Raw genomic sequence first — 57,671 nt, forward strand, 5'->3', positions numbered from 1 at the left:
ACCATCACCCAGGTTAATTTCGATACTATTGGCCATACCTGCCAAGTTTTCTAACAAACAAGAAGAGACTAGTACGTCCACCAAATCTGCGAAGTTACCACTTGAAAACGTCGCATATGGTATGCCATCGACTAAAGATGCGCCTCTTTCTAAACTAAAGTCTAGTAAAAGGTTTCTTTCACCATTTTCTTTATACTCTCCTTTATATCTGACGTTGAAAGATAAGACATTGTCTACACCATAGTATTTTATGGCATAAACTCCCTGCTTTTCGATGGACCAACCCAGGTTGACTCCGCCACCATCTTTACTGACGCTAAAGCCTAAGCCTGTAAAATCATAATCTTCATTAAAATCCGCCCAGTCAGCATTGCCAATTTTACTGGCAATTTGTTCTCTCATCTCTCTATGAATACGCCTTTGAGCTCCCGGTCCGGTCATGTAATGAGATGGGTGATTAGAACAATCTCCACCCTGCTGATTTGAGCTGAGTGGTGATAGGTTAGACTCATTTATACCAGGCGCAGATGATGACGCACTAGCAGCTTTAAGGCTTGATGCAGAATAGAAATTATTTGCATAAACAACGGTATTGGCTGCTTTTAAAAATTCAGCGTGTATATGGTAAAACGTTTCGAGGGAATCGATTTCAATTGACGTCAGTGACGCATCCGTCGCAGTAATAGATAGCGCTTCACTGTCGCTATTGGCATTAGTCGCAGTGACATTAAATTTATACGCTGTTTGAGTAACCGGATTGGCAACAATGACATCTTTTGCCGATGTATTGCAACTGAACGTCATGTCATGGGAAAAACCACCATCATTATTCCAGGAACAATTAGGTGTCTCATAAAACTGTTTTACCGCTTCCTTGGCATCGTTGTAATCGCATGAACTACAAATGTAAGACTCAGTAAGTGCTGCGAGGACTGGTTGAGTGAAAGTAATCGCGACTAGCCCAAAGAATAAGCTTTTCCTGTTCATGGTAATTCCTTTATAAATCCTTTTTTGACTACCAGATATCCATATATGCTGTAATCACTTCCTCGCTGAGGTTCCAAGACCAAACTTAGCTTGAGAAAACGAATACGCAGTCTGATCTAACCTAACAAAACGAATATAGGCCCACAAGTTTGCAAGCCGGCGACTTGGTTTTAAATATAGGTGTAATTTTTTCAACTACAACTACAACTACAACTACAACTAACCTTGCGAACTAATCGACAGCCAACCAATGCATCACATTCAACATAAACTGTTCGTTTTGCTCTGCGCCCTGTGAACGTAAACCATAAGTTTGCCCGGTTTTAGTATCTAACTGTGATGAAAACATCATGCCTTCGGCAAACACTGCAACGCGGCCTTTGCCATATTCAAGAACTGCTCCCTGACTCCAGCCACTGGTTGATATCGTTCTTGAGTCAGCAGAAATCTGAAAAGGAATAGTCGGCTCGTGAGAAACCGTCCCTGTGCCCAGTGTTAGCAACGACGTCGCCTGTTCTGGTGGCTGAAACGCAGATCCGCCGAAGGTTTTGATCTGCGTAATCGAGGCATCAGGCACAGGCTGCATGAATATCGGGGTTTCAGTGGTCTTGTCTTCATCGGAACGCCCCGACGTGATGGCGTGAACGGCAAGGCTATGAGTGCTGCGTTTAAAGGTATAGGCACTCACATGGCCGTTAGTGAAAATAACACCAAAAGCCTTTGCGAGGTTATCTATGACTGCCGGGAAAGGTGCGTGATCCGCTATCAGTAGCAGGGCTCCACCGTGCTTTACCCAGAATACGACCTGATCAACTTCCTGTTGTGTTAACGCTAACTCGTAAGGCGGTTGCCAGTCGCTTCGGTCTTTATCCAGTGCGTTCGCAATCACCAGAATATCCGCTTTTGCTAATTGGGTACCGGTAAAGGGCGTTGTGTTGGCTTTTACAGAAAAGCCGTCACTCCGCAAGACCTGTTTAAATGGGGCGAATCGGCCATCTATCGTCAGAAAGTTATGATGCGCCTCGTCGACCAATACTACCGGGCTATTGGTTGGTTGATATGTCTGGATACGAAATTGTGGAGTGAAATTCGGGTCGGCCTGCTGCGGGCTGTCAGTGCAAGCGGCAAGGAATAGCAGTGACAGCAAAATATAACGGAACAGTTGGGTCATAAAATGATGGGAAAAAACAGGCTTAGTTGGCGACACCATAACCATACCACAATTGGTCGAAGGCTTTGAATGCGCCTACGCTTGGAGCCGCCAGACCCCTTCAGTAGCTCAAGCTATTCGGCGTAATCCCGTAAGGCGAATTGCAATGCAATGTATGACACCACGCCGCCTAATAATGCCCCCCACACTGTTTTTAGTGCCAGCGCCTGGGTGAATGATACGCTGCCAATCAGGGCTGATAGCAACACAAACAAAAGTAGAGAGGCAATTGCACCGGCAACGGCGAACAATAACGCCCGCACAAAAGGATGTGCTGGCAATTTAGACGCAGCGTGTTCGGATGCTTCCACGCTGACCTGACCGCCCTTTATGCGCTTGCGAGTCAGAAATGAAGGGAAAAATGCGCCCATCAGGCCAATGGCGAGTCCCTGTGGAATTGAGTCAATCAACAGGCCGCCTTCTCCAGTCATGCCTATTTGTGATTGGCCGGAAAAAATCAAAAACACAAATAGCACGCTGAATAGGGCATTAATTACTGCACCGATCAGGGTTTCCGTGCGCACGTAGCTTTGTAGGGTAGGTGAGTTCATAGCTTGCTCCATGTAATTATTTTGTTAACAGTAAGCGAGCAGATAGCACAGCAACACCGGAATTTATGCATACCTGCTATAACGGTTTTCGATAGCCTTACAAACAGTGTTCAGCGGCGTGGTTTAGCCGTTGGGTTTGAGAATGTCGTTGATAAAGTACACGATTTCATCGGCCAGGCGTGTGTCACTGGTACCGAGATGGCCGGCAATGGAATAGTGGTTATGTCCCGACAAGACCAGCGCTCGGTCAAGGCGTTGATTGTGGGCGAATCGCTGATGCACCAGGCCCAGCCATTCCTGTTGGAAGCGCGGAGGGTCGTATTCGCTACAAGCAATAAATAGCGGTAGTGGGCACTTACTTATACTGGGTAAGGCCATACGGGAATCATATAAACTGTGGTCGCCGTAGTAGAGCGTGTCCCGGTCATCCAGTGGAGTGGCACCGTAAAGACCAGACAGCAACAGCAGGCCTTTAACCGCATGTTGTGCGTTGTATTGCTGATGGTAGGTTGCAACGTGATTTGCGCCTGCTGAGGTGCCCATTAAAAACAACGCATCGGGGTTACCGCCGTACTCAGCAATGTGCTGCTTAAGCCAGGTTACCGCAGCGGCCAGATCGTCTGCACCGGCAGGCCAGGTATGTTCAGGTGCCAACCGATAGTTAATTACGACGCCCAGCATGCCCTGTTCGGCGGCCATGCGACCCACGCAGGCGTTGTACCAGCGGGTGGTATCGCCTTTGTCACCTTTCAGGAAGCCACCGCCATGCACAAAAACCAGCACCGGGCGCGACGAGGTTTTACGCGCGGCAAGGTCAGTGTGCAAAGCGGTTGGACCGTAAATATCCAGTCTGTGCCGCGGGTGTTCACCGTAAGCAATGTCAGTGGCGAGGGCTGGTTGGCGGGCAACCAGGGCGGTTTGCTCTTCTGCAAATAAGGCAAGCATACCTTCCATCATGGCCGGCCCCATTTCGGTGCCTAATGCGGCGATGCCCTTACGCGCTGACTCAGACTGTTTCATGGTATTACTCCGCCACAATAGTGTTGCTAAGCGTGCCCATAGGGCCAATCTCTACGGTTACGGTATCGCCTGGTTTCATCCACAGTGGAGGAGTGCGTTTCGCACCAACACCACCCGGCGTACCGCTGGCAATCACATCGCCGGGCTTAAGCGGGGTAAAGCTGGAGATGTAGGCAATAACCGTGGCGATAGGGAAAATCATATCACCAATAGGCTGTTGCTGAACGATTTGATCGTTCAGTTTGGTGGTGACGTTCACTTCGGAGAGATCGCCGGCTTCGTCCGGTGTTACCATGAACGGGCCGAACGGGCCGGTGGTTGGGAAGTTTTTACCGGGCGTAAACTGACGGCTATGCCATTGCCAGTCGCGCACAGAGGCATCGTTAAAACAGGCGTAACCCGCTACATGTGACATGGCGTCTTCTTCGCTGATATAGCGTCCGCCTTTGCCAATAATAACCGCCAGTTCGCCTTCGTAATCGAGGTCGGTTGATACTTTCGGCATGACGATTGGCTGATTGTGTGCGCCTAACGAATCGGCAAAGCGCACAAAAATAGACGGGTATTCCGTTGCGGCGCGGCCGGTTTCCTGGCGGTGGGTTTCGTAGTTGTGGCCCACACAAAATACTTTGCCCGGATTTGGGATGACGGGCGCCAGCGTTACGCTGTCTAGAGCAAGTTGCTCTTCGCTGCCAAGCGTTGCCAGTGTGCCCGCATCAATAGCGGCTTTTAAGTCAGCAGCGTGGCTGCTCAGTACTTCAATAGTGTCACCGTGCAGGCGGCCAAATCCGGCACTGCCATCGCTAAGGGTAAAACTTACGTATTTCATTATCTCTGCTCACTTACTGTTCAGGCTGGCTGCCAGGTGCGTTTAAATTTGAAGTTGGCTTCAGCGTCCTTCAGGCCGGCGAAATCTTTGTCAGACATACCCCATTGGTCGATTCGGTTTTCAGGCCAGGTCCAGTCTTCTGGTGCACCGGCTTGATAATCGTCGGGCACAATTTCAACCGCCGTTGAAAACTCAACAACCGCGCCAAACGGCGCAATAAAATAGGCAAATACATTGTCGCCGGGCCCGTGGCGACCGGGTCCCCAGGCTGGGGCATATTCGTAATCACGCAGTCGGCCAACGCCACGCATAACGGCGTCCATATCAGCCATTTCAAACGCGATATGATTGAGTGAATTGAATCCTGCGCGTGCGAATGCGGTGCTGTGGTGCGACGCGTTACAACGCACAAACACCATGCCTTTGGTGCGGTCAGATACGGTGAAATTCAGGATCTCTTCTACCGCTAAGCCGGATTGTTCTGCATCGACGGCGTTGCACACAACGTGGGTGAGCTTGACCGGTAAATCCGGATCGTCGATGGGGGCCACTTCTTCACTGCCGGTTAAGAACCGAAATAGTTCGCCCTCTGGCATCTCTACGATGATCCCGTGACCGCCGCCTAAGTCGGCTGAGGTCTCAGGGGTTACATTGAGTGCTTTGGCGCGAGCGTTTTGTTCAATACGGTCGATGTCGGCTTGCTCGCACACAAAGGTCACACTGCGAACGAATGACTCCTCGCCTTCTTCCAGTGCAACCAGATACGGGAAGCTACCCGAACCGCGAATGTAATGGGTATTGGCTTTGGCATCCGTACGCGCGTCGGCCGGACTGGCCGCCAGCTTGGTATGCCATACATTGACCAGAAAGTCCGCAGCATCGGCGGCTTTCGGGAGTACTAGTTCAATACTGCGTAATCGCATGATTATTTGTCCTCGCTAAATTGCAGCGCTGCGATACCTGCTATTGCGCATTGTTCGTCAACATCACCGGTGTCACCACTGATGCCAATGGCACCGAGCAGTGTGCCGTCGGGCGCTTTGATTAAATTGCCTCCCGGTGATAAGGCGATTTCAATACCGGGTATGGCGGTCAGGCTGTTGAAGAATACCGGGTTGTTTTTGGCTTTTTCGGCAATGCCCCGGGTGTTAAAGCCCATGCCGAGAGCGCCTTTGGCCTTCGCGTTTGCAATATCGCCGCGATACAGGCTGGCGCCGTCCTGGCGTTTAAACACCACGGCATGGCCGCCCGCATCCAGTACCGCCACGGCAAGTGGCTTTACATTGTTTTCGCTGGCATAGGCCAGCGTCGCGTTTGCTACGCATTCTGCTTGTTGTAGGGTCAGAGTCATTGCGCGGCTTCCTGTGACGTTAACGGAGAGGAAGAAAACAGCTGGTTGGCCAGCGTGCTCAGTAATTCTCCCAGTGATGATTCAGTGGCGGTGCCAAACACATAGTGGTCGGGACGCAGCAATACGGCTTGCGCATCGGCATCTGCCAGCCAGGTCGACAGCGCATCGCATTCCAGGTCGGTTAGCAGGGTGGCCTGAATATCGATTTGTTGTTGTAAGGCAGACAGTAGTGTCTGATTGCTCTTCGACAAACGCTGGCTGTTTACCAATAATCGCCATTGTCCGTCGGTGACGTCATCCAGCAGTTTGCGCTCGCCATCCAGTTCCACCCAAGGCTGAATGAATCGTGCACCGGCTTTGGTCGTGCCACTGGCAACTAAGCCATTGCGCACTGGGGGAATCAAATCGGCAGCCGTGGTTGGCAGCTCGTTGCGTTTCACTTTTTCGCGGATCATGGCATCGCGCTGGGCTGCTTGTTCCGGGTCGAGCATACAAATATAGCGGCCGGCATCGACAGCGGCATTGATGACTGCCCGCACATGGGGGTCGCGTTCAGTTTGATAAGTATCCAGCAGGCTGTCAGGGGACAGGCCTTTTAATACCAGATCCAGCTTCCAACTGAGGTTTACTGCATCGCGGAAACCGTGGCACATGCCCTGACCGAAAAACGGTGGGGTCTGGTGCGCGGCATCGCCAGCCAGAAAGACATTACCCACCCGCCATTGTTCAGCAACCAGGCCGTGGAATCGGTACGTCGCAGCGCGTACAATCTTGTGTGGCACATCCTGCAGCCAGGGCTTCAGCAGCGCGGCTACGTTGTCTGGCTCCATCATGGCATCATCGTCTTCGCCGGGTTTGAGCATAAGCTCCCAGCGGCGGTGGTTGCCCCGGCCGGGCACTACGGTAGCCGGACGGTTGGGGTCACACATCATTACCGACAGCTGTTGAATGTCACAGTCATCCGGCAAGTTCGCGATAGGTGGAAACGTAACCGGCCCATCCACTTCTGCGTCAACCACGAGCCAGGGTTCTTCAAACTGCAGGTCATCCAGTTTGACACCCAGTGCTTTGCGCACCTGACTGCGCGCGCCATCACAGGCAATGACATACTTAGCGCCCGCTGTGTATTTGTCGCCGTCACATACGAGAGTCAGCGTTACGCTAGACTGAGTGCTGTGCAGATCAATCAGTTCGGTACCCAGTTTTACGTCGACATTCTCGAAACGAGAAAGGGCACTGCGCAGGTGATCTTCCAGTTCAGGCTGATAGAAAAAATAATCGTTAGACCAGCCAAACGGACGCGGTTTACCCGACGTTCCCATATAGCGCAGTACGCCGTGGTCGGCCCCAACATGAAGGTGACCTTCGGTGTCGCGCATGTCTGGCAGAATGGTGTGATGCAGGTCGATGTCCTGGAACAGTCGGACCATTTCGTGATCTAAATGCACCGCTCTGGGTAGTGGATACGGGTTCGCTTCGCGCTCGACAACCAGCACTTTCCAGCCTTGCTTACCCAGAAAATTGGCCGCAAGTGCCCCTACCGGCCCGCAGCCGATAATTGCAATATCATACATATGTGTGGCTCCTAAGCGGCGGTAGTCAGCAGTGACAGCGGCAGTTTGTAAGCGTCGCCGTCTTTCATAATCAGGCTGATATTCGCTTTGTTCTGCAGGATGGTGACGTCTTCAGTAGGATCGCCATCAATCAGCAGCAGGTCTGCCAGATAACCGGTTTTAACCAGTCCCAGCTCGTCACCCATGCCCATGATTTCACCACCCAGTTGGGTCGCTGCGTGCAGGACTTCTTCTGGTGTGTAGTTGAAGTGCTGAACCCACAATTCCAAATCCCGGGCATTGCGGCCATTCGGATTGAATGGGAAGCCGTAGTCGCCACCGGGTAGCAGTTTCATGCCACCGGCTTTGAGTTTTGCCACCAGTTTAATCTGATGGGCCATTACATCTGCGGCGTCTTTCTTCATGTATGTCATGTCCATGTGCGGCGGCGGAGTTGCATCCAGCGTGGCCTGAACAATACCGATGGTAGGTGCAACAAACATGTTTTCTTTATTGGCGAGCAGCATGTCGATAGCTTCGTCATCTGCATAGGTGCAGTGATACAGCACGCGGAATCCGGCGCGAACACCCAGCTTAACGGCTTCCGCCGCGTGTGCGTGACCGGTTAACCAGACATCACTGGCTTTGGCTTGTTCGCCTGCGGCGAGAATTTCTTCTTCCGAGTACAGCAATTCGTGAGATGCGCCCGGTTTTAATGCGTTTTCGCCGGATATCAGGAATTTAACGGCTTTCGCGCCTATGTCTGCACATTCTTTCACAAAGGCTTTTACGCCCTCCGGGCCGTGCTCGTGCTTGTCGGCTTGGCCCGGATCCAGTTCTGAATCATTGGGCGGCTCGCGTTCAACAGAGGAAGGAATAAGACGCGGACCCGGCAAACCGCCGGTGGTTAAATGTTCGTTCAGGCTAATTTCGAGCTTCTTGCTGAGCGCTCCAGCGGAATAGGCACTGGTAAAACCGTGATCCAGCAGAATGCGGGCATTGCGCGCAGCTGTCAGCGCCAGCTCTTCTGGCGGTAAGTACATACCCGGTACAAATTTTTCTACCGAGGTCGGCCAGGTCAGGTGAGCGTGAGCTTCCACCAGGCCAGGCATAAGCACCCGGCCATCGGCATTGATAATGCGGTCGCCACTGGCTGCAGTGATGTCGGATTCACTGACATCGGTGATACGGTTGCCTTCAACCGCGACTGAGCCGGGAAAAGGTTTGCGGCCGGTACCGTCGAAAATACGGGCATTTTTTATGATAGTTCGCATGAGATTGTCCCTGTTTACGTCTGGGCTATCGCTATTTTTGGCCGCAGGATATATTTGATCAAATATTTATTTTTTTGTTAAGTATAGGTAAAAACTATGGATTGGTATGACTGACCACAAAATCGACGAACGCCTGAGCGATAGGCGGTAGCTGTCGTTCTGCCATCCACAATAAACCGACTTTTCGCTGGAAGTTGATCCCTTCTATGCGCACTGCGCGCAGCGACCCGGCATGGATTTCGGTACTCACGAGTTCGTTTGGCAGAATGGTGATGTACTGGCTGTGCTTAACAATGGCTTTGGTCGACAAAATGGAGTCAGACAAAATGACATTGGCGGGGAGTCGGGCGTCACTGTTTATGAACAAGGCATCGATTTGTTTGCGAAAGCCGCCTACCGCGTCGGGAAGTACCCAATGCATATCGGTGAGGTTGCTCAGCTGAACGGCGTCCCCCAGGTGCTCATTACCTGGCCCAACAATGACTGAAAACGGGTCGCTGAGCACGGGTTGCTCCCGAAACTCTTCGTTCGACTCACGCATACCCGACGTAACGATGGCTAAATCTATTTCATAGCTGCGTAACATGTTTTGCACAACGGCGTCGGGGCGTTCGAGAATGCGCAGCTTGAAACGTGGATGTTCAGCGGAAAAGCCGCCAATAAAGCGGCCCATGGTGGTAGACAGTGCCCCCGGCGTGCCGCCAATGGTTAATGGCCCGCCAATGTCTTCGGCGAGCAGCTGAATTTCTTCCTGAGCGCTGTGTAACAGGCTTTCCACTGCGCGGGCTTTCATTTCCAGCGCAATCCCCGCCTGGGTTAACTCAATGCCCTGGCGGTTACGGGTAAACAGCGTGGTTTGCAGCACCCGCTCCAACTGATTAATGGCAACCGACACGGAAGGCTGCGAGAGGTGCTCGGCGCGAGCCGCTCCGCTAATGGTGCCTTCGCGGCAAACAGCTAAGAATAAACGTAGGGTGCGGGGGTCGATTCTCATTACCTGAATTCTCTTTGTATAGTCTGAAACTATATTAACAATAAAAATTATTATTTTATTTGTCACGTTATTCACGATATTTTTACAATCACGCTATCAAAAAGTAATGAATTCGAGCGCAGTATGATTAATCGACGTCAATTTCTGGCCATGGCCTCTGCAACGGTGAGTGCACCGTTGTTCGCAAAAAGCGGTAGTTCGGCAAGTGAAGCCGGGAAGCCGTTTCCGGACAACTTTTTCTGGGGAGCAGCCAGTGCGGGTCACCAGGTTGAGGGTAACAATGTCAATTCAGACATTTGGTTGCTGGAACATGTAAAGCCTACCTTATTCAAAGAGCCGTCTGGTGACGCCTGTAACAGCTTTATGTTGTGGGAACAGGACCTCGACTTGTGTAAGGCGCTGGGATTCAGCGCATATCGCTTTTCCATTGAATGGGCGCGTATCCAGCCAGAGCCCGGCCTGTACTCCCAGGCCATGATCGACCATTACAAACGCATTATCGAAGGCTGTCACAAACGCAATCTCATTCCACTGGTCAGCTTTAACCACTTTGCCAGTCCGGTATGGTTCGCCGCCCAGGGGGGCTGGACGAACAAGCAGGCACCGGCATTGTTTGCCGATTACTGTTCCAAAGTCGCAGCGCAACTGGCCGATGGCATTGGCTATGCGGTCACGTTCAATGAGCCGAACCTGTTGCGGTTATTAAAAGTGCTGGGTGTGCCTGATTTTGTTTGGGATATGCAGGACAAGATGCTGACAGCCGCTGCGAAAGCGGTAAACAGCGAGTATTTTTGTGGCTTGAATTCGGCGCGATTAGGCGACCTGGACACCATCAATGAGCAATTGCTAATAGGTCATAAGCTGGCTCGTGAGGCCATTAAGGCGCAGCGCAGTAATCTGGATGTCGGCTTTACTTTGGCAATGCTGGATGACCAGTCCAAAGGCGGTGACGCTATGCGCGATAAAATGCGCGACTACAATTACGGCGCCTGGTTAGCGGTTGATGAAACCGATTTTATCGGGGTGCAAAACTACGAACGCGTCGAGTGGGGGCCTGATGGCAAATTACCCATTCCTGCGACAGCGCAGCTCAATCACTCTGGCCATTGGGTAGAACCCACGTCGCTGGCGAACTGTGTGCAGTACACCTACGACAAAACCAAAAAGCCGATTGTGGTAACAGAGCACGGTATTGGCACGGAAGACGACAAACAGCGAGCCTGGTTTATTCGCGAGTCTCTGCGCAACCTGCAACACACTATCGAAGGTGGTGTGCCGGTGAAAGGGTATATTCACTGGACGCTGCTGGACAATTACGAATGGATCAGCGGTTATGACGAGCACTTTGGCTTGCACACCGTCGATCGCAACACCTTTGAGCGTAAGGCTAAGCCGAGCGCTCATGAATATGCGGCCATTGTGAAACGAAACCGCGTATAAAAGTAGCGGCGGGGAAAAGTGCCCTTTCCCCGTCGCTGCGCCCTTTGGGTTTGTCAGCTTAATAACGATAGGTATAGCTGATCCCCATCATACACTCCGCCAGTGAGTCATCTTCATAGCCGTCTTTGGCCGGTTCAAAATCATCATAATTAACCGCAAATGTCACTTCAGAGCGGCGTGATACATTCCAGATACCGCCAACCGATGCATTTACCGCATTGTCCTGAGCAAAGCCTTTCAACTCGCGGTACTCTGCCTGAGCAAACAATGTGAGTTTCGGATGTACCTGGTACAACATGCCGCCATTGGCGCGCACTTCGCTGCGATTGTCGCGCTCGTCTTCTATCCATGACACGTAATGCGCGCCAAAGGTGAAGGCGAACTGAGAAGAGAGGCTGTACTTGCCGGCGAATCCCGCGCCAACAGCAAAGCTATCGCCAAATTCTTCAGACTCGTAGAAGCCCATTAGGCCGCCTTCTGCTACCAGTTCCAGGTTGGGCTGATTACCGCTGTCAAACGCGTTAAACCGATAGCGCACACCGAGTGGGCCAATGGTGACATCATCTGTTACACCATAAGCAAACGCCAACAGCGGCGTTGTGATACTCTCACCATTGTGCGACTCACCATAGCCTGCACCCGCAGTTACTACGGCCTCTTCATGCTGTAATACCAATGAACGAGTGACCGGGTTAGGATCGCTGTAAACCTGTTCTGCCATTGCGCCGGGCACAAGCAGGAATAAACAACAGCTCAATACTGATTTCTTCATGTGATGTTCCTTCTAAAGTGATACGTTGAAATCAGTTTGCACCCGCTGCGGTAAAGCGGGGGTGAAATAGCAACAAGAAGATAAAGGAATACGGTACATAATGGTGAATTCATCCATACCCTTAACGCGTCAACGCGCCGGTGGACTGGCAGCCTTTGTGTGTGCGTTGTGCTATGTGGTGGGGTTGGTGATGATCATGGCGGTAATGCCGGATATCAATACTGATGCCGATGAACGCCTGAACGCCATTCTGGGACATAGTCGGTTGATCCAGTTGTGGTACCTGATTATTTTTGTGCTGTTCGGCATCGCGCTGTTAGTGCTTAACCGCAGCCTGTATCAGCCCGCGTATCAGCAATCCGGGCATTTTCAGCTACTGGGCGCTTTACTGGGTTATATGTGGGCGGCCTATGTGTTTGCCAGTGGTCTGATTGCTGTGCTCACAATTCAATACTTAATCATGCAACCGGCTGAGCAGGTCGAGCGAATCTGGCCGGCTATTTTTGCCATTCAGATGGGGCTTGGCGACGGCGTCGAATGGGTCGGCGGCATTTGGATGCTCATGGTGAATATGAGCATGCAGCGCTATAACATGGCGCCTAAAATGGTCGTGCGTTTTGGTATGATGGTAGGCGCGATTGGCGCGCTGACCCTGGTACCGGCACTCGCCATCGCCGGACTGCTATTTGGCTTACTGCAAATTGTCTGGTTCTGCTGGCTTGGCAGTCTGTTGTTGCGAGGTAAGTTACAGAGTCACTCTGCTTCTACCGCCTCGTCTTCAGCCATGCGCGGGGTTAACACCACCCGATAGCACGCTTCGGTCTGCTGAAAATCGATATCCCACTGCATCACATTGGCAATCCGCTTAACCAGATACTGGCCGTGCCCCAAGCCCTGGTAGTAGGGGCGGTCCTGGGCATCGGCGAGGGGGTTTTCAAATACCCATTGGCCGTCTGCCAGGCTAATGGTCATACCTCTGCCACCGCCGTGATACACCCCGTTGTTTACCAGGTTCTGACACAGCAAGGTCATCAGATAGGCGTTACCTATTACCTTTGCGTTGTCATCAACCTTCAACTCGGCTTCGAATATGAGTTCCGGGTGGACATGGTGAATGGCTAACAATACCCGTTCGAGCACCGGCATGACGGCAACGGCACCGAATTGCAGGTTTTCTTTTCTGGCCAGCGCCAGCAGCACTTCCACGGTTTGTTGCAGGGTGTTAGTCGCCTGCTCTAACAACTGGCGCTCGGTATCATTGGCAACAGTTTCAGGATGAATAGCCAGGGTATTTTTTAACAGTGTAATAGGCGTACGCAGCTCATGACTGACGTCGTGCGTAAAATCACGCTCCCGCTGCCAGGCGTCCTGCAACGCCGAGTAGGTAGTGGTAAACGTGGTGGCCAGGGTGCCGATTTCATCCTGGCGTTCGGTACCGGCAATGGTGCAAGGTGCGTCAGGCGCCTGGGTTTTCACTGACTCGGCCAGCGCTTGCAGCGGTTTCGCCAGCCGGGATGCCAGAAACCAGGTACTTAAAATAGCCAGTATCATAGCTGCTGCAGAGGCGCTGAATAAAAAGACGCTAAACACGTCGGTAAAACTCGATAACGGAGTCAGTGCGGAGGCTTGCATACGCACGCCACCGGCAGGTAATCCTTCGGTAACAAAGGCTTTGAAATACGCGGCATCGTCGGCTTGTCGGCTCACCATCATGTTGTTGTCGATAGCAGCCGGCCCCCAGTTTTTTTCGTTGGGAATATCACTTAATGAAAACGCCGAAGAAGACAGCGCTGTGACGGTTTTCTGGCTGAGCCAGTGTTGCTCCAAGCGCTGTATTTCCTGATCCAACAGGTGCGACGCCACAATGTCTTCGGTAACGTTTACAAACAATACGCTCAGGCGGGTATAGAACAGATTGATCACCAGCACCAGGCTGCCAAACGCAATAAACAACTGCGCCTGAATACCACTAAGCTTCATGGTCGAGCCCTGTTAATTTGTAGCCGATATTACTAATGGTGGCGAGTAGCGGCTGGCCGCTGGCTTTTTCGAGGGCTTTTCGCAGGCTGTACATGTGCGATTTCAGGGCGTTACTTTCCGGCGGCTCATCGCCCCAGATATGGGTGATTAGGTCGCTGCGGCTGACCGGGTAAGGGTACTCCATCAGCAACTTGTGCAGAATACTAAAACCCACGCCGGTTACCGTTACCGGCTGCTGTTGCCATTGTACGGTTTTGGCGCGCGTATCCAGAGTAAGGTGTCCTTCGCTCACCTGGGTGTTGGTGTGTAACTGTGGACGCCTCGCCAGGGCTTCGACCCGTAGTGCCAGTTCGCGAAAATCAAACGGCTTGGTGAGGTAGTCGTCGGCGCCCTGGCCAAAGCCTTTTGCCTTATCGGTAAACGCATCGCGGGCAGTAAGCATGAGCACGGGAGTAATCCGGGTAGCGTGTTGTTTTATGTGCTGACACACATCCAGACCATCCATATCAGGCAGATTTAAGTCGAGAATGATCACGTCGACCTGTTGTGACAGAGCGAGATCGATACCTTGCTGGCCGGTGGCGGCAAAATCAACCTGCCACTTCAGCCCTTCCAGAAAGCCCACAACCTGTTTGGCAATGGCCAGATTATCCTCTACCAACAATACGCTTATCGACTTATTCATGCTGTTTGCCCTTACGTGGTCCCTGCCAGGCTGACGCTATCAAACCTCGGCATAGTGAACAAGGTGAAAAGTGTAAGCGAGATAGGGTGAAATCAGGGTGAAGCGGTTGCGAGCGATATAAAAAAGCGCGCACAAAGTGGTCTCTGACCTTGTATTTATAAAAGGGTATTCTACGCTTTTAAGTAGTGTTTCAGGTATTCAGAATTCGCCGTGACGACCTATCTTTATATTGGAAGTAGCACAGAAAAGCAGGATGTTGAGCAACAGGCTGAGCGACTGGCCAGGGTATACCCCTACGACATCATGGTGCGAGAACCTAATGCAGACCCGGGAGCCAAACCCAAGCTGGACCGCTTGTTGAAGCGGTTGCGACAAGGTGACCGGCTAATCATAAAAGACGTATCGCGCCTGGGGCGAAGTATTATTCAGGCTGCCAGGGTAGCAATGGATCTGAAAGCCCGCGGTGTGTTGCTGGTGGTCGACAACCTCGAGTCGCTGTGCAACCCTACGCTCAGTGTGTTCACATTGATTGAATGTGCGGCACAAATGGACCGCGACCTGCTAAAAGACCGTCAGGCCATTGGTATTGCCAAGGCCAGGGCGGCAGGCAAATACAAAGGCCGCAAGGCGATACCGGCGAAGCTGGTTAAAAAAGCCCAGTCGTTAATTGCCAAGGGCATGAAGAAAAAAGACGTTGCATCCACACTTAACATTGGTGAATCCACACTCTACAAGTATCTGGCGATGGCCAGGCAGAAAGAGTCTTAACCAATAGCACAGCAGCCTGCCTTGCGGGTTGTGTTGGCTTCCTTTTGATGTAAATCAGTGCCCGGGTCGCACGGGCCTGATAGCGTAGTACTCAGGGAAGGCTTTTCGTTTTTCTGCTTTGCATTTTACCACTTACTTTTTATGCACCTTCCCCGGGAGCACTGTAATGAGTAAAACCAATGCGTCATATCATGCACAATCCGGCGACGAGGTCCTCCAGGCATTGTCGTCGCGTTCATCGGGCTTAACCGACGACGAAGTCTCAGCACGTCTGCAGCAGTACGGACCCAATAAACTGCCCCAGGCCCCGCAAACCGGCACGTTCACCCGGTTTATTAAACAATTCGCTAATCTGCTGGTTATTGTACTTATTGTAGCCGGTGTCCTGACTGCATTACTGCAGCACTGGATAGACTCGTTTGTCATCTTTGGCGTGGTCATTGTTAATGCCATTATTGGTGTGATTCAGGAGGGCAAAGCGGAAAAAGCTATGGACTCCATTCGCAACATGTTGGCACTGAAGGCCGCGGTAATTCGAAACGGCAAGCGCCGCACACTGGAAGGCGACAGCCTGGTACCGGGTGACATTGTGTTGCTGGAAGCGGGTGACAAAGTGCCCGCAGATTTGCGCCTGCTGCGCAGCCATGGACTGGCCATCCAGGAAAGCCTGCTAACCGGCGAGTCGTTACCGGTTGAAAAACACACCAAGGCGGTATCGGAAGACGCCGGACTGGGGGACCGGGAATGCCTCGCATTCAGTGGCACCAGCGTTACAGCCGGGCAGGGCATGGGTGTGGTAATTGCCACCGGCGCTACTACCGAAATCGGTCGTATTGGCGGCTTGCTGTCGGATGTGCAAAAGCTGACAACGCCGCTGGTGGAACAAATGGACGTACTGGCAAAGTGGATCACCGGCATTATTCTGGCCATTGCTGTGGTGTTGTTACTGGTGGGGACCTGGATTCTGGAACAACCTTTTACCGAGTTGTTCCTGGCAGTGGTGGGCTTGTCGGTCGCTGCTATTCCTGAGGGTTTACCTGCCGTACTGACCATTACCCTGGCAGTAGGTGTGCAGTCGATGGCAAAACGCAATGCGATTGTGCGGGTGTTACCTGCTATTGAAACACTGGGCTCTGTGTCGGTTATTTGCTCAGACAAAACCGGCACTTTTACCCGCAATGAAATGATGGTGGTCAGCGCGGTGACCCAAGATGCGCATTTTGAGGTTGATGGTGAAGGGTATGCGCCGGTTGGTGACATCCTGTTAGACGGTGAACCTACGGCGCCACAACAGCATTCGGTACTGCGCGATATGGCCCGATTAAGTGCCTTGTGTAACGACGCGGAAATACACTCTAAATCAGGCCAGTGGGGCATAGAAGGCGATCCCATGGAAGCGGCCTTGCTGTCGTTTGCGGGAAAGGTAACGATGCCGGATGGCGGTGATTTTCGTCACGACTGGCCGCGTACTGATGTCTTGCCTTTTGATTCTGCCAGGCAGTTTATGGCAACGTTGAATCACAACCACAATGGCACCGGGTTAGTACTTGTAAAAGGCGCTCCAGAGGTGATCCTCAAACGCTGTGGGTCGGTGCTCAGCGGCGATGGCAGCCACAGTGATTTAGTACCTGAGGCCTGGCTGGACAAAGCTGAGGCGTTGGCCAGACAAGGGCAGCGCGTACTTGCATTGGCCGGTAAACTGGTGTCGGCGGAGCATACTGTGCTGGCGGCGCAAGATGTCGATAATGGACTGTGCTTACTGGGTTTAGTGGGGTTAATTGACCCGCCGCGGCAGGAAGCGATTGAGGCAGTGAAAACCTGTCGCGCTGCGCGGATTCAGGTCAAGATGATCACCGGTGACCACGCTGTAACCGCGCAGGCTATAGGCAAGCAGCTCGGGCTGGCGCACGGCAGTGTATTAACCGGCACGCAACTGGATGCGCTGTCTGACGATGAGCTGAAACAGGCCGTGCAAAGCACGGATATCTTTGCCCGCACTACGCCAGAGCACAAGTTGCGTCTGGTGATGGCTCTGCAATCTCTTGGGTTAACCGTATCCATGACCGGTGACGGTGTAAACGACGCGCCTTCGCTGAAACGGGCTGATGCCGGTGTTGCCATGGGGCTGAAGGGCAGTGAGGCGGCCAAGGAAGCGGCGGAAGTGGTGCTGGCCGACGATAACTTTGCCTCTATTGCGGCGGCAGTTGAACAGGGCAGAACGGTTTACGCCAATATCAAAAAGGTCGTGAGCTGGACGCTGCCTACCAACGCCGGTGAAGCACTGACGATTATTGTTGCCATGCTGGCTGGCTTGCCGTACCCCATCACGCCGGTGCAGATTTTGTGGGTCAATATGATCACAGCGGTCACATTGGGTATGGCGCTAGCGTTTGAGCCCACCGACAAGGACACCATGAAAAAACCACCGCGTCCGCGAGGGCAGGCACTGATTCAGCCCGCGCTGGTGTGGCAGATTATGCTGGTTGGCAGCCTGTTTTTCCTGGCGGTGTTCAGTATTTATCAGTACGCCATTGAGGCCGGACATGAAGTGGAATACGCGCGCACTCAGGCAATGAACATGCTGGTGGGACTCGAAATCTTCTACCTGTTTTTCATTCGTACCATGCACCGCAGGTCCATTAGTTTGTCGGGTATCCGAGGAACCAGGGTCGTATGGTCAGCGGTTGGATTTGTGGTCATTGCTCAACTGGCTATTTGCTACATTCCTGTATTGCAAACGGTGTTTGGCACTCGCGCGCCAGATATCACCGACAACTTACTGATTGTGTTAACGGGTATCGTAATGTTGATCGTACTCGAAATGGAAAAAGTGATCAGACTCAACGTGTATGCGAGGGTAAAAAAGTGACCGCCGCCTAGAGACAACCCGGCTGTTTATCTGGCAGACTAGCCTGAGGCGAGTTAAGAAGAACAAACGGATAGGTGACAGGCAGTATGACGCAACGTCCATTACTCAGGCATATTCGCGATCACAAAGCACTGTTCCTGGAAATTGCCCGCTTGCGTGACCGCGCAGTGGGTGAACTGGGACTGACAAACTACGAATTTCACAAAACCCCGAAATTCATTAGCAGCACGGGCGAACGGCTCACCATTGAACCTGAGCGCAGTATTATTTTGCCCACTACCGACCTGTTGCGGGGTGTGAAGTCAAAACTAGTTCGTGCCATTGACGGATTTTCCATTGTGCCGCACAGCGACTGTGGCTATCGCTACCCCACAGCAGCACTGGCCGGTAAAGACGCGCCGTTCATCAAACGACTGCGTTCGGAGTACTTCCACCGGGTCGACGAAGATCGCAGTATCTGCCGTCCGGTGAATTTGTCGTTTGGCATTAAAAGCCGGGGCAAGGCCGATAACCGCCAGGAGTATGAAGTCTGGGTGCCCGAAGAATTACTAGAGGAAGATCCGGCCCCGTTGCTAGTGAATCAATACGGTGAGGACTTGCCGGACGATGTCCGTCACTTTGCTCAGCAACCGGCGTTAATTCACGGTTGGATGGGGGTGAAACGCGCTGCGTTTGAAGCGTTATTCCGGCCACCAGCGGCAATGGGGGATTTGCTGTTGTGTGTGGGCATGTCGGTAGACGCCTATAACATTGGTGCACGCCCCGATTTGTCGTTTTCGCCAGAGGCAGACAGTTCTATCGCCGTCAGTAACGCCGAACTGGAATGGGAGATCATGGGCTACTATGCCCCGATTGGCGCGCATTTCGACCATGACACCCTGTGGGCTGCTATTAACCACACGCTTGAAGCGATTGGTGAGCCGCTCAATACTCTGTATGCCAATGACATCATTCCGATTATGGAAAGCAAGACCGAGCGTATCCTCAGTACTATTGAAGCGCATGGTGCCAGGCCAGAGGACATCCAGCGGTTGAATCTGCGTCCGTGGGAGTTCCTGCAAACCAGTAGTGAGCACCGGGTTAAAAGCCAGGACCCCAATCGCAAAGTGAATTTCCTCGGGCGTCTGAACCGGCTGTTTTATCAACCGGAACATCAGTTGCCATCAATACAATTCCTGCACGACCTGATCGCCGACAGCTAGCGCAAAGCGTTAGCCTGTCTTGCGCGGCAACGTGTCTGCCGATAGCGGGTTGACAGTGTAACCAGGCCCTGTGCTATACAAACAAATCCAACAAAAACGATAAATAAACAATAAGACAGAAAGGTAGCCTCATGCAGACTTTGTTTACCCGGCAACTGGGTCGTATGCGACAGGGATTCGTACACCTCACACTATTGGCGGGACTTCTTTTTACCCACCACGCCCTGGCCAGCGAAGCAGACCAGGCATTTGAATCGCTCTACAAGGAAGAGTGGCAAAAACGACAGCTGCAATATGCGGTAGATGAAAATGCCGACGTGAGTCGCATACCGGTGAAGCTACCCACCGTGCATGCACAAGCTCAAGCTGAACGGTTAGCCTACTGGGAGTCGGTGCTAAGCAAGCTCGATGGGATTTCGCTGAACGATCTGACCGACGAAAACCAAATCAACTACCGGGTATTTAAATTTCAGATTCAAAGCCTGATCAACGACCAGAAATTCAAACTCTATGAAAAGCCGCTGACCGGCGATACCTCTTTCTGGGGCGATTTGACCTACATGCCAAAAGGGCAGTTTCTCAGTCAGCAGGATTACGAAAACTACCTGTTGTGGCTGGCCGATATGCCGCGTTACTTTGAAGAACAGATCGCGAATATGCGAGCGGGTCTGGCCCGAGGCTTTACGCCACCGGCAATTGCGCTGGTAGGCCGGGATGCGACAGCCGCTTCTGTTGCGAATGCGGCACCCAAAGACACCATCTACTTTAAGCCGTTTTCCGCGTTTCCGGCGACGTTCTCTGATGAACTAAAACAAACTCTGTCGGCAGAGGCCGAAAAGGTGATTCGGTCGTCGGTAATCCCGGCTTATCAGCAACTGCTTACTTTCCTTGCCGACACGTATATTCCGGGAGCCGTGACCGAGCTGGATGCCTTCTCGTTGCCCAACGGACGCGATTTTTATCAGTCGCAAATTTTTAAGTACACTACGTTAACCCTGTCGCCAGAAGAGATTCATGAGATTGGCCTGGGCGAAGTGCGAAAAATAAAAGCGCGAATGCACGACATTATGCGAGAAGTCGAATTCGACGGAGATTTGTCGGCCTTTCTGACGTTTCTGCGCACTGACCCGCAATTCTATGTCACCACGCCACAGGCCCTGCTGGACCGTGCGGCCTGGACTGCGAAGGAATTTGATGCGGTAGCCAAAAACTGGTTCGGTCGCTTGCCTCGCAGCCGGTTCGCCATTATTCCGGTACCCGACGATATCGCTCCCTATTACACTGCCGGTCGCGGTGGTCCGGGTATGTATCTGGTCAATATCTATGATTTGCCATCGCGCCCGTTGTATTCGCTGCCTGCGCTGACCCTACACGAATCAGCGCCTGGTCATGCATTCCAGATGCCGCTGGCAGCAGAGAATGAAGACATACCGGCGTTCCGACGCAACACTTATATCTCAGCTTATGGTGAAGGCTGGGCGCTTTACTCTGAAAAACTGGGTGAAGAAATGGGCATGTACCACACGCCTTATGAAATCTTCGGCATGCTGAGCTATCAAATGTGGCGGGCAGCGCGACTGGTGGTGGATACGGGTATTCACGCCAAAGGCTGGAGCCGCAAACAGGCGCAGGATTTTATGAAGAATAATACCGCGCTGTCAGTGCATGAAGTGACCACCGAAGTGGATCGCTACATTGCCTGGCCAGGGCAGGCACTGTCCTACTATTTGGGACAAATGAAAATTGAGGCGCTGCGAGCCAAGGCTGAGAAGGCGCTTGGAAGCAAATTCGATATTCGCGCTTTCCACGATACTGTGCTGCAACTCGGTTCTGTGCCGTTGTCAGTGTTGGAAGCTCGTATTGAGCGCTTTATTGCAGAAGGCGGTCCGTCGCCGTATAGCAATCTTTAATTGATCACATTGACCGGGTGGGCTGATGTAGCCCACTCATGGCAAAGATCTGCGACATAAGCTACCACTTCTATCGACTTGCTAAATACATTCAGCGTCATCGGTTTATTCTGTTTAATGTGCAGTTCCATTCAGGCAGCTTACTGCCTTAATAGCCCTCGGATAACACCTAAATAAGTCAGACACACCTTTGCTTACACATTGGGCATTGTAGTCGTTGGAATGTGCCGTTAACGTTGATTGACTCCTCTGAATGGTAAAAGCATACGGACTATGAACCAGTTAATACGAGACGACAGCCCCGCACCGATTTGGCATCAGTTGCTGGCGTTGTTTGCGCTAACGGTTGTGACTCAAATGAGCAACATTGCGTTTCAGAAGCTTGCTAACAATGAACCGTTTTTGCCAACGGTTTTGCCGGGTCTGCTTTTTCTGTCGGTACTCACATTACCGGCCTTGTTCATTGGCCTGACGTTAGGCCGTAAAGTCGGGCTTGGGCTCATTAACCGTAAAACCCTTGAAGAGGGTCGTATCGGCGGCGGTTTGCGATTCGCGGTAATAGCGGCAATTCCATTGGGATTCTGTATGCTTGCATTACGTTGGTTGCTGGCTGATAGCTTACCCGCAGAGTTGCCCGCGTATGGATTTCGAGGCCCGGTGGGCGGACTACTGGTTAGCGTCGGCGCGGCGGTAGGCGAAGAGATTTGGTTCCGTTTTGGCTTGATGACCCTGCTGTTATATATCGCAAGCAAAATGCGCCACTCTGCGCTGGACACCCACACAATACCGATCATTATTATTCTGGTGGTTGGATTCGGATTTGGTCTGGCGCATATCCCCAGCGTAGTTGCGTACGGTGCTAATACCTCATTTGCGGTATGGGCTACCATTGGCGGGAATGTCGCGGTTGCGGTGCTATACGGCTGGTGTTACTGGCGTTACGGTTTGTTATCTGCCATTACGGCGCATTTTAGTGTTGATGTGGTATTACACGTGCTGCCAGCGCTCATGTAACGAGCAGCTGGCGTATGTGCACATCCTGGCGCTACAGGGCTTTCTTGGTTGGGAATACCACATTCGCAAAAATCAGACCCGCCACCAGTGACATAAAAATCAAAAATACGTCCTGGCCCAAATGATCGACATTCACAAAGTCCTGCCCGGAAATAAACGAATTCAGGCCAATGTAGGTTTTCGAGCCTGGTACCAGAACAATCAGGCCGTGCATGGCGACAATGGTGGCTGGCTGATTAGCGATGCGGGTAAAGGCATTCGCCAGAATACCCAGCGAGAATGCGCCTACGAAACTACCTATGCTTTGAGGCAGATAGTCAGACGCCAGGGCTGTGCTGCTGTAGGCCAGCAGGGCAGAAGCCAGCGCCCATGGAATGTGTTTGGGACGGGTTTTAAATATTGCCACCAGGCCAAAACACAGCACAATGACCGCCAGCCAGGTCGACCAGTAGGGCAGTGAGGCGGCAGGGTTATAGGTGTTTTCGCCAAACACACTAAAGCCGGTCGCCACCCCCAGGTAAGCACCAAAATACAATTTAAATAACTGCATTAATGCGTCCATGACCCGGGCCGTGCCCGATACCATGTTACGCGACGACAATTCGGCTAGGCCCATGGTAAGCGCGAGGCCGGGCACAAAGATGATAACCGAGGATAATATGGTTAGCGGAATATTCATCCCCGGGTCGAAATGCCGGCTAAACGCACAGGCCAAAAAGGCGACGAAATAGGCCGCCACAGGCTCCATCATCAGCGCAACGCGCTTGGAGCGTTCAGACCACAGCACCCAAAAATACACCACCAGACCCAGAATGGCCGACCAGTACATTTCAGACCAGCTGCCGCCCATCAACAAGGAGAACGCACCGGTTGAGATACCGTAAGAAAAACCGGTAACCCACTTGCCATAGGGGCTCGGCATGGCATCGATTTCGCTGAGCTGCTTGTCGGCTTCTGACAGGGTCAGCTGGCCGGTGAGCAACTGATTGGCAAGCTCATCGGTGCGGGACAGAGAATTTAAATCCAGCTCGCCAGGATCAAGTCGTGCCGCATGACTGTATTCGTCTTCGTGACGGTCGCTCCAGATAACCACCGACAGGGATGTGGGTGTTGAAATAAATGAGGCATGTACGCCTAAGTAGCGCGCTACCTCATTCAGATAGGCTTCAAGGCGAAACGCTGGAGTACCGTATTTGTGCAGCATTTTTCCCAGTTTCAATATGAAACGGCGGATTTGAATAAATTCTTTGGTATCCAACGGTTAACTCTGCTTTAAGATAGACTGGCTGACGAGGGGCTAAATTACCATGGTGGGCAATAGAGCGGAACCTTTACCGTAAATAAGCGCCTAAAACCTTATAACGTCAGCTAAGACTACCGGAGGGAGTATGAAAAAATCGCTGTTAGTGGCTTTCAGCATATTGCTGTTGTCTGCCTGTACAACAACGCGACTCAGTGATGAGGCCATGGGGACTTTAATTGAAGACTTTATCGCTTCTGAGCAAATTGAGAACCGACATTCGGTGTCTGCCTTCACGCTGGACAGCTACGGTGAGTTAAATGACGAGTATGTGATTTTTCGCAGTGCGCCCATGCGCCACTATCTGATTAAGCTGGCGCCGCGCTGTTCCGAGCTGAGCTTTTCCATGGGGCTGGTGCTACACAGGCGTTTTGGCAACACCCTGAGTGAAGGATTGGACTATGTGTATGTGCCGGACTCACTGCCATTTAAGTGTTTTATTAACAAAATATACCCGTTGACCAAGGCGCAGCATGACGCGCTCAGAAACAACATTAAAGCCGAAATAACCGAACTGAAGCTGAAGGAAGAACACGCCTCCGACAGCGAAACGCCGGAACCTGCCGCAGAATAAGCTGTAACAAATTGTGGCAAACCCTTGAAGTTAATGCAGTAACAGCCCATGTTAGCAGTATTCTTGTTAATAATGGGCTCACTGCTGAACCGCTATGCGTAAATTAATCGACGCCATTCTCACCCCGGCCAAACAGGCCAGGACGCTGGGTGCCAACCAATGGCAGCGCTGGTTCTTGCAATCAGAGCATCGCTTTACCATCACCGGATTGAGTCGCAGCGGCAAGTCCATGCTGTTTACCAGCCTGATGACCGTGCTGAAATACCGCAGCGAAGAACAGTACCAGTGCTTGCCGTTACTGCGTTACTTGCCCATGGAGCTGGTTGACCAAATGTGGCTGGAGCCGCTGAACGACCTGCCCATGTTTCCGGTTGAGCAACACATTGAAGATCTTGCGGCAGGGCAGTGGCCGCCTGCCACGGAGTCGGTGGCCGGGTTTAAACTGATAGTGCGTCTGCGTCAGGCGCACCAACTAAAAAGATACCTGTTGCCCTATACCGATGTGGTGTTTGAGTTTATTGACTATCCGGGAGAGTGGCTGAGTGATTTGCCTATGCTGGGCAAAACCTACACGCAGTGGTCAGATTCGGCGTGGGCGCAACAAATGAATGCGCCTCAGCAGCGGTATGCAAAAAGCTGGCATGACTGTGTGAATGCCTTTGACTTTGAGCAGCCGCCTACCCCAGGAAACGTTCAGCAACTGGTGAATGCCTATCGACGTTATTTGCAGGAAGCCAAGTCGAAGGGAATTTCCATGCTGCAGCCAGGCAGCTTTTTGATTCCTGGTTCTGGTTTTGATTTCACCCAACAGGGCTTTACACCGCTGCCTTCACGTATCAGTAGTGATGTGGCGAGCCCGTGGACCCAATGTTTTACGCAACATTTCGAGGCATTTAAACACCAATGGCTCGAAAAGTTAAAGAAAGACACCTTTCGCCAGACTGATAAGCAAATCATTCTGGTGGACTTGTTTGAAGGCTTGAATCACAGTCGCAGCCACCTTTATCAGCTGCGCGAAACCCTTAGCCATTTGGCCGACACCTTTGTGTATGGCAACGAAAACTGGTTTAAGCGCCACGTGCTGCAGCAGCAAGGCATTGCCAAAGTGGCCTTTGTGGCAACCAAGGCGGACCTGGTGCCTGTTGGGCAACGTGACGCTTTATTGTCATTATTAAAAGACGTGACCCGCGGTGCAACGGCCCGATTTAAAGACGGCGAAGTTCAGTTTGAGCATTTTCTGGTATCGGCCATTCAGGCTACCGATGAAGGCAGTCACGACAACGCCCTGCGCTATATGAATGACGAAGGGCGTTACATGGAAGCTGAATTTGAAGCGCTGCCGCCTGACTTAAAATCCATGCCCGAAGACGAACATTACCCGGTGTTACCGGCTGCGGTACCCCCTGATTATCTGGCGCGTATGCTCAATGGCAAGGGGCTCGACCGTTTATTGCAATTCTTATTGGAGAAGTAGCCATGAAGACCACCGACGACTCTCCCTACCGGGCGAAGATTCAGCAAACTGAGATCAAGACCCAGCGACCGGACCACGCCATGCCGGTAAAACAAGAGCAGGACGACTGGCAACCGGCGCATGCGCAGCAAACCGGGTTGTCGGCCAAGTGGTGGGTGCTACTGTCTGGGGCCGCTTGTTTTGTCGGATTCAGTGTTTTTGAGGCGATTGCCTTTATTGATACCCATTTTGCGACTGCCCCTGTTTCTACATCAATACTGGCGGTGTTACTAAGTGCTTTCGTGGGTAGTCTGTGTTGGTTAACGGGCAGTGAATACCGCGGCTATCGACGGGTTAACACCTTTCTGGAAAAGCGCCCGGTAAAAGCGGAGCTGGTTGGACTGAGCCAACCCGAACAGGTTATAAAACAGCTCGATAACTATGCCGCGTATTTCAGCGCGGGCAGCTATGCCGAGCGCTGCTATCGCCGGTTTAAATCTATGCGGCAGGCCGACCATTCCGTTGACGACTTACTCAATTTGTATCAGCAGTACGTGGTAGTGCCGGTTCGGAAAAAGGCGAACGAGGTCATTAAAAAAGAGGCAATGGCCAGTGGCAGCATGGCGTTTATTAGCCCGAATCACCTGATTCAGACCTTGTTACTGTTGTGGATCAGCGTGCGCACGATTAAGCGCGTCTCTCAGGTTTACGGGCTGCGACCGGCAACGACCGGGAACTGGAAGTTGATGAAGATACTGGCACAAAATCTTGCTGCGCAAAGCTTGTTTGATTTGGCCACCGATGAAATGACGAATCAGTTGAGTGGCTCTCTGGCTGCCAAGCTGGTGGAGAATTCCGCTGAGGCTGTGGCTGCCAGTGCACTGAACGTGCGATTAGGTAAAGCGCTGGTGAAATTACTGGACGACCCCAGTGAAGATAAAAAACTGGGAGACTATCGGTAAAACTGACACATTAATCGTATCGGCTATTGTGATAAGGAACCTCGCCGCCATGATGAACTCATAGTGTCCGTATATGCGTCATTAAACGAACAGGCAGGCGCCCCGCAAGGGACAAGGATAATAAAAAGAGAAAAACCATGATAACAAGACGACAGTTTACTGTAGCCCTTGGTACGCTTGCAGCAGCAGGTGTGACCGGTGGGCTTTTTCGACATCCCAAAGCCTGGGCTGAGCCTATGGCGACCAAAACTACGACGGGCTATGGCCCGCTAATCGACGACCCCAAAGGCATACTGTCTTTGCCCAAGGGATTCACCTACGATGTGCTCTCTTCGTTTGGCGAACTCATGAACGACGGTAATCGCGTACCGGACCGCGCAGACGGCATGGGCTGCATTGCTCTGGACGATGAGCACGTGGCGTTAGTTCGAAATCACGAGTTGCAACCAAAGCATGTCGCCGAGTTTGGCCCGGGACAGCCATCACCGCTGAAAACACCCAAAGCTTATGACAGCAACGACAAGGGCGAAGCCCTGCCGGGAGGGACCTCTACCATTGTCGTGAATACCAAAACCGGCAAGAAGGTAAAAGAATACCTGAGTTTAACCGGCACGATTCGCAATTGCTCTGGCGGTATTACCCCCTGGGGCAGTTGGCTAACCTGTGAAGAGAGCGTAGATAAACCGTCTTCGACGAATAGCCAATACCACGGTTACGTATTTGAAGTAGCTGGCAATGCAGAAGGGCTGGTGGAGCCGAAACCTATTAAGGCGCTGGGGCGCTTTAACCACGAGGCTGTGTGTGTCGACCCTGACACAGGGATTGTTTATTTAACCGAAGATCGCGGTGACAGTTTGTTATACCGACTGGTGCCGAATGAGTACGGCAACTTGCATGCGGGCGGTCAACTGCAGGCCCTGGCCGTGAAAGGCTACCCCAAATTCGATACTCGTAACTGGCAGAAGCAGGAAATGCCAGTATCGTCGTGGGTCGATTGTGAATGGGTCGATATCGAAAATCCGGATAGTGCAGAGGATGACTTGCGCAAGCAGGGCTATCAGTCTGGCGCAGCGCTATTCGCACGCGGCGAGGGTGTGCACTGGGGGCAGGGTGAATTTTACTTCTGCTGTACCAACGGCGGGAATAAAAAGCTCGGCCAGGTTATGCGCTATCAGCCTTCACCTTACGAAGGCACACCAAGCGAACACGACCAGCCCGGACGCCTGCAACTCTTCGTTGAGAGCAGTGACGCGCAAGTGTTTAATTTCGGAGACAACCTGACCGTGGCACCGAACGGGCATTTGATTGTGTGTGAAGACCAGTACACGGCAGTGGTGGATAATCACCTGCGTGGGATCACGCCAGACGGCGAAGTCTATCCATTCGCACAGCTAGCGGTACAGACTGAACTGGCCGGTGCGTGCTTTTCTCCGGATGGCTCTACCTTGTTTGTCAATGTCTATTCGCCCGCTCAGACGTTGGCGATCAGGGGCCCTTGGAAGCATTTGAGTTAACCCTGGTACTTTGCTGAACCCTTCCGCTATAAACCTGTGCTATTTGGATTGATTTAATCCCAAATAGCACTGTGTTTTTCCTCCTGAATAACCAGAATAATTATTATTCATGTGAATAATTTTTATTCCGTATTCTTTTTCGAATAAAAATTATTTTGTAATAATACGCCAGGCGGCTGCATAAAACGTCGGGCTGTTATGGAAAATAGTTATATGTTGTTTCATTGGTTGTGATGTCAAATAATTTATACTTAACAGTGTTTTAGGTTTTTTTGTTGGCAGCTTTCTTTATTTGGCGCCATTCATCGGAATCAACGAAAACTTAAACTTTTGTATTGGTTTGGAATAATTCCATTTTCATAGTCATAAATTGAAATAATTTGAGATAAAATATTTCTTAAAAAAATAAAATTAAGAAAAAATTATTCTTGACCTTTGGGGTAACTGTAGGTTAAAAGTTGAGCATAAGCGGTGTAAGCCGTACTACAAAAACAGTTACAGGGGTCTCACACATGAAAAAGGAACTCACGTCGATCAAGACGCGTTCAGCGGGGCGCTATCTAGCGCATTCCATTCGCCGGGCGGTTCGTCAATCCTGGCAAAATCGCTCAACCTCAACCGCCGCCATAATGTTTGCGGGTGCCGTTGCTGCTGGCATTTGCGCTCCAGCGCAAGCACAGCAAATCACGGGTAGTATCAAAGGTACCGTAACCGCACCAGGTGGTGATGTCGCCGTAAGCGGTGTGCAGGTTGTAGCAACCAGTGACGTAATGCCAAAACCGCGCTCGGCAACGACCCGCGCGGACGGCACGTTTTCATTGCCTTATCTGATCCCCGGTAATTACGAAATTACGTTTACCTTTGCTGATGGCTCGGTTCGCAAGACCAATACTACGGTGTTGTTGGAACAAGCATCGGTGGTGAATCTGGCATTCGAGCAAGCTCAAACAGAACGTATTGCCGTGTATGGCAGTGTAATTGTGACAGAAGGTGATTCGGCGCTGACAAATTCCTTTGGTGAAGATGTAATTGCCAACCTGCCCATTGGTCAGTCTTTCCGGGATATGCTGAAAATTCTGCCGGGTGTGGAATACAGTGAGAACGGCGTACTTGGCCCCTCTGCTGGTGGTTCGGGCGTGGATAACAGCTATGCCTTGGATGGCGTTGACTTGTCATTGCCTATGTTTGGTAATCTGTCTTCAGAACCGGCTACCCACGACATTGCTTATGTCTCTGTTGACCGCGGTGGTGCGAAGGCCATTGGCTTTAACCGCGCCGGTGGTTTCAGTGTGAACTCAGCAACGAAATCCGGTACCAATGAATTTCACGGTAGTCTGGAATACCGTCTGCAAAACGCCGGTTTTACTTCGACACCGGTCGGTGGTGAAATCAGTGACATAGATCGCAGCTGGGTGACGGCGTCTGTTAGCGGTCCAATTATAGAAGACCAATTATTCTTCTATGCGTCTTATTTCCGTCCTGAAGTAACGGGTGAAGACAAGGTGACGGCTTACGGCCCGGCTAAACCTTACAAAAGTGTTCGCGATGAATATTACGGCAAGCTCACCTGGGCACCGACTGATGACATCTTGCTGAACGTCAGTCAGCGCATCTCTGACCGCAGTACAAGAGGTTCCTCGATTGGTGAATTTGAAACCGATGACGTCTCTGTAGGTAGCGACAGCAAGCTTAGAATTACTTCTGTAGATGGTTCCTGGTTGCTGGGTGATGCATCCAGTCTGACCTTCAAATATGCGAAATACTCGGAAGACAGCAGTTCCAGACCTGACGTATTGTTAGGCTTCACACCTGCGCTGGGTGATTCTCTGGACGTAAACAATATCGATCAAATGGGCTATTTCGGTGTGCCGAGCTTGCGAGATTACCCAGATGGTGCAACGGCAGAAGAAATGGCGGCTATTGATGCATTTAATGCAACGGCTGCGCCGCTTATTGCACAATTTGGCTTCATTGGCGACGATGGCGAGCTGAGTGGCGGTGGCGGTATTGGTGCCTATCCGACAATCAACAATCAGGATTTTGCCCGTGAATCCTTCCAACTGGGCTACGATACCGAAATCTACACTGACAACATGACTCACTTCCTGCACTTCGGTGCGCGTTGGTCTGAACTGGAAGAGGATCTGTCACGTCTGTCGAATGGTTGGGGACGAATCAGCTATGTTGGTGGATTGGGGGCAGATGGTGGTGACACCGACCTATCCAATGTCTACTACGAAGCCTCCATTGAACAAATGAGTTTTGTTCAGAATGGCTCAGCGGTTTCATCTATTCGATCGTTTGCTGAGTCGATTGATCTGGAGGTTAACGACGAAATTGAACACGGTGATTTTACCTATAACATCGGTGTTGTGATCAGTCAGGATACGTATTTTGGCCAGGGTTTGCGTAAAAACAGCGCTAATCCGTCAGGCTATGAGCTTGCGCCAGGCGAAAAATACGAAATGTATAAAACTGGTTGGAAAGACATGATTCAGCCGCGTCTGGGTGTGACCTGGGAATATGAAGAAGCTGCAACGGTATTTGCGAATTACGCCAGCTACAATCCCAATGCGAGTTCATTGGCACGGGCGGCGTCCTGGGATCGTAATACGCAACGTACCTTGTTGGTTCGCTTCGATGAAAACGGTGACTTTATTGATGCAGGCGGTGCGCCGGGTTCTTCTGGTAAGTTTTTCGCCGACAATATGAAGCCTCGTCGTATTGATGAGATTACCTTGGGTACCACCAAAATGGTGACCAACGAATTGTTCGTACGTTCACATCTGCGTTATCGCTACGCAAGTCATTTCTGGGAAGATATGCCTAACGATGCGCGTTTGTATGGCGACTACGGAGACTTTGGTGGTGTGCCTGACAACATTGCGGCGAAAGGCCTGTACATTCCTGACCTGAACGATTGGCGCTATGGCGTGATTGGTGACGGCTCCGACGCTGTCGGTGGTTCATCTTATGTTATTGCAGAAGTAGATGGCGGCCAGACCAAGTATTGGGAATGGAGTATTGAGGGTGAGTACCAAAACGATAAGTGGTATGTAAATGCCTCTTATGTGTGGAGCCACTACTACGGTAACTTCGACCAGGACAATACTACCGCAGGTAACGACGCTAACACCTTCATCGGTTCATCTTATTACGGTGATGGCCGTGGCCGCATGGTTTGGGATAATCGATACGGTAACATGATTGGCGACAAGCCTCATAAAGTGAAAGTTATCAGTACTTACACGGCTGATTGGGAAGGCGTATTTGGTGCGTACTTCGTGTTCCAGTCGGGTGAAGCATGGACTGCCTGGGATGGCACGCCTTATGGATACTCGTCTGGTACCAGCCGTTTTGCAGAGCCTGCGGGAAGCCGCCGCGGTGCAAGTCACTGGCAGGTTGACCTGAACTACACCCAAAACTGGGAGTTCATGGAAGGCTATACCGCAAGATTCCGTGCAGATATCTTCAACGTATTCGATAAACAAACCGGGTATTCTTATAACCCGTATGTGACTTCGGATCTGTTTGGGACTCCACGTCAATACTACAACCCGCGTCGCGTGCAACTGGCGGTGGGTATTAAATTCTAAGCTCCGTACAACCTCGTTGACTCACGATGGTTTAGCCACCTCATTTTGGGGTGGCTTTTTTATGTCCGCTATTGAAAATCAGGCCATACAAAAACAATTAATTTTGTTGCCGTCCAGATCCCGGAAGTACGCACAGTAGTAAACATCCATGCGTGGGCCGGGTGCACCCTCGTCTTTTGCACCTAATTCCATCGCTTTTGCGTATAACGCATCGACTTGCTGTGAATTTGCGGCGGCCAGTGCCACCATACTGCCATTGCCTACTGTTGCCGGTTGCTCGTCGTAAGGCGTTGCCACTGCGAACATGGGGGCTGCCGGGTTATTTCCCCAGGCAATCATGCGTGGCGCATCAATGGCGCGCTGAGCACCCATTACGGCCAGTAATTCGTCGTAAAAAGCAGCTGCGCGGGGTAAATCATTGGTTCCAAAAATGGTGTAGGCAATCATATAAGTTCCTTAAATTCATGGCTGAATCGTATTATAGTACCCAGTAATACTATCTACTGGGCATAGAGTTCAATCTTTACTTGTTAAATGATAATAAGTATCATTTTCACAGTATGGACATCCTGGGATATATCAATGAACAAAATTAGTAAGAAAGTCGTAGTTTTACTCGCCGTATTCAGTGCGACAATAAGCATGAAAGCCAATGCAAATGGCGAAATCAGTGAGCACGTGAATAACCTCAGTGCGCACCTGACCGAATATGCTGAAGAAGTCACCTGGCTGTCAGACAAATTCAGTGGCGTAGTAAACGAATACAGTAAAAAGGGTAAGGCGGATTCTGATCAACTGATCGAATTCTGGGAAGAAGTTGATTTTCACTCGGCTATCGAAACCCAGTACGTTCCGGTTTATGCCACCATTTGGCAGGGTATTTACGGCGTCAAGGTTGCCATCGACAGCGGCGAAAAAGCGGCGGTGGTTGAAGCTGAGTTATTGAAGCTGAAACAAGCGCTGTGGCAAGGTCTGGGTGCCGTAAAACTGGCTGCACAGTATCAGCAAAAAGGCCTGGTACCGAAAGTCATGACGACGGAACAAGAGCCAACGACGGGCCCTGAAGTCATCGATGATATCAAAAAGAAACTGCATCGCGTTGTGGCAAAATATGCAGAGAAGTTAACCGAAGTTGCAACAACGTTGGTTCACGATACCTACCTGCAACGCTTTGAAGGCATTGAAGGTGCGCTCATTGAACTGGATGCGGAATTAGTGGAAGATCTGGAAAAAGATTTTAACGTGACTCTGCCTCAGGCCATTAGCAAAGACACCAGCGTTGACAACGTTCGTGCAGTGGTAGAAACCATGCAGGTGAAACTCGATAAAGCCAGAAGCTTACTGGTGAAAGCGGAAGAAAGCCGCAAAAGTGTATTTTAAGGACTCGCATGCAGCGTAGAGCGTTTATACGTGGTTTGGCCGCTACCGGTATTATCGGTAGCGGTTTTGGTTTAAGTGGGTTTGCGCGAATCGCAAACGCTGCCAATTCAATCTCTGTTGATCAATTACCAAAATTAACCGGCGAACTCACGCTGTATTTAGGGCGTGGCGAAGGCGGTTTGTACGAAAATGTGTTGCAGGCCATTCAGGACCGCAATCCGGGTTTTAAGCTGAATATTCGTCGTGGCGCAACAGCAGCGCTGGCAAATACACTGATTGCTGAAGCTAAAGCAGGTGTAAAGCGCGCGGATTTATTCTGGGCAGTGGATACCGGTTCTATTGGTGTCGTAACCGACGCCGGGCTGGCTAAGCCACTTCCTCAGGATTTGATCCAGCAACTCAGCCCGGGATTTCAGTATCCCTTATGGTCGCCGGTAACTGGTCGTATCCGCACCTTGCCTTACAATACCGACAGGCTGACCGCTGCTGAGATCCCAGACAGTATACTCGCACTGGCAGACAGTGATGTGAAAATTGGCTGGGCACCGGCTTATGCGTCGTTCCAGTCTTTTGTTACTGCAATGCGTTTACTCGAAGGCGACAAGGTAACCAAAGACTGGTTGAAAGCGATTAACGGCAAAGCCAAGAAATACGCAGGCGAACTGGGTGTGGTCATGGGCGTTGAACGCGGCGAAGTGGATATTGGCTTTGCGAATCATTACTACACGCTGCGTTTGAAAGCCGGTAAGCCAGATGCCTCAGTATCGCTAGCCTACACAAACAACGATGCGGGTTGTCTGGTGAATGCCTCGGGTATAGTGGCACTGAGTGACGGTGAGTTGCCGGTCAACTTTATCCGGTATCTGCTAACGAAGGAAGTTCAGTCGTACCTGGCGAGTGAAGCGTATGAGATTCCGTTAGTCAGTGACGTGGCATCGCCGCCGGGATTACAGGATTTGTCTACTTTAAATCCGCCGGAACTCGATCTCAGAAAACTGGCTGACTTACGGCCTACCATCAACATGATGCGCAGTATTGGGTTGTTGTGAGAAAACTGCCCGCATCGTATCCCATTGCTCTGTTAATTGCCGTATTTGCACTGTTACCTTTTGCAGTGCTGGTAGAGCTTGCTGCCGATGGCGGGCCTTGGTTTGACAGTCACAATATTCAGGTATTAATTAACACGCTGTTGTTAATGGTGCTCACCGGTGTGGGCGCTGTGCTAATCGGTGTGCCGCTTGCCGTTTTATTGGCTTTTGTGAATGTGCCATTCAAACGATTCTGGCTGGTGTTGTTCTCGGCGCCGCTGGCGTTACCCAGTTATCTCGGCGCCTTTACGATGTATTTTTCATTTGGTCAGGGCGGTGAACTCGAAACCTTGTTCGGGGTGTCATTTCCAGCTCTGGGAGGGCTTACCGGTGCTGCGCTGGTTATGTCTCTGTACACCTACCCTTTTGTTCTCATGACAACACGCTCGGCCTTGCTGAGCGTAGATACCAGTATGATCAATGCGGCGCGCACCCTTGGCTTGCCGGTAATGACCTGCCTTTGGCGTCTGGTGTTGCCGAGGGTCGTTAACAGCATTGCTGCAGGTGCCCTGCTTGCTGTGCTGTATGCGTTATCTGATTTTGGTACGCCGGCCATCATGGGCTTCGATACCTTTACCCGGGTTATCTTTGTGGAATACAACGCGTTTGGCTTAAGTCAGGCGGCAATGTTGTCTTTACAGCTTATGGTGTTGGTGGGACTGGTCTTGTTTCTGGAAGCACGGGTAAAAGCGCACAAAGAGCGGCCGGGCAAACCCCTCTCGATATGGCTTAGCAAAACTACCGTCAGTGCTGTACTCGTGCTTTTCCTGCCGGTTATTCTGCTGTCCATAGTGTTACCACTTGGCATTTTTGTTGTGTGGCTGCTTCGCGAAGGTGTCTCTGGTTTCGACTTGTCCTTTGCGTGGAACTCTGCCTACGCATCTATGCTGGCGGCCATTGCTGCTGTGGTGCTGGCGCTTCCTGTTGCTTATGCGGCACTTGCCGGGCGAGCCGGGCGAATCATGGAGCGTGTTACCTTTTTAGGGTTTGGTGTGCCAGGCATCGTCATGGGCACGGCGTTAGTTTACCTGGGGCTGAAGCTCCCGTTTTTGTACCAGAGCCTGGGCTTACTGGTGCTTGCTTATGTACTGCGTTTCCTGCCACTGGCGGTGGGTACAGTGCGGGCAACGGCAGAAAGCCTCGATGGCAGCTTAACCAAAGCGGCAAAAGTGCTGGGTGCCAGTAACTTTGAGGCGTTTTGGCGTGTTAGCGTTCCGCTGACCACCCGAGGCATCGTGGCCGGGGCTGCGTTGGTCTTTCTGGAAGCCATGCGCGAATTGCCCGCCACCCTGATGCTAGGGCCGACCGGTTTTGAAACATTGGCTACCTATTTGTGGCGTGTTTATGAAGCAGGCTATTTTGGCAGAGCAGCCGTACCCGGACTTCTGTTAATTTTGCTGTCCGGCCTGGGCTTGATTATCATGTTGTCTGGCGAACGTCATGCCGACATCGTTGGAGATAAGGAAAAGTAACCGCAATGCTGCAAGTGAATAACCTCTCGGTCCACTATGGCGATAAGCGCATAATTAACGACATTAGCTTTACGCTCAGCAGCGATGAGATCCTGATGTTAGTCGGTCCGACTGGCTGCGGTAAAACCACAATATTGCAGTGTGTTGCGGGTTTGGTCCCGCAAAGCGCAGGTGAAGTTGCATTCACAAATTGGCGCAGTACCTCTCAAAAGCACATTCCGCCAGAAAAGCGCAATCTGGGTATGGTGTTTCAGGACTTTGCTTTGTTTCCGCACCTGACTGTAGAACAGAATGTGTGTTTCAGGGTAAAAGATAGCACCCTTGCGGATCAGTGGCTTGAATTACTGGGCCTGAACGACAAACGCCACGTTAAACCCGGCAACTTGTCGGGTGGTCAAAAGCAGCGTGTTGCGCTGGCAAGAACACTGGCGCACCAACCGTCGGTGGTGTTGCTGGATGAACCCCTTTCAAACTTGGACGCGGCGTTAAAAGACAGTTTGCGCTGGGATATTCGCGATGCGTTAAAGCGGGCACAGGTACCTGCAATCTGGGTAACTCATGACCAAAGTGAAGCCTTGTCCGTGGGCGACCGGGTTGGCGTTTTGAAAGACGGCATTTTGCAGCAGCTCGATACCCCTGAACGCTGTTTCAGCGCGCCCAGCAACCCGTTTGTAGCGCGCTTTTTGGGTGAAGCGAGCTTCTTGCGCGGTCAGGTTCAGCCCGACGGTATCAATTCTGCGCTTGGTGTTATCAACAAGCGTCCGGAGTCTGTGTCAGACGGTGAAGTGCAGATCCTGGTAAGGCCCGACGATGTGTTGTTTGTTGAGTCAGGTGACAAGCCGAATGGCACAATTGATTACAGCCGGTATGAAGGCGAAACGCGGTTGTTTGGCATTACCCTGCATTCTGGCGAGAGTATTAAGTTGCGCGCCAACCACGAAGTAGTGTTCAAACCCGGAGATAACGTCCAGGTTGCGTTCAACGCAAACGAGTCGCCTGCCGTATTCCCCGCCGAATCTAGTAGTTAACTACAAAATCAGCGTGCCTGCAGCGAACAACCTGCAGGCTTCTGCTTAATTGCAGGTGTCCCGGCAGGCTGTGTTGTATCAACGCTTGTCTAAAATCACGCAAATAAGCACAACGCCGCAAAAAATAAGACCACTTTACTGATAAGCGCCGTCGTGTGTCGTACACTACTCCCCCTGTTAAAAACCATAAGTGACAAATGTATTGAACCAGCACAATGCAAATCAGACACTGACGCTCTGGGGGTTGGGCAAATCACAGTCGGCGGTGGTTACCCGAATTGATACCGGTTTAGGTGAGCAAATCACTGCGAGACTGGCTGAAATGGGGCTTGCTGACGGGCGCATCGTGCAGTGTGTGCGTCGCGGCCCGCTAGGTGGCCCAATGGTCCTGCAGCTCAGTGGCAGCGTGTTCGCTATAGAACAGGATCTGGCAAGCCGCATTCATATTTCTCTTCAGCCTTAACCCGCACATTCAGGAACAGTAGTCGTTATGCAACGCATATTAATGGTCGGCAAACCCAACTGTGGTAAAAGCTTGTTGTTCAACCAACTTACCGGATTGCGACAAAAGGTAGCTAACTACCCGGGGATCACCGTAGAGGTCACGCGAGGTAAGTTCGACAAGTTCGAACTGGTGGATTTACCCGGTGCCTATTCATTGAATGGCCTGACGCGCGATGAAGTCATAGCCGTTGAGGAAATCAAACGCTCGCTGGCCGATGAAGATACCCGCGTCGTGCTGGTGGTACTGGACGCGACGCGATTAGCACAAAGCCTGATCCTCGGCTTGCAGGTGAAACAGTTGGCAGCCGCGCAGGGCAAGCCGGTGATGTTTGCGCTGAATTTTATAGATGAAGTAAAACGCGTCGGTGAACATATTGATTCTGAAGGGCTATCGAATGCATTGGGTAGCCCGGTTATGCCGTTGTCGGCCCGTTCACTGGATGGCTTACACGAATTTAAACACGCGCTGCTGTCTATGGCCGACTGGCCGAACGTGCATGACAACAAGCAACAACCTCCTGTGGACTACTCCGATGTTGCCGCACGCAGTCAGGCGCTGGCCAGTGAGTTTGGTATTCAGCATGACATTGTGCTGAAGAACCAGAACCGCATCGACAGCTTTATGTTGAATAACTGGACTGGCGGGCTGATTTTTATCGCCGTCATGTTCGTGCTGTTCCAGAGTATTTTTACCCTCGCTGCGCCTTTAATGGACGGGGTCGAAGGCTTTATTGAACAAGCTGCCAGTGGTGTTGGTAGCCTGACCCAGAGAGGGATTTTCCACGATTTTGTGAATGACGCCCTGTTTGGTGGAGTCGGATCGTTTCTGGTGTTTGTGCCGCAAATTATGGTGCTAACGCTCATTATCGGGCTACTGGAAGATTCGGGATATTTGGCGCGCGCAGCATTAATGTGCCACCGTCCACTGAGCTTCTTTGGGTTATCAGGCCGCAGTTTTATTCCGTATCTGTCGGGTCATGCCTGTGCTATTCCAGCCATTATGGCGGCGCGAACTATCGAGTCGCCCCACAAGCGCCTCATCACCATGCTCACGATCCCTCTGATGTCCTGCTCAGCGCGCTTACCCGTGTATGCGTTACTCATTGCGGTGCTCGTTCCTGCCGATGGCACGTTTATGGGCGTGTTCAATCTGCAAGGCGCAGCATTTTTCGGGTTGTACTTCTTTGGGATCATCATGGCGCTAGTGATCAGTCAGGTGTTAAATCGCTTCTTACCGCGCGATCTGGAAAAGACCGATATGCCGTTTATTCTGGAGTTACCCAGCTATCGGTTGCCGCACTGGAAGCCGCTGTTTCAGCGTGTGTTAAACAGTGGATTGCAATTTATTCGCCGCGCCGGACCGATTATTTTTGTGGTGTCGGTGGGTATTTGGGTATTGGGCTATTTCCCGTTGAACGCGTCTCTCGAAGACTCCTGGTTAGGTCAAATTGGTCATTACATCGAACCTATCTTTGCCCCCATGGGACTGGACTGGCGTTACGGCGTGGCGATTCTGATGTCGTTTCTGGCTCGCGAAGTGTTTGTTGGCGCATTGGGTACCTTGTTTGGTATGGAAAGTGCCGATGAAGACGTCGCTGGTCTGGCCGAGCGCGTTCAAGCTGAAGGGCTAACCCCAGAGGCGGGTTTGGGTCTGGTATTGTTCTATGTGGTCGCGCTGCAGTGCGTGGCAACCGTGGCTATGCTGAAAGGTGAAAGTGGCAGTAGCAAATTGGCGTGGGGGCTTTATGTGGCTTACGGCTTATTGGCTTACGTGATTGCCGTGGTGGTGAATCAGTGCTTGGGGTTTGTTTTTGCCTGACGGTTTGCCTCACCTTGCACAGAAAACCTAAGACAAAGGGCGCTAAACAGCGCCCTTTCTTATACAGCAGGATTACTTGCTTTTCAGAGCAATGCTTTGCTTGTAATAAGCCAGCGCTGATTCGTGATCGCGGGTCTTTTCGTTAATTTCCGCCAGCAACAACAAGCCTTCCTGTGTAGGCTGAAGCTTCATGGCTTTCTGTAGTGCCTTATTGGCCAGCGCCAGGTCGTTAGCGCGATACGCTACCTGACCCAGAATACGGTAAAGCTCGGCGTTTTCCTCATCTGCCTTAATCCACTTCTCCAATGCCTGAATAGTGGGGGCCGGATTAGGCAGTGCCAGTTGTTTAAGCAATGGCAGAAAGGCGGCTTGCGGCCCGCGTTTTTGCCAGCCAAGTAATACGCTCTGGGCTTCCTGATGCATACCCTGAGCAAGCAATTGTTCGGCATAGGCAGCCTGGTAGCCCACATCGTTGCGCTGTTTTCGCGGCAGTGACTCCCAGAAGGTTTTTAACTGGATCGCACCTTGTTTGCTGGCTACTTCGGCCAAACGGCCTTTAGCAATTTGTTTGGACCATACGGTGTACTGTTCGCCCAGCACTTTTTTGTAGCCGTCGAGCTCGCTTTCCAGTGTGGCCCACTGGTTGCTCTCAGCCAAGGCTTGTACTCGCAGCGTAATAGCCGGGCGGGTTGCTTTTTGTTTGTCGTCCAGTTTGTCCAGCTCGGCCAGTGCGTCTTTGGGCTGATGTGCAGCCAGTGCCATACGGGCCAGCGTCACACGTGCTGCCAGCGAAGACGATGGGTACTCAGCGGCCTCGTTAAGCTTGCGCGTAGCAGTATCCTGCCTGCCTCGAGCGACAGCAGCCTGAGCGGAAACCAGATAGTTTACTCCCTCAAACTCGCCTTGCTCAGCGATCTCTGCGGCTTTGGTGGCGGCATCCCACTCACCTTCTGCTAATGCCTGAATACTGCGGTAAAACGCGCGCTGTTTTTTGCGCTCTGCACGACCGCCAAACCAGCTGCCCGAAAAACGGGTAAAGCGAATAACTCTGCCAAACAGCATGCTTGCCAGCATCCATATCACAATGGCACCCAGCAGCATAATGCCAAGGGCAACCACACTGGTTTCTACAACCAGGTTGCCCATGGAAATCAGCACGTAGCCTTTATTGTCTACCATCGCCGGGGCGGCTATCAGTGCAATCAGAACGACAACAATGAACAGCAGCTTGAATATCAGCTTTTTCATAAGGCGCTGACTCCTTCACCGAACACGCGTTTTACGCGGCTGTCTAACAGGGCTTCCAGCGCCGCTTGTGAGCTCAGTTCAGTTGGAATGGCTTTACTGATATCCGTGGCTTTTAAATGGTTCAGCGCGGTCTCAAAACCAGCAACTTCCGGGCTGTCGGTTAAAAAATTATCGCTGAGGATAGCCATGGCCTGTTCGAGGGAAGCCACAAAGAGCGCTTGCTCACTGGCCAGCGCTGCGGCTTGCGCCTGTTGTAGCGCCAGTTTCAGCTGTTCCTGGGCCAGCCATTTTTGCTTGGCTGTCATCAGTGGCTCAACGGGTTCATCGCGAAAATCAACGCTAATAAAGTCGTCGACCAGTGAATGCCAGACATTAAGCAGGTTTTGCTTCCAGTCAGCGGCGGAGTCGGTTACTGCTGTCTCTGGCGCCGAGTAGTTTTCTTCCGGCGCATCGAGTGGCAATTTGTTAATCTGTTTGAACATACCGTCCAATGCCAGCGCAACCGAGACTTGAGATGTAGGATTAACCTGTTGCAGTGCCTGAATGTCCTGGGCAATCAGCGCTCTTACTGGCAGCACAGAAGAATCTGACAAAGATTGTAAGCGCTTGTCGGCATTGCCCAGTAACATGATGGCTGTGCGCACGTCCTGCTCCAGCCACATCTTGCGGCCAGCCATACGTACCAGGTAGTCGGCTTCTGCAACTAACCAGTCTGTTGGGCGGCGACCGTTCATTTCTTGCAACTGCGCTTCAGCCGCCTCTAATGCCATGGCCAGTTCATTGACTTTGGCTTCCATGGCCTGTTGGTTTTCTGCCAGGGCTTTGTCGGTGGCTTCCTGTTTAGTCAGGTCTGTTTTGATGATGTTGCTGTCAGCGGCAACGCGGCTGCGCTGTTCGGTTAGGGTTTGAGAGACCGATGTCTGGAGCGCGTCCAGCTTGGTTTGGGTGACAGTACGTTCATTGATGAACCAGTAACCACCATAAGCCGCGGCTGCCAGCAAAATCAGGTTAAGCAGCACGAAAAACCACAACAACCCATTGCCCGACGATGCTTTCCCGGCCGGTTTGGCATTCGCAGTTGGCTCGGTCTTGCCGGACGCCTTGGCCTCGATGGTTTTAGGCATGCTGGCTTTGGCATTGTCTTGTGGTTGCTGATTATCAGCCATAGGTTACTCCCAGTTGTCCTTTATCCATGCAATGAGCGACGGGTCGTTGGCCTGCGGACAGATACCTACCTGTTGTATGCCCTGCTGACGCAATTGCTCTGCAATTCTTTCGCTTACCGTTAGCCATCGAAACTGACTTAACGGTTGCGCTTTATATTCGTTAATCAGGCACTGAGCCTGTTCGCCACTGGTTGCAACAATGCCGCTTATGGCTTCCCAGTCAATTGGCTGACTGAGCACCGGTGCTGCCAGTGGTTTACGCTCGTAAACATCAAAAATAGTCAGTCGGGCACCGCGAGATAACAGCTCGTCCTGAATACGGGTCCGACCACCCTTGCCTTTTAATAGCAAAATGCGCTGGTCGGCGCAATCACGCAAGCGTGGTAATGACAATACGCCGTCTGAATTTTCCTGTTCAGGCGTTATCACCGCGTTGGTAAATACGCCAAGTGCCTTTGCTGTACTTTTGCCTACCGCGACCACGTGTAGCGATGCGGGAAGCTGTATATTGGTGTGTTCACTTGTGTTGCGTAATGCCTCTACCGCTGCGGTGCTCGTTACGATCAATATGCCAGTGCTGTGTTGGTTTACCCACTCCGTCACGTTTGCCGCAGCATGAGGATCATGCTGTATACGCTGTAAGGCAACAACAGACGCATTGAGTCCGGCCTGGGCAAATGCGTTTGCACTTGCTGCCTGCTTGGGCTCAGGTCGGGTAACCAAATACACGACAAATGACTCGTTAGTCGTTGTGAAGTGCAGCCAGAATATCGCCCGCGCCCTGCGCCAGCAACGACTCTGCTACTTCAATACCAATTTGCTCAGCAGTGTCGCGATGTCCCTGGGCATTGGCGTACAAAATGGTTGCACCATCGGCGGTGCCTACCAGCCCGGTCAGGTGGATGGTGTCATCCTGAAGCGTAGCGTAGCTGCCGATAGGTACCTGACAGCCGCCTTCCAGGCGCGCATTCATCGCACGTTCTGCGGTAACGCGACTGGCGGTGTCTGCATGGTTTAAGGCGGCAAGTAATTCGATTAACTCGCTATCGTCATTGCGACATTCGATGCCCACTGCGCCTTGCCCAACGGCGGGCAGCGAGTCTGTGTGTGCGATAGGTTGCGTGATGCGATCTTCCATGCCCAGACGAATAAGTCCGGCACAGGCCAGAATAATGGCGTCATATTCATTGGCGTCGAGTTTTGCCAGGCGGGTATTCACATTGCCGCGTAAATCCTTGATGACCAAATCCGGACGGTGGTGTCTTAACTGGCATTGACGACGCAGGCTGCTGGTGCCCACTACCGCGCCCTCAGGTAGCGCTTGCAGTGAGTCGTAGCGGTTCGACACAAACGCATCGAAGGGATTTTCGCGTGGGCAAATGGCATGCAAACCAAATCCGTCAGGAAAGTCGACGGGTACGTCTTTCATAGAGTGTACGGCGATATCGGCACGCCCTTCCAGCATGGCCACTTCCAGTTCTTTAATGAACAGTCCTTTGCCGCCAATTTTTGCCAAAGGGGTATCCAGAATGCGGTCACCCTGCGTGGACATGGGGACTAATTCAACATCAACATGGGGGTGATGGTGCAAGAGCTGGGCTTGCACGTACTCGGCTTGCCACATTGCCAGTGCGCTTTTACGCGTGGCAATTCTGATGGTGCGTTGAGGCTTCACTGCGTTATTCGCCATAGGGAAAATTCTTGTATTTCAGAAACTATTTCAATCATCACAGTGTAACTGAAATTGCCTGAACGCGCGACGAAATTAGCTTGATCTGCCTCTATCTGAGCACGACTAAGTCAGGCGTGCCTGAATCCACGCGCTGATGTCATTTATTTCGTCCATACACACATTGTGTTGCATGGCGTAGGTCTTCCATTTGGCCTGATAGCCCGCGTCTTTCAGTGTTTGGTAGGCGGCTTGCCCCATGGCGACAGGCACTACGTCATCGTGGGTGCCGTGTCCGAACTGGATCGGCGTTTGTTTGTTGGCGTCGTGCGCTTCTTCTGCCAACAGACTGGGTTCGCACATATAGGTCGATAACGCCAGAATGCCTGCCAGGGTTTTGCTGTAGCGTGTACCCAGGTGCAGGGCAATAACGCCGCCCTGGGAAAATCCGGCCAGAATAATGCGGTTGGCGGGCATGCCTTTGGCAATTTCATCTTCAATGAGCTGTTCAACCAGCGCAGCGGATTCTTTGACACCACCTAAATCGGCGCGTTTGTCGAAATCCATGGACTTAATGTCATACCAGGCACGCATTCTCATGCCGCCGTTAATGGTAACCGGGCGTTCCGGTGCATGGGGAAATACAAAGCGAATGGCAAGCGACTCTGGCAGTCTTAATTCAGGTACAATTGGCGCGAATCCATGGCCTGAGTCTCCGAGGCCGTGCAACCAAATCACGGTCGCTTTTACTTCAGTAGCGGGATTAATGTCGACAAAAGGTAGCGGCTGACTCATTGTAACAATGTCCTTGGTTTTGTTGTTTTTACGCCGGAATTATTATTCTGGAATATTGCTATGCAAACCTATCATCTAGAATGAAGGTGAGCAATCGCCAACTTTGTCTACAATACCCGCGTGAAACGGTAATTTGTAACAAAGCTTGTGAATCACTGTGTTGGGCTGTGCTACACTCTGGGTTTTACTTCCCTTTGCGATAAATATTAGGTGTTATGAGTACATTACTGGGCAACTTGTTTATTTTGGCGGCGCCGTCGGGTGCGGGCAAATCGAGCTTGATTAAAGCGTTGCTGGCGAAAACGCCGCCAACCGGCGCGAATCCGCTGCAGGTGTCGGTATCACATACTACCCGTAAGCCGCGTCCGGGCGAAGTGAATGGTGAGCACTATCATTTTGTGTCGCACGCTGAATTTGAAGCGCTGATCGCGCAAAACGCGTTTTTTGAGTACGCCGAAGTGTTCGGTAATTACTATGGCACGTCGCGGATCACCATTGAAGAAACCCTGCATCAGGGTATCGATGTGTTTCTGGATATCGACTGGCAGGGCGCGCGCCAGGTTAAAAAGCTGATGCCCGACACCTGCGGCGTATTTATTTTGCCACCGTCTGTTGAGACGCTGCGCCAACGCCTTGAAGGCCGTGGTCAGGATGATGAGAGTGTGATTGCTAAGCGCATGGCGGAAGCGGTGTCTGAAATGTCGCACTACAATGAGTTCGATTACGTGCTGATCAACGACGATTTTGACACCACGCTGGCCGAATTAAACAACATTGTGCAGGCACAGCGACTCAGAACGCATAAACAACAGCTGCGGCATGATGCGCTGGTCAAGGCGTTATTGGCCTAAGCACAAATTTAGTACTACCCTTTTTACGCCGTGTTGTTGTATACTACGCGGCCATTTTTAGTAATAGTATTGTTCAGTTCGGAGATATACATGGCTCGCGTTACAGTCGAAGATGCAGTAGATAAAGTTGGTAACCGTTTTGACCTGGTGCTGGTTGCTGCGCGTCGTGCTCGCCAAATCGCTACAGAAGGCAAAGAGCCTATGGTTGATGTTAGTAACGACAAACCTACCGTTACTGCATTGCGCGAAATCGAAGAAGGTCTGGTAACAGCAGAAACCATCGAACAGGATGAGCTGCGTGACCAACAAAGTCAGGACCACGTAGAGTTTGCTTCAGTAGCAAATATTCTGTCTGACCAGTAAGCCGATCGGCCTCTGGAAGCACTTTTTGACAGCGCCAGTGATTCTTGTTTAAGAAACACTGGCGTTTTTCGTTGGAAAGAAGCTCATTTCACCGTATTCTTAACGCTTGATATTATTGGAAATGCGTAACAAACGTGTATCTGTTTGAAGGGTTAAAGCAAAAAATCGCCGAATACTTGCCGCCTGAACGAGTGAAACTCGTACAGGACTCTTTTGTATTGGCTCACGAAGCGCACGATGGGCAGATGCGCTCGAGTGGCGATCCCTATATCACTCACCCGGTCGCAGTTGCCAGTATTTTGGCCGATATGCACATGGACCATGAAACCCTCATGGCTGCCTTGCTGCACGACGTTATCGAAGACACCCACTACAGCCAGGAAGATTTAGCGGACGCCTTTGGCGATACCGTTGCTGATCTGGTGGAAGGGGTGAGTAAGCTGGACAAAATTGCGTTTAGCAGCAAACAAGAAGCCCAGGCTGAAAACTTTCGTAAGATGATGATGGCCATGGTGCAGGATATTCGGGTTATTCTGATCAAGCTGGCCGACCGCACGCACAACATGCGTACACTGGGTTCCTTACGCCCGGACAAGCGCCGCCGCATTGCACTGGAAACGCTGGAAATCTACTCGCCCATTGCACACCGCCTGGGTATTCACGATATTAAAAACGAACTGGAAGACCTCGGCTTTCAGGCGATGTATCCCATGCGCCACCGCGCATTAAAGTCTGCCGTTAAACAGGCCCGGGGCAATCGCAAAGAAATCATCGAAAATATTCGTCAGGAATTATCTACCCGTTTAGCGGAATACAAAATCGACGCCACCGTACTGGGGCGCGAAAAACACCTGTATTCCATTTACCGCAAAATGAAAAACAAAGAAAAGATGTTCAACGAAGTCATGGACATCTATGCGTTTCGTATTGTGGTGCATTCAGTGGATGACTGTTATCGCTCGCTGGGTGCGATGCACGGGTTGTACAAGCCAATTGAGACCCGTTTTAAAGATTACATTGCGATACCGCGCACCAACGGCTATCAGTCGTTGCACACGTCGTTAGTGGGTCCGCACGGTATTCCGGTTGAAGTACAAATTCGTACCGTAGCCATGGACCAAATGGCCGACAAAGGCGTTGCAGCGCACTGGCTGTACAAAGAGTCTGGCGACGGCACAACCGCACAGCTGCGCGCACGCAAATGGATGCAGTCGCTGCTGGAATTACAGCAAAGCGCCAGCTCGTCATTTGAATTTATTGAAAGCGTAAAGACCGATTTATTCCCGGATGAGATTTACGTATTCACACCGGATGGCAGAATTATTGAGTTACCGGCGGGCGCAACCGCGGTGGACTTCGCTTATGCGGTGCACTCCGATATCGGTAATACCTGCGTAGGTGTGCGGGTTGAGCGTCGCAACTTCAGCCTGAGCAAGCCGTTGGAAAATGGCCAGACGGTAGAAATTATTACGTCGCCCAAAGCGAAGCCGAATGCGAATTGGCTGAACTTTGTGGTGAGTGCCCGGGCGCGTACTCGCATTCGTCAGTACCTGAGAAAGCAACAGTCGCAAGAAGCCATTAACATGGGTAACCGCCTGTTGCGTCATGCATTGGGTGCGGTAAAACTGGATGATATTTCTCAGGAAGATATCGATCGCGTCGTGGCTGAAACCAAGCACGAAACGTTCGATGATTTGTTGGTAGACATTGGGCTGGGTAACGAGCTTAGCGCCATTGTTGCGCGCCGTTTATTGGGCGAAAGCGAAGATATCGAGAAGAAAGGCAATGTGGCCATTCGCGGCACCGAAGGCCTGTTGGTGACGTATGCCCGTTGTTGCCACCCTATTCCGGACGACGAAATTGTATCGGTACTGAGCCCGGGTAAAGGCATGACCATTCACCAAAACGGTTGCCCGAATATTCGCAAGCTGGCTAAAGAGGAGCCGCAGCGAGTATTGCGCATGCAGTGGGACGAAGAACCACAGGGTGAATTTAAAGCCTCGCTGCGTATTGAACTGTTTAATCACCAGGGCACGCTGGCGAACCTGACCAATAATATCGCCGCCTGCGATTCCAATATTATTGGCCTGCAAACGGAAGAAAAAGAGAGCAATGTTTACTTCGTGGACATTGAGCTGACCACTTATAATCGGGTGCATTTGGCCAATGTCATGCGTAAAATTCGCACCATGCCCGAAGTACAAAAAGTGTCGCGACACAGCCAGTCGCGCCATCAATAACTTTATTACCCACAGGACTCATTATGTCTAAGTCAATCATTCAAACCGATAACGCGCCTGCAGCGATTGGTACTTACAGCCAGGCTGTGAAAGCAGGCACGACAGTGTATTTGTCGGGTCAGATCCCTTTGGTGCCGGAAACCATGCAACTGGTGTCTGATGATTTTGCAGAACAAGCCACTCAGGTGTTCGAAAACATCAAAGCAGTGTGTGAAGCGGCTGGCGGTACTACTAATGATTTGGTGAAAGTAAACATTTACTTACTTGATCTTGGTAACTTCGCTACCGTGAATGAAATCATGGCAAAGTACTTTACTAAGCCCTACCCGGCTCGCGCTGCAATTGGTATTAAAGCGCTGCCTAAAGATGCGCTGATCGAGATCGATGGCGTGATGGAACTGCCGGAGTAAGTCATGACCCCTGAACGTTACCAGCGTATTAGGGATATGCTGGCTAAACGTCAGACGGATTTGACCGTATGTCTGGAGAACGTCCACAAGCCGCACAATGTGTCGGCTGTGGTACGCACCTGTGATGCCATTGGTATTCACAAGGTTCACGCGGTGTGGGAAAACCAGTACCGCGTGCGTTCCGGCACAGCAATGGGCAGTCAACAATGGGTAAACGTGGATACACATGAAAATGTGACCGACGCCATTGGCGCGCTCAAAGCACAAAATATGCAGGTGCTGGTTACTCACTTATCCGATAAAGCGGTAGATTTTCGCGACATCGATTACACCAAGCCCACGGCTATTTTGTTTGGGCAGGAGAAGTACGGTGTGACTGACGAAGCCATCGCTATGTGCGATCAGGATATCGTAATCCCCATGGTAGGCATGGTGCAGTCGCTCAATGTATCGGTAGCAGCCGCACTGGTGCTGTATGAAGCACAACGACAGCGCCAGATAGCCGGTATGTATGATGTGCAGCATCTTTCAGAGGAAGAGTGTCAGCGTATGCTGTTCGAGGGGGGCTACCCGGTTCTCACTAAGGTGTGTAAGCGCAAAGGCATCCCATACCCGCCCATTGACGAACAGGGGCAAATCGCTGCTGACGACAGTTGGTGGCAGCAAATGCAGTTATCTACCCGCGCATTGGCGTCACTCAACGCATAAATCCCGTTTTTTGCGCTAAACGCAGCAATACAGGAAAGAAAAAGACCGCTTTGCAGGTCTTTTTATATTCCTGAATGACTGTGAGAAACCCTATGCGTTCTATTTTAGTATTAGCACTGTTTGTAAGTGTTCTTGTTGCACCACTTTCCATGGCACAACCGCGCGAGATTGCACCAGAAGCATCCGCTGTTCGTCCATTACTTAATGGCATGACCATTCCCAATGTTACGGTAAAACTGGCCGACGGTTCACCAGTAAGTCTGGCTGCGCTAACCATGCAAAAGCCAACGGTGATTCTGTTTTATCGCGGCGGCTGGTGCCCGTATTGCAATCGCCAGTTTGCTGAACTGCAAACTGTTGAGCAGGATATTATCGACCTCGGTTACCAAATTCTGGCTATCTCGCCGGAAACACCAGAAAACCTGCAAAAGCAGGCACTGAAAACAGAAATGAAAGTAACGCAGTTGTCGGATACCGACCTGAACGCTATTCGCGAGTTTGGATTGGGCTTTCACGTCGACAAGGTTACGCAGATGCGATACGCCGCCAATAACATTAATCTGGCTAAAGACGCTGACGGCAAAGCGGTATTACCAGCGCCAGGTGTCTTTATTGTGAATCAGAAAGGTCAGGTGGAATTCAGCTATGTAAACCCGGACTTTAAAGTACGCCCTTCGGCAGAGCTAATTTTAAACGTCGCAAAAGTACTGGCGAAATAATCGCTATCGAGTCGGGCCGGCGTGCCCGACTAGCCTTCCGGGCATGCAATCTGGTGGCGTTGCATGTAATCAATCAGGTCTAGGGCATCGTGTCTGCCGGTATTGACCAAGCCATTGTAGACGCCGGTTTTGTCGGCAGCTGACTTGTGCTGACCCAACTTCCTGACCCCTTCCAGCGAGGTAACGCGCAGTTGAATGCCCACAATACCCCTGAGTAATTTTTGTTGGTAGTCGGCTTGTGCACTGCCAGATTCAGGACGTGCCATGTCAGGCTCGAACTTGTCCATGATGCGGTCAATGACCTCCAGGGTGGCAGTATCGTCCAGTGCGTTCAAGTGCCCCTTGGCGTGTACAGCAACATAGTTCCAGGTGGGAACATTGGGCGAACTTGCGTACCAGCCAGGCGAAATATATGCGTGTGGCCCGGCAAAGACAGCTAGCGATTCGGTATTATCCAGTTTTTTCCAGTGTGGGTTCCCACGGGCCACGTGTCCTTCCAGAACCAGGTCGTCGCCGTCTTGTCTTGCCAGTAAAGGAATATGCGTTGCCTGCAGATTCTGGCTTACCAGCACCGCAAAGGCGTATTCATCGATAAACGCAAGCTGTTCAGTTTTCTCTTTAAAAGCAAAGGGCGCGGGGACAAACATAGCAATTCTCAAAAGCCAACACGAAAACCACAGTTGACCATAATTTGCGTGGCGGTACTAACGAATTTCTACAAATGGCAGGAATCGCGGGGCTGACTCGGTTTCGCTGCGTTCAAACTCATTAAATGGCGGGGTAGCTAAATCATCCGGTGGTGCAGCAAGCATATTTAAATCAACCGCCTGAGCCTTGCCGTAAATTGCGCCATCGCGCACGTCGAACTCGTAGTAAATACCATTCCAGAAATTCGCGCCGAACTCGCCCTTCTTCTTGAACATAAACAACAGGTCGTGCGATAACCAGCTCAGATCGGTTGCTGTTACTGTGCGAGGTTGCTCATAAGGGTAACGCAGGTGACACCATAGCTCCGGCCCTTCCAGGCACTTCATTTCTTTCATCGACAGAAAGTAATCGGTAAAAAGCGCGTAGTCGATATCGATGGTGTAACTGACCCTGTCGCTGTTATCAGTCGGCGTAAATAAAACTGTGCCGATGGCCAGCTGTTCCCCTTTGTTGCCCATCAATACAATGGTTTTTTTACCGGCAAGTGGGCCCGTAGGTTGGTCATCGGTACTTACACAAGCCAATAGCAACAGGCAAATACAGGCTGTTAGTGTGAATCGTGAAATCTGGTACATGAGCACAACAACATGTTCTTTTATTCGTTTAAAAAACTATAGGTGTTTGCAGCGTTATCGAAAGGGTACTTTAGTACGTTTTATGTCCTCCTTGTTGGTTGCAATGCAGGCGACACTAGGGTGATTGATTCTCGCAGTCCGGCTTAACCGCGCATTCAGGCTCGCAATGCACTAAGGCTTGAATTACACTGCTGTGTATAAATACAGGAAGGAATATTCATTATTATGCGAGCGGAAGAGTCGCTTGCCACGCTACCTATTACACAACTTAAAGGCGTGGGCGCAAAAGTCGCAGAAAAACTCGCGAAAATAGGCTTAAACACCGTGCAGGATGTGCTGTTTCATTTGCCATCCCGCTACGAAGATCGCACGCGCATCTACACCATTGGTGACTGCCGGCCGTTTACCCACGTCAGCATTTTGGGCGAGGTCATGTCGGCAGATATTCAGTACGGTAAAAAGCGCATGCTGGTGGTGAAACTCAGTGACGGCACCGGCACCATTACCCTGCGCTTTTTTCACTTCGGCACACTACAACGCAATATGATGACGCCCGGCAATGAACTGCGTTGTTTCGGTGAAATTCGCACGGGTAAGTGGGGGCTGGAAATGATGCACCCCGAATTCAAACTCATTGAGGCCGATACCGAAGAACTGGAAGAAACCCTGACTCCGGTGTATCCCACCACCGAAGGCGTCAAACAACTTACCCTGCGCAACCTAACCGAACAGGCATTAGCCATGCTGGATAAAGGCGCGCTGAATGACTTGTTACCCGACGGCATGTACAGCCAGCAGGTGAGTCTGGCTGATGCGTTAAAGCTGGTTCATCGTCCGCCACCCAGCGTAGCCGTAGAGCAGTTGGAAGACGGTAAACATCCGGCGCAAATGCGTTTAATTCTGGAAGAGCTGCTGGCTCAGCATTTAAGCGTGCTAAAAATCAGGCAGCAAAGCGATGCGCAGCCGGGTATAGCTATTGACGTAGACAACGGTTTAATTGAAAAGCTGCTAGGGAATTTGCCATTTTCACCTACCGGCGCTCAGCAGCGTGTGGTAGCTGATATTCAGCAGGATATGCGGCAGCCACGACCAATGATGCGTCTGGTGCAGGGCGATGTAGGCTCAGGTAAAACCCTGGTAGCTGCACTGGCTGCGTTATCAGCGATTGGGGCGGGTTATCAGGTTGCGTTGATGGCGCCAACGGAGCTGTTGGCAGAGCAACATGCCAATAACTTCAGCCAGTGGCTGGAGCCATTAGGGATTCAGGTAGGCTGGCTGGCCGGCAAGCTAAAAGGCAAGGCCCGTGAGCAGGTATTGGAAAACCTGGCTAATGGCACCATTCAAATGCTGGTGGGAACCCATGCGATTTTTCAGGAGCAGGTAACTTACAGTCAACTAGCGCTGGTGATTGTTGATGAGCAACACCGTTTTGGTGTGCATCAGCGACTGGCGCTGCGTGAAAAAGGCGAGGCCCAGGGGCGCTTCCCGCATCAGCTAATTATGACCGCCACCCCCATCCCCCGCACACTGGCTATGACTGCCTACGCTGACTTGGACACCTCGGTGATTGATGAATTACCGCCGGGCCGTACGCCGGTTAAAACCGTGGCTCTGCCCGATACCCGGCGTGGTGATGTAATTGAACGGGTGCGCGAAGCCTGTGGTGAGCAGGGCCGTCAGGCGTATTGGGTGTGTACGTTGATTGACGAATCCGAAGTGCTGCAGTGTCAGGCAGCAGAAGACACAGCAGTAATACTCAAAACCGCCCTGCCCGACTTAAATGTGGGGTTGGTTCATGGCCGTTTAAAAGCCGCTGAAAAACTGGCGGTAATGGATGCGTTTAAAGCCGGTGAACTGGATTTGCTGGTAGCCACCACGGTAATTGAAGTTGGTGTGGACGTGCCCAATGCCAGCCTTATGATCATCGAAAACCCTGAACGCCTCGGGTTAGCCCAGCTACACCAGCTGCGCGGCCGTGTTGGGCGGGGCGCTGTCGAGAGCCACTGCGTGCTGATGTATCAAAGCCCGCTGTCGAAAACCGCGACCAAGCGTTTGGCGGTGCTACGCGAATCTAATGACGGCTTTTACATCGCTCAGCGGGACTTAGAAATTCGAGGGCCAGGCGAGTTGATGGGCACCCGCCAGACCGGTATGGCTGAACTTAAAATTGCCGACTTAGTGCGCGACGCTCAGCTTATTCCACAGGTACAGCATATAGCAGTAAAGCTCTGGCAGGAGTATCCATCCCATGCTCAGGCCATCATTAACCGCTGGATTGGTCACAAGGAGCAATATGGTCATGCCTGATTCGGTGCCCGTTATTTTCGACAATCAAACTGCGCCCACCGCCGCTCAACAAGCCGTGCTTGATATTGCACAGCAAGCTGGCCTGGCAATAGCCGCGGAAAGCGACGCAATTTTACAGTTGCACATTGTGGACGACTGCCTGGTGTTAAACGACGCCAGCGACGCGAAAAGTCAGGGCGTGAAAGTAGACTTTTTATCCGGCCAGAGTCAGTACCGACGGGCCCATGGCGGAGGCAACAAAGAGCCCATCGCAAAAGCCATTGGATTAAAACAAGGCAACCAGATGTCGGTTGTGGATGCCACGCCGGGGCTAGGTCGCGATGCATTTGTATTAGCAGCACTGGGCGCTAATGTCACCATGGTTGAGCGCTCACCGGTGGTGTATGCACTGCTGGCAGATGGTTTGCGCAGGCTGGCAATGCAAGAGCCCGAATTAGCATCCCGTTTTAGTCTGGTGCACGCTAATAGTGCTGAGTACATGCAAACTCAGCCGGCTGGTAGCGTGGAAGCCGTTTATCTGGACCCCATGTTTCCGCATAAGAAAAAGTCCGCCTTGGTAAAAAAAGAAATGCGTGTTTTTCAGGCTTTGCTGGGCCCGGATGTTGATGCCGATGCATTGTTACCCGCAGCGCAAGCTATTGCTTTAAAACGCGTTGTTGTTAAGCGCCCGAACAGTGCGCCGTTTTTGGCGCAAACTAAACCTTCCATGGCAATCAGCAGCAAAAAACATCGATTTGATGTATATATCAATGTTTAACTATGCTGTTATAGTACTTAAAACAATCTAAAGCGGTTAAGAACGCGCCGCGTTATACACTTTTACACTTGGGAGACGAGCATGTTAGAAGTTGGTAGTACCTTACCTGAAGTATCGTTTGGCTATATCAAAGATGGCAAAATGACCGATCCGCGCACTAACGAAATTTTTGGCGATAAACGCGTTGTTGTGTTTGCCGTTCCGGGTGCATTTACACCAACTTGTTCACAGGCGCATCTGCCTGGCTACGTTGCATTGGCCGATAAAATTAAAGCCAAAGGCGTGGACACTATTGTGTGCCTGAGCGTGAATGACGCCTACGTAATGGATGCCTGGGGTAAAGCCTCGAACGCAGAAGAAATTATGATGCTGGCTGATGGCAACGGGTTCTTTACCAAAAGTATTGGCATGGACATGAACACCAGTGATTTTGGTGGTACCCGTTCTGTTCGTTACTCTATGCTGGTGGAAGATGGCGAAGTCGTTAAGATTTTCGTAGAAGATCCAGGCCGCTTTGAAGTGAGCGATGCCGAAACCATGCTGAAAAACCTGTAATAGTCTGCTGTTGCTAAGAAGGCATCTGTCTTCTTAGCATTCCCTTCCTGTTTCACCATTTCCAATTCCTGTGCTTGCTTTAAACAGGCAACGCTCTACCTGATTAGCGCCGTGCCGCTAAATTGCAATTTATCTTAAGCGTTTTGTGTATTCCGTTTTGCGCAAAATTGTGTCAGTTTAAAAAGTTAACTCACATAACAAATAAAAAACGTTGCCATAAAAAAGGAATCAGTATGAAGCTTAAGGTATCAGGGCGAAAACTCGTGTTGGGGTGTGTCATGGCACTGTCTCTAACGGGGTGTGGCGAAAGCACCGATCCCACCCAGGTAGCCGTAACGGGCGGTGTCGTACAAGGCGTAAAAAACAATAACGTTATCGCATTCAAAGGCATTCCGTTTGCAGCGCCGCCGGTTGGTGACTTGCGTTGGCGGGCCCCTCAGGCTGTGCAGCCCTGGGAAGGTGTACTAGAAGCCAACGACTATGGCAATGACTGCATGCAGCTTCCGTTTCCCAGCGACGCCGCGCCATTAGGCAAAACACCCGCAGAAGACTGTCTCTACGTTAACGTTTGGAAACCCGCTGATGCCAATGAAAATACGCCGGTCTTAGTGTGGTTTTACGGCGGTGGTTATGTGAATGGCGGCGCGTCACCAGCAGTTTACAATGGCGAGCACTTCGCCGAGAGCGGCGTCATTTTTGTGAGCTTTAATTACCGTTTGGGACGTTTTGGCTTCTTTGCGCACCCTGCACTCACCGAAGAAGCGAAAGCGAACAATGAGCCGACGGCTAATTTTGCGGTGATGGACCAGGTGACCGCACTGCACTGGGTGAAAAACAACATTGCTGCTTTTGGCGGTGACCCGTCGCAAGTCACGATTATTGGTGAGTCAGCTGGTGGGGATTCTGTTCTAACCATGATGCAAACCGCACCGGCCAATGGGCTGTTTCAACGCGCCGTTATTATGTCGGGCGGCGGTCGCTCGCTTACCCAGCGCAGAGTGCTCAGTAAAGCAGAATCGGGAGAGCAATCGGCTGAGGCTATTGGTGAGAACTTTGCTGAAGCTAAGGGTATTAGTGCATCAGGTGCTGAGGCACTGGCAGCGCTGCGGGAGTTAAGTGGTGAGAGTGTGGTTGACGGTTATAACCTGGCAACCATGTTTGCACCGCCGGCAGGCGGCAAGACCACCTATGTAGGCGGGCCGGTGCAGGACGGTGAGCTGATCACCGGTAGCATTCAGTCTGCTCTGGAGAATGACACGGTAGCCGACGTTGATGTCATGGTTGGCGCAACCAGCATGGACATTGGCTTTAACGCGTTCCCCGACAAAGCCAGTTTGTTTGCTTCTTACGGCGAGTTTGCTGAGGCCGCAGAAGCCGCTTACGATCCAACCGGTGATGCACCGCTGCAGCTAGTGGGCTACATGGCCGGTCAGGATCGGATGATGCAGGAACCGGCAAGATTTGTCGCAACACAAATGACCCAATCAGGCCAGCAAGCCTACTATTACCGGTTTGGGTATGTGGCGGACTCACTGAGTAACGAACCCGGTGCGGCACATGCATCGGATATTCCGTTTTTCTTCAAAACGGTGGATGCGAAATACGGCGCTGCGTTAACGCCAAAAGACGCCGAGACGTCGGCTATGATCCATCAGTACGTAGCAAACTTCGCCAAAACCGGTAACCCGAATGGCGAAGGGCTCGCAACCTGGGAAGCGTTTGACCCGGCCGTGTCTAATATGATGGACTTCAATCGGGCCGGTGAGGGCAGTCATGCTGTCGACCCATGGAAAGCGCGTCTGGATGTGGTGGCTAAGGCAGCAAGCCGATAGCGGAGGCATACCTAATTTACCTGAACTGACTTATACTACGCTCCTTGAAAGAGGAGCGTGTAGTGAAACAGTTCGACGTGGTAGTGATTGGCGCCGGTGCAGCAGGCTTATTCTGTGCGGCAGAGGCGGGTAAACGGGGCCGGAAGGTACTGGTACTGGATCACGCCAAAAAGATTGGCCGTAAAATTCTGATGTCTGGCGGCGGTCGCTGTAACTTCACCAACATGTACGCCAGTGCCGAAAACTATCTGTGCGAAAACCCGCATTTCTGTAAGTCTGCGTTGAGCCGCTATACCCAGTGGGACTTCATTGGACTGGTGGCCGAATACGGCATTCCCTATCACGAAAAGACTTTAGGCCAGCTGTTCTGCGACAACTCCGCGTCGGACATCGTAGATATGCTGATGAAAGAATGCAGCAAATCTGGGGTAACCATTACCACGCGATGCGAAATTGGCGGCGTCACAAAAACCGATGAGGGATTTGCGCTAGCCACGTCACAAGGTGATTACCAGTGTGAGTCGCTGGTAATCGCAACAGGCGGCCTGAGTTTACCCAAGCTGGGCGCAACGCCATTTGGCTATCAAATTGCTGAACAGTTTGGTTTAAACGTGTTGCCCACTCGTGCCGGATTGGTGCCTTTTACCCTGCACGAGCAGGAGAAAACACTGCTCGCCCAGTTAAGCGGCATCGCTATAGATACCTACGCCAGCTGCAACGACACCACCTTTAAAGAGGCTACCTTATTTACCCATAGGGGGTTGAGTGGCCCTGCCATGCTGCAGATATCCAGCTTTTGGCAGCCGGGCGATACCTTGCATTTGAATGCTGCGCCTAGCCTGGACGTGAGTGAGGATCTCACTGAATCACAATTAAAGAACCCTGATTCTTTATTAACGACCTGGTTGGCAAAACACTACCCGAAACGCGTGGCCAGCACGCTGTGTGAATTACATGGCTGGGATAACAAACCACTAAAACAACTCAATACCAGAGACATCGACAATATCGTCGACAAACTCACCGACTGGCAAATAAAGCCAAATGGGACAGAAGGTTACCGCACCGCTGAGGTGACACTGGGTGGCGTGGATACCGACGAGTTATCGTCTAAAACCATGATGAGTAAGAAAGTAGAACAATTATTCTTTATCGGCGAAGTCGTAGACGTAACCGGCTGGCTCGGCGGTTACAACTTCCAGTGGGCCTGGAGCAGCGGCTGGGCCGCTGCGCAGTATGTATGATTAACTTTGAGTCTGACAGTTATAGCGAATGGAAAATGCTCAATAGATTGATTGCATGTTTCATTTTGTTTTGTCTGTGGGAATAGAGTACCAGTGGTTTTCATATGCCAAACTCCCCCATAAGACATGCGCTAAGGCAATATCTGCCAGGTCACGATTAACGTCTACAGGGAACAGCTTGTTGAGTTTATAGTCATATTTAAAGTTCAGAGGCGGTTTACTTGGCTGAAGGATTGTAACTTCATCGTTAACCAGGTAAGCGAAGTTCTCTGCATACTGCATCATTGCTCTGTTAGAAGCTTTTGGATTTGTTAGATCTTGTCCCAACATAGGTGAGAAGTTTTCTATGCCTATTAAAGATAAAAGTGTGGGGGCCAAATCAATTTGACTAACAATTCGTTGGTCTAAGATGGCATCCTTGCCTG

Annotated in this window: 53 protein-coding genes (1 of these 53 running past the window's edge); 29 read left to right on the forward strand and 24 right to left on the reverse strand. The window is 51.4% G+C overall.

Annotation, left to right across the window (positions count from 1 at the left end):
• From BUB81_RS22185 to BUB81_RS14860, 10 genes are all read right to left on the reverse strand, one after another.
• Positions 1–987, reverse strand: a 987-nt coding sequence (locus BUB81_RS22185; RefSeq protein WP_175555821.1) for a hypothetical protein, incomplete at its 3' end; no start/stop codon positions are given.
• Positions 988–1,219: 232 nt separating this feature from the next.
• Positions 1,220–2,197, reverse strand: coding sequence for a DUF4350 domain-containing protein (locus tag BUB81_RS14820; protein ID WP_245819233.1), 978 nt, complete (start codon positions 2,195–2,197; stop codon positions 1,220–1,222).
• Between the two features lie 74 nt (positions 2,198–2,271).
• Positions 2,272–2,748, reverse strand: a complete 477-nt coding sequence (locus BUB81_RS14825; protein ID WP_073324124.1) for a hypothetical protein — start codon at positions 2,746–2,748, stop codon at positions 2,272–2,274.
• Positions 2,749–2,871: 123 nt separating this feature from the next.
• Positions 2,872–3,768 (reverse strand): alpha/beta hydrolase, encoded by an 897-nt coding sequence (locus BUB81_RS14830; protein ID WP_073324125.1) that lies wholly within the window; start codon positions 3,766–3,768, stop codon positions 2,872–2,874.
• A 4-nt stretch (positions 3,769–3,772) separates the two neighbouring features.
• Entirely contained in the window at positions 3,773–4,597 is an 825-nt protein-coding gene (locus BUB81_RS14835) for a fumarylacetoacetate hydrolase family protein (RefSeq protein ID WP_073324126.1), read from the reverse strand.
• A 20-nt stretch (positions 4,598–4,617) separates the two neighbouring features.
• Positions 4,618–5,520, reverse strand: coding sequence for a VOC family protein (locus tag BUB81_RS14840; protein ID WP_073324127.1), 903 nt, complete (start codon positions 5,518–5,520; stop codon positions 4,618–4,620).
• A gap of 2 nt (positions 5,521–5,522) precedes the next feature.
• Positions 5,523–5,948, reverse strand: a complete 426-nt coding sequence (locus BUB81_RS14845) for a GlcG/HbpS family heme-binding protein (protein WP_073324128.1) — start codon at positions 5,946–5,948, stop codon at positions 5,523–5,525.
• A complete protein-coding gene (gene mhpA, locus BUB81_RS14850; RefSeq protein WP_073324129.1) occupies positions 5,945–7,522 on the reverse strand; it encodes a bifunctional 3-(3-hydroxy-phenyl)propionate/3-hydroxycinnamic acid hydroxylase MhpA in 1,578 nt (525 codons plus the stop codon). The genes BUB81_RS14845 and mhpA overlap by 4 nt, the downstream gene beginning before the upstream one ends.
• 11 nt (positions 7,523–7,533) lie before the next feature.
• On the reverse strand, positions 7,534–8,775 hold the full coding sequence (locus BUB81_RS14855) for an amidohydrolase family protein (protein ID WP_073324130.1): 1,242 nt from the start codon (positions 8,773–8,775) through the stop codon (positions 7,534–7,536).
• Positions 8,776–8,869: 94 nt separating this feature from the next.
• Positions 8,870–9,769 carry a LysR family transcriptional regulator gene (locus BUB81_RS14860; RefSeq protein WP_073324131.1) on the reverse strand — a complete coding sequence of 300 codons (900 nt, stop codon included), beginning with the start codon at positions 9,767–9,769 and terminating at the stop codon, positions 8,870–8,872.
• Between the two features lie 123 nt (positions 9,770–9,892).
• On the opposite strand from BUB81_RS14860, the gene BUB81_RS14865 reads away from it, so the two are divergent.
• Positions 9,893–11,209, forward strand: coding sequence for a family 1 glycosylhydrolase (locus tag BUB81_RS14865; RefSeq protein ID WP_073324132.1), 1,317 nt, complete (start codon positions 9,893–9,895; stop codon positions 11,207–11,209).
• A 58-nt stretch (positions 11,210–11,267) separates the two neighbouring features.
• Here BUB81_RS14865 and BUB81_RS14870 read toward each other — a convergent pair whose 3' ends face one another.
• Positions 11,268–11,981, reverse strand: a complete 714-nt coding sequence (locus BUB81_RS14870) for a hypothetical protein (protein WP_073324133.1) — start codon at positions 11,979–11,981, stop codon at positions 11,268–11,270.
• A gap of 100 nt (positions 11,982–12,081) precedes the next feature.
• Between BUB81_RS14870 and BUB81_RS14875 the strand changes: the two genes are divergently transcribed.
• Positions 12,082–12,792, forward strand: a complete 711-nt coding sequence (locus tag BUB81_RS14875; RefSeq protein WP_073324134.1) for a hypothetical protein — start codon at positions 12,082–12,084, stop codon at positions 12,790–12,792.
• Here BUB81_RS14875 and BUB81_RS14880 read toward each other — a convergent pair.
• Entirely contained in the window at positions 12,735–13,961 is a 1,227-nt protein-coding gene (locus BUB81_RS14880; protein WP_073324135.1) for a sensor histidine kinase, read from the reverse strand. The genes BUB81_RS14875 and BUB81_RS14880 overlap by 58 nt on opposite strands.
• Positions 13,951–14,646 carry a response regulator transcription factor gene (locus BUB81_RS14885; protein ID WP_073324136.1) on the reverse strand — a complete coding sequence of 232 codons (696 nt, stop codon included), beginning with the start codon at positions 14,644–14,646 and terminating at the stop codon, positions 13,951–13,953. Before BUB81_RS14885 ends, BUB81_RS14880 begins: the two co-directional genes overlap by 11 nt.
• 210 nt (positions 14,647–14,856) lie before the next feature.
• On the opposite strand from BUB81_RS14885, the gene BUB81_RS14890 reads away from it, so the two are divergent.
• From BUB81_RS14890 to BUB81_RS14905, 4 genes are all read left to right on the forward strand, one after another.
• Positions 14,857–15,414, forward strand: a complete 558-nt coding sequence (locus tag BUB81_RS14890) for a recombinase family protein (RefSeq protein WP_073324137.1) — start codon at positions 14,857–14,859, stop codon at positions 15,412–15,414.
• 166 nt (positions 15,415–15,580) lie between these two features.
• Positions 15,581–18,283 carry a cation-translocating P-type ATPase gene (locus BUB81_RS14895; RefSeq protein WP_073324138.1) on the forward strand — a complete coding sequence of 901 codons (2,703 nt, stop codon included), beginning with the start codon at positions 15,581–15,583 and terminating at the stop codon, positions 18,281–18,283.
• Between the two features lie 86 nt (positions 18,284–18,369).
• Positions 18,370–19,485 (forward strand): hypothetical protein, encoded by a 1,116-nt coding sequence (locus BUB81_RS14900; protein ID WP_073324139.1) that lies wholly within the window; start codon positions 18,370–18,372, stop codon positions 19,483–19,485.
• Positions 19,486–19,616: 131 nt separating this feature from the next.
• Entirely contained in the window at positions 19,617–21,395 is a 1,779-nt protein-coding gene (locus BUB81_RS14905; protein ID WP_217653473.1) for a DUF885 domain-containing protein, read from the forward strand.
• Here the strand turns inward: BUB81_RS14905 and BUB81_RS22510 are convergent.
• Positions 21,392–21,526, reverse strand: a complete 135-nt coding sequence (locus BUB81_RS22510) for a hypothetical protein (RefSeq protein WP_281250819.1) — start codon at positions 21,524–21,526, stop codon at positions 21,392–21,394. The genes BUB81_RS14905 and BUB81_RS22510 overlap by 4 nt on opposite strands.
• A 142-nt stretch (positions 21,527–21,668) precedes the next feature.
• Between BUB81_RS22510 and BUB81_RS14910 the strand changes: the two genes are divergently transcribed.
• Positions 21,669–22,409 (forward strand): CPBP family intramembrane glutamic endopeptidase, encoded by a 741-nt coding sequence (locus tag BUB81_RS14910; RefSeq protein ID WP_073324140.1) that lies wholly within the window; start codon positions 21,669–21,671, stop codon positions 22,407–22,409.
• A gap of 31 nt (positions 22,410–22,440) precedes the next feature.
• Here the strand turns inward: BUB81_RS14910 and BUB81_RS14915 are convergent, their stop codons facing one another.
• Complete coding sequence (locus BUB81_RS14915; protein ID WP_073324141.1) at positions 22,441–23,667, reverse strand: threonine/serine exporter family protein; 1,227 nt, start codon at positions 23,665–23,667, stop codon at positions 22,441–22,443.
• A gap of 130 nt (positions 23,668–23,797) precedes the next feature.
• Here BUB81_RS14915 and BUB81_RS14920 point away from each other — a divergent pair, with 130 nt between their 5' ends.
• The 5 genes from BUB81_RS14920 to BUB81_RS14940 all read left to right on the forward strand — a co-directional run bounded on the left by BUB81_RS14920 (position 23,798) and on the right by BUB81_RS14940 (position 31,808).
• A complete protein-coding gene (locus tag BUB81_RS14920) occupies positions 23,798–24,283 on the forward strand; it encodes a DUF6491 family protein (RefSeq protein WP_073324142.1) in 486 nt (161 codons plus the stop codon).
• A gap of 94 nt (positions 24,284–24,377) precedes the next feature.
• A complete protein-coding gene (locus tag BUB81_RS14925) occupies positions 24,378–25,757 on the forward strand; it encodes a YcjX family protein (RefSeq protein ID WP_073324143.1) in 1,380 nt (459 codons plus the stop codon).
• Positions 25,758–25,759: 2 nt separating this feature from the next.
• The gene (locus BUB81_RS14930; RefSeq protein WP_073324144.1) at positions 25,760–26,698 is read left to right on the forward strand and encodes a YcjF family protein; all 939 of its coding nucleotides are present in this window, start codon (positions 25,760–25,762) and stop codon (positions 26,696–26,698) included.
• 137 nt (positions 26,699–26,835) lie between these two features.
• Entirely contained in the window at positions 26,836–28,212 is a 1,377-nt protein-coding gene (locus tag BUB81_RS14935) for an alkaline phosphatase PhoX (RefSeq protein WP_073324145.1), read from the forward strand.
• Between the two features lie 512 nt (positions 28,213–28,724).
• Positions 28,725–31,808 (forward strand): TonB-dependent receptor, encoded by a 3,084-nt coding sequence (locus BUB81_RS14940; protein WP_073324146.1) that lies wholly within the window; start codon positions 28,725–28,727, stop codon positions 31,806–31,808.
• 78 nt (positions 31,809–31,886) lie between these two features.
• Here the strand turns inward: BUB81_RS14940 and BUB81_RS14945 are convergent, their stop codons facing one another.
• A complete protein-coding gene (locus BUB81_RS14945; protein ID WP_073324147.1) occupies positions 31,887–32,255 on the reverse strand; it encodes a VOC family protein in 369 nt (122 codons plus the stop codon).
• Positions 32,256–32,390: 135 nt separating this feature from the next.
• Here BUB81_RS14945 and BUB81_RS14950 point away from each other — a divergent pair, with 135 nt between their 5' ends.
• The 6 genes from BUB81_RS14950 to feoB all read left to right on the forward strand — a co-directional run bounded on the left by BUB81_RS14950 (position 32,391) and on the right by feoB (position 39,099).
• Positions 32,391–33,188: a hypothetical protein gene (locus tag BUB81_RS14950; protein ID WP_073324148.1), complete on the forward strand. Its 798-nt coding sequence runs from the start codon at positions 32,391–32,393 to the stop codon at positions 33,186–33,188.
• Positions 33,189–33,196: 8 nt separating this feature from the next.
• Positions 33,197–34,237: an extracellular solute-binding protein gene (locus BUB81_RS14955; RefSeq protein WP_073324149.1), complete on the forward strand. Its 1,041-nt coding sequence runs from the start codon at positions 33,197–33,199 to the stop codon at positions 34,235–34,237.
• Positions 34,234–35,748 (forward strand): ABC transporter permease, encoded by a 1,515-nt coding sequence (locus BUB81_RS14960; protein WP_073324150.1) that lies wholly within the window; start codon positions 34,234–34,236, stop codon positions 35,746–35,748. Before BUB81_RS14955 ends, BUB81_RS14960 begins: the two co-directional genes overlap by 4 nt.
• A 5-nt stretch (positions 35,749–35,753) precedes the next feature.
• A complete protein-coding gene (locus tag BUB81_RS14965) occupies positions 35,754–36,776 on the forward strand; it encodes an ABC transporter ATP-binding protein (RefSeq protein ID WP_073324151.1) in 1,023 nt (340 codons plus the stop codon).
• A 190-nt stretch (positions 36,777–36,966) separates the two neighbouring features.
• Positions 36,967–37,239 carry a FeoA family protein gene (locus tag BUB81_RS14970; RefSeq protein WP_084526615.1) on the forward strand — a complete coding sequence of 91 codons (273 nt, stop codon included), beginning with the start codon at positions 36,967–36,969 and terminating at the stop codon, positions 37,237–37,239.
• Positions 37,240–37,266: 27 nt separating this feature from the next.
• Complete coding sequence (gene feoB / locus BUB81_RS14975) at positions 37,267–39,099, forward strand: ferrous iron transporter B (protein ID WP_073324152.1); 1,833 nt, start codon at positions 37,267–37,269, stop codon at positions 39,097–39,099.
• Positions 39,100–39,171: 72 nt separating this feature from the next.
• Here the strand turns inward: feoB and BUB81_RS14980 are convergent, their stop codons facing one another.
• From BUB81_RS14980 to BUB81_RS15000, 5 genes are all read right to left on the reverse strand, one after another.
• Positions 39,172–40,347 (reverse strand): heme biosynthesis HemY N-terminal domain-containing protein, encoded by a 1,176-nt coding sequence (locus tag BUB81_RS14980; protein WP_073324153.1) that lies wholly within the window; start codon positions 40,345–40,347, stop codon positions 39,172–39,174.
• Positions 40,344–41,513 carry a uroporphyrinogen-III C-methyltransferase gene (locus tag BUB81_RS14985; protein ID WP_073324154.1) on the reverse strand — a complete coding sequence of 390 codons (1,170 nt, stop codon included), beginning with the start codon at positions 41,511–41,513 and terminating at the stop codon, positions 40,344–40,346. The genes BUB81_RS14980 and BUB81_RS14985 overlap by 4 nt, the downstream gene beginning before the upstream one ends.
• A gap of 3 nt (positions 41,514–41,516) precedes the next feature.
• Positions 41,517–42,242 carry a uroporphyrinogen-III synthase gene (locus BUB81_RS14990; RefSeq protein ID WP_073324155.1) on the reverse strand — a complete coding sequence of 242 codons (726 nt, stop codon included), beginning with the start codon at positions 42,240–42,242 and terminating at the stop codon, positions 41,517–41,519.
• Between the two features lie 13 nt (positions 42,243–42,255).
• Positions 42,256–43,203 carry a hydroxymethylbilane synthase gene (hemC, locus tag BUB81_RS14995; protein WP_073324156.1) on the reverse strand — a complete coding sequence of 316 codons (948 nt, stop codon included), beginning with the start codon at positions 43,201–43,203 and terminating at the stop codon, positions 42,256–42,258.
• A gap of 105 nt (positions 43,204–43,308) precedes the next feature.
• Complete coding sequence (locus tag BUB81_RS15000; protein WP_073324157.1) at positions 43,309–43,977, reverse strand: alpha/beta hydrolase; 669 nt, start codon at positions 43,975–43,977, stop codon at positions 43,309–43,311.
• 215 nt (positions 43,978–44,192) lie between these two features.
• Here BUB81_RS15000 and gmk point away from each other — a divergent pair, with 215 nt between their 5' ends.
• The 6 genes from gmk (at position 44,193) to BUB81_RS15030 (ending at position 49,268) form a co-directional block, all read left to right on the forward strand.
• Positions 44,193–44,828 (forward strand): guanylate kinase, encoded by a 636-nt coding sequence (gene gmk / locus BUB81_RS15005; protein WP_073324158.1) that lies wholly within the window; start codon positions 44,193–44,195, stop codon positions 44,826–44,828.
• Positions 44,829–44,918: 90 nt separating this feature from the next.
• On the forward strand, positions 44,919–45,191 hold the full coding sequence (rpoZ, locus tag BUB81_RS15010) for a DNA-directed RNA polymerase subunit omega (protein ID WP_073324159.1): 273 nt from the start codon (positions 44,919–44,921) through the stop codon (positions 45,189–45,191).
• Between the two features lie 134 nt (positions 45,192–45,325).
• The gene (gene spoT / locus BUB81_RS15015; RefSeq protein WP_073324160.1) at positions 45,326–47,431 is read left to right on the forward strand and encodes a bifunctional GTP diphosphokinase/guanosine-3',5'-bis pyrophosphate 3'-pyrophosphohydrolase; all 2,106 of its coding nucleotides are present in this window, start codon (positions 45,326–45,328) and stop codon (positions 47,429–47,431) included.
• A gap of 23 nt (positions 47,432–47,454) precedes the next feature.
• Positions 47,455–47,841, forward strand: a complete 387-nt coding sequence (locus BUB81_RS15020; protein WP_073324161.1) for a RidA family protein — start codon at positions 47,455–47,457, stop codon at positions 47,839–47,841.
• A gap of 3 nt (positions 47,842–47,844) precedes the next feature.
• Complete coding sequence (trmH, locus tag BUB81_RS15025) at positions 47,845–48,549, forward strand: tRNA (guanosine(18)-2'-O)-methyltransferase TrmH (protein WP_073324162.1); 705 nt, start codon at positions 47,845–47,847, stop codon at positions 48,547–48,549.
• A gap of 92 nt (positions 48,550–48,641) precedes the next feature.
• Positions 48,642–49,268: a peroxiredoxin-like family protein gene (locus tag BUB81_RS15030; RefSeq protein WP_073324163.1), complete on the forward strand. Its 627-nt coding sequence runs from the start codon at positions 48,642–48,644 to the stop codon at positions 49,266–49,268.
• Between the two features lie 29 nt (positions 49,269–49,297).
• Here the strand turns inward: BUB81_RS15030 and BUB81_RS15035 are convergent, their stop codons facing one another.
• Complete coding sequence (locus BUB81_RS15035) at positions 49,298–49,915, reverse strand: FMN-binding negative transcriptional regulator (protein WP_073324164.1); 618 nt, start codon at positions 49,913–49,915, stop codon at positions 49,298–49,300.
• Positions 49,916–49,972: 57 nt separating this feature from the next.
• Positions 49,973–50,551, reverse strand: a complete 579-nt coding sequence (locus BUB81_RS15040; protein WP_073324165.1) for a hypothetical protein — start codon at positions 50,549–50,551, stop codon at positions 49,973–49,975.
• Positions 50,552–50,776: 225 nt separating this feature from the next.
• On the opposite strand from BUB81_RS15040, the gene recG reads away from it, so the two are divergent.
• The 5 genes from recG to BUB81_RS15065 all read left to right on the forward strand — a co-directional run bounded on the left by recG (position 50,777) and on the right by BUB81_RS15065 (position 57,246).
• Positions 50,777–52,858, forward strand: a complete 2,082-nt coding sequence (gene recG, locus BUB81_RS15045) for an ATP-dependent DNA helicase RecG (RefSeq protein ID WP_073324166.1) — start codon at positions 50,777–50,779, stop codon at positions 52,856–52,858.
• Positions 52,851–53,615, forward strand: coding sequence for a class I SAM-dependent methyltransferase (locus tag BUB81_RS15050; RefSeq protein ID WP_073324434.1), 765 nt, complete (start codon positions 52,851–52,853; stop codon positions 53,613–53,615). The genes recG and BUB81_RS15050 overlap by 8 nt, the downstream gene beginning before the upstream one ends.
• Before the next feature lie 81 nt (positions 53,616–53,696).
• Positions 53,697–54,170: a peroxiredoxin gene (locus BUB81_RS15055; protein ID WP_073324167.1), complete on the forward strand. Its 474-nt coding sequence runs from the start codon at positions 53,697–53,699 to the stop codon at positions 54,168–54,170.
• Positions 54,171–54,403: 233 nt separating this feature from the next.
• Positions 54,404–56,002, forward strand: a complete 1,599-nt coding sequence (locus BUB81_RS15060) for a carboxylesterase/lipase family protein (RefSeq protein ID WP_073324168.1) — start codon at positions 54,404–54,406, stop codon at positions 56,000–56,002.
• A 62-nt stretch (positions 56,003–56,064) separates the two neighbouring features.
• Positions 56,065–57,246 carry a BaiN/RdsA family NAD(P)/FAD-dependent oxidoreductase gene (locus BUB81_RS15065; protein ID WP_073324169.1) on the forward strand — a complete coding sequence of 394 codons (1,182 nt, stop codon included), beginning with the start codon at positions 56,065–56,067 and terminating at the stop codon, positions 57,244–57,246.
• A gap of 60 nt (positions 57,247–57,306) precedes the next feature.
• Here the strand turns inward: BUB81_RS15065 and BUB81_RS15070 are convergent, their stop codons facing one another.
• On the reverse strand, positions 57,307–57,671 hold the end of the coding sequence (locus tag BUB81_RS15070) for an LTA synthase family protein (protein WP_084526619.1). 1,615 nt of this gene lie beyond the right edge of the window; only the last 365 of its 1,980 coding nucleotides appear in the window; its start codon lies beyond the right edge, outside the window; the stop codon is at positions 57,307–57,309.

The sequence above is a fragment of the Marisediminitalea aggregata genome (assembly GCF_900129565.1).
Classification (GTDB): Bacteria; Pseudomonadota; Gammaproteobacteria; order Enterobacterales; family Alteromonadaceae; genus Alteromonas; species Alteromonas aggregata.

What these genes read in the sequence shown, in the direction of transcription:
- BUB81_RS14840 (WP_073324127.1), bottom strand. Translation starts at nt 5,520, where the DNA reads ATGCGATTACGCAGTATTGAACTAGTACTCCCGAAAGCCGCCGATGCT.
- BUB81_RS15030 (WP_073324163.1), top strand. Translation starts at nt 48,642, where the DNA reads ATGCGTTCTATTTTAGTATTAGCACTGTTTGTAAGTGTTCTTGTTGCA.
- BUB81_RS14885 (WP_073324136.1), bottom strand. Translation starts at nt 14,646, where the DNA reads ATGAATAAGTCGATAAGCGTATTGTTGGTAGAGGATAATCTGGCCATT.
- BUB81_RS14825 (WP_073324124.1), bottom strand. Translation starts at nt 2,748, where the DNA reads ATGAACTCACCTACCCTACAAAGCTACGTGCGCACGGAAACCCTGATC.
- BUB81_RS14925 (WP_073324143.1), top strand. Translation starts at nt 24,378, where the DNA reads ATGCGTAAATTAATCGACGCCATTCTCACCCCGGCCAAACAGGCCAGG.
- rpoZ (WP_073324159.1), top strand. Translation starts at nt 44,919, where the DNA reads ATGGCTCGCGTTACAGTCGAAGATGCAGTAGATAAAGTTGGTAACCGT.
- gmk (WP_073324158.1), top strand. Translation starts at nt 44,193, where the DNA reads ATGAGTACATTACTGGGCAACTTGTTTATTTTGGCGGCGCCGTCGGGT.
- mhpA (WP_073324129.1), bottom strand. Translation starts at nt 7,522, where the DNA reads ATGTATGATATTGCAATTATCGGCTGCGGGCCGGTAGGGGCACTTGCG.
- BUB81_RS15060 (WP_073324168.1), top strand. Translation starts at nt 54,404, where the DNA reads ATGAAGCTTAAGGTATCAGGGCGAAAACTCGTGTTGGGGTGTGTCATG.
- BUB81_RS14870 (WP_073324133.1), bottom strand. Translation starts at nt 11,981, where the DNA reads ATGAAGAAATCAGTATTGAGCTGTTGTTTATTCCTGCTTGTGCCCGGC.
- BUB81_RS14980 (WP_073324153.1), bottom strand. Translation starts at nt 40,347, where the DNA reads ATGAAAAAGCTGATATTCAAGCTGCTGTTCATTGTTGTCGTTCTGATT.
- BUB81_RS14835 (WP_073324126.1), bottom strand. Translation starts at nt 4,597, where the DNA reads ATGAAATACGTAAGTTTTACCCTTAGCGATGGCAGTGCCGGATTTGGC.
- BUB81_RS14845 (WP_073324128.1), bottom strand. Translation starts at nt 5,948, where the DNA reads ATGACTCTGACCCTACAACAAGCAGAATGCGTAGCAAACGCGACGCTG.
- BUB81_RS14940 (WP_073324146.1), top strand. Translation starts at nt 28,725, where the DNA reads ATGAAAAAGGAACTCACGTCGATCAAGACGCGTTCAGCGGGGCGCTAT.
- BUB81_RS14875 (WP_073324134.1), top strand. Translation starts at nt 12,082, where the DNA reads ATGGTGAATTCATCCATACCCTTAACGCGTCAACGCGCCGGTGGACTG.
- BUB81_RS14880 (WP_073324135.1), bottom strand. Translation starts at nt 13,961, where the DNA reads ATGAAGCTTAGTGGTATTCAGGCGCAGTTGTTTATTGCGTTTGGCAGC.
- BUB81_RS14900 (WP_073324139.1), top strand. Translation starts at nt 18,370, where the DNA reads ATGACGCAACGTCCATTACTCAGGCATATTCGCGATCACAAAGCACTG.
- BUB81_RS15055 (WP_073324167.1), top strand. Translation starts at nt 53,697, where the DNA reads ATGTTAGAAGTTGGTAGTACCTTACCTGAAGTATCGTTTGGCTATATC.
- BUB81_RS14920 (WP_073324142.1), top strand. Translation starts at nt 23,798, where the DNA reads ATGAAAAAATCGCTGTTAGTGGCTTTCAGCATATTGCTGTTGTCTGCC.
- BUB81_RS14950 (WP_073324148.1), top strand. Translation starts at nt 32,391, where the DNA reads ATGAACAAAATTAGTAAGAAAGTCGTAGTTTTACTCGCCGTATTCAGT.
- BUB81_RS14935 (WP_073324145.1), top strand. Translation starts at nt 26,836, where the DNA reads ATGATAACAAGACGACAGTTTACTGTAGCCCTTGGTACGCTTGCAGCA.
- BUB81_RS14830 (WP_073324125.1), bottom strand. Translation starts at nt 3,768, where the DNA reads ATGAAACAGTCTGAGTCAGCGCGTAAGGGCATCGCCGCATTAGGCACC.
- BUB81_RS15000 (WP_073324157.1), bottom strand. Translation starts at nt 43,977, where the DNA reads ATGAGTCAGCCGCTACCTTTTGTCGACATTAATCCCGCTACTGAAGTA.
- recG (WP_073324166.1), top strand. Translation starts at nt 50,777, where the DNA reads ATGCGAGCGGAAGAGTCGCTTGCCACGCTACCTATTACACAACTTAAA.
- BUB81_RS15050 (WP_073324434.1), top strand. Translation starts at nt 52,851, where the DNA reads ATGCCTGATTCGGTGCCCGTTATTTTCGACAATCAAACTGCGCCCACC.
- BUB81_RS15040 (WP_073324165.1), bottom strand. Translation starts at nt 50,551, where the DNA reads ATGTACCAGATTTCACGATTCACACTAACAGCCTGTATTTGCCTGTTG.
- BUB81_RS14910 (WP_073324140.1), top strand. Translation starts at nt 21,669, where the DNA reads ATGAACCAGTTAATACGAGACGACAGCCCCGCACCGATTTGGCATCAG.
- BUB81_RS15035 (WP_073324164.1), bottom strand. Translation starts at nt 49,915, where the DNA reads ATGTTTGTCCCCGCGCCCTTTGCTTTTAAAGAGAAAACTGAACAGCTT.
- BUB81_RS14985 (WP_073324154.1), bottom strand. Translation starts at nt 41,513, where the DNA reads ATGGCTGATAATCAGCAACCACAAGACAATGCCAAAGCCAGCATGCCT.
- BUB81_RS22510 (WP_281250819.1), bottom strand. Translation starts at nt 21,526, where the DNA reads ATGGAACTGCACATTAAACAGAATAAACCGATGACGCTGAATGTATTT.
- BUB81_RS14965 (WP_073324151.1), top strand. Translation starts at nt 35,754, where the DNA reads ATGCTGCAAGTGAATAACCTCTCGGTCCACTATGGCGATAAGCGCATA.
- BUB81_RS14895 (WP_073324138.1), top strand. Translation starts at nt 15,581, where the DNA reads ATGAGTAAAACCAATGCGTCATATCATGCACAATCCGGCGACGAGGTC.
- BUB81_RS14945 (WP_073324147.1), bottom strand. Translation starts at nt 32,255, where the DNA reads ATGATTGCCTACACCATTTTTGGAACCAATGATTTACCCCGCGCAGCT.
- BUB81_RS14865 (WP_073324132.1), top strand. Translation starts at nt 9,893, where the DNA reads ATGATTAATCGACGTCAATTTCTGGCCATGGCCTCTGCAACGGTGAGT.
- BUB81_RS14860 (WP_073324131.1), bottom strand. Translation starts at nt 9,769, where the DNA reads ATGAGAATCGACCCCCGCACCCTACGTTTATTCTTAGCTGTTTGCCGC.
- BUB81_RS14930 (WP_073324144.1), top strand. Translation starts at nt 25,760, where the DNA reads ATGAAGACCACCGACGACTCTCCCTACCGGGCGAAGATTCAGCAAACT.
- trmH (WP_073324162.1), top strand. Translation starts at nt 47,845, where the DNA reads ATGACCCCTGAACGTTACCAGCGTATTAGGGATATGCTGGCTAAACGT.
- hemC (WP_073324156.1), bottom strand. Translation starts at nt 43,203, where the DNA reads ATGGCGAATAACGCAGTGAAGCCTCAACGCACCATCAGAATTGCCACG.
- BUB81_RS15020 (WP_073324161.1), top strand. Translation starts at nt 47,455, where the DNA reads ATGTCTAAGTCAATCATTCAAACCGATAACGCGCCTGCAGCGATTGGT.
- feoB (WP_073324152.1), top strand. Translation starts at nt 37,267, where the DNA reads ATGCAACGCATATTAATGGTCGGCAAACCCAACTGTGGTAAAAGCTTG.
- BUB81_RS14820 (WP_245819233.1), bottom strand. Translation starts at nt 2,197, where the DNA reads ATGGTGTCGCCAACTAAGCCTGTTTTTTCCCATCATTTTATGACCCAA.
- BUB81_RS14855 (WP_073324130.1), bottom strand. Translation starts at nt 8,775, where the DNA reads ATGCGAACTATCATAAAAAATGCCCGTATTTTCGACGGTACCGGCCGC.
- BUB81_RS14955 (WP_073324149.1), top strand. Translation starts at nt 33,197, where the DNA reads ATGCAGCGTAGAGCGTTTATACGTGGTTTGGCCGCTACCGGTATTATC.
- BUB81_RS14905 (WP_217653473.1), top strand. Translation starts at nt 19,617, where the DNA reads ATGCAGACTTTGTTTACCCGGCAACTGGGTCGTATGCGACAGGGATTC.